This window comes from Pseudoalteromonas sp. UCD-33C (assembly GCF_001306895.1).
Taxonomy (GTDB): domain Bacteria; phylum Pseudomonadota; class Gammaproteobacteria; order Enterobacterales; family Alteromonadaceae; genus Pseudoalteromonas.
Genome location: NZ_LJTB01000005.1, coordinates 1 through 57671, shown reverse-complemented (window position 1 = coordinate 57671; position 57671 = coordinate 1). Strand labels below are relative to the sequence as shown.

The following is a 57671-nucleotide window of genomic DNA, read 5'->3' as shown; positions in this document are numbered from 1 at the left end:
GATCCCCGCTGGTAAGTTGGTCAGTCGTATTGGCTACCAATTTGGTATTGTGGTTGGCTTAGTGGTTGCAGCCATTGGTTGCGCGCTGTTTTACCCAGCTGCTGTTGCTCATGTGTATGAGTTATTTTTACTGGCTTTGTTTGTACTTGCCTCGGGTATCACGATTTTGCAAGTATCTGCTAACCCTTATGTAAGTGTTCTTGGTCCACAAAAAACAGCGTCTTCGCGTTTGACTATGACGCAGGCTTTTAATTCTTTAGGAACAACAGTCGCGCCAATTTTTGGTGGTTGGTTAATTCTATCTGAAATTAGCCAAGCTACAGCAGAGGAAGTGAAACTCCCTTATTTAATGTTGTCGTTAACCTTACTTGTGCTTGCCGTTATCTTTGCGTTTTTAAAATTGCCAAAATTAGGTAAAGAAAGTGATAGCGAAGCCGCACACCAAGATTTAGAAGACTTTGTTGATTTAGGCAGTGTTTGGCGCTATCGCCACCTGATTCTAGGTGCTGTTGGTATTTTTGTGTATGTAGGCGCAGAGGTGGCAATTGGTAGCTTTTTAGTCGGCTTTTTGACCCTAGATAACATTGCGGGTTTACCAGAAAACGAAGCCGCTCATTATATTAGCTACTATTTTGCAGGAGCCATGGTTGGTCGTTTTATTGGCGCAGTGGTAATGCAAAAATTTAATGCAGGTAAGGTGTTAGCATGTCATGGCTTATTGGCTGTTTTACTGGTTGTGATTGCTATGACTGGAGAGGGCAGCCTGGCTATGTGGGCAATTCTGCTTGTGGGTTTATGTAACTCGATTATGTTCCCAACCATTTTCAGCCTTGCTTTACACGGCCTTGGTAAGTACACATCAAAAGGTTCTGGTATTTTATGTTTAGCGATTGTAGGTGGTGCAATTATTCCATTACTACAAGGTGTGTTAGCCGATTCTATTGGCGTACAAATGGCGTTATTCTTACCTATCGCCTGTTATTTATATATTACTTACTTTGCGCTGGTTGGCTCAAAAGTATCGACTCAGACTCAGCAATCTTCATAGGTGTAAAAATGAAATTGAAAAAAACATTCACACTCTTCTCGTTAATGATGGCAGGCGCCAGCATGACAGCTTGCACTGGGCAAGATAAGGTGACCAACGTGAACGCTGAGCAAGAAATTTGGCCAAACATTGAAACGGGTATTGCTGCAAATCCAGAGATGGAAGCAAAAATTGCAAACATGCTGGCAAATATGACCCTTGAGCAAAAGATTGCGCAAATGATCCAGCCAGAAATCCGCGATATTACTGTTGAAGATATGCGTAAATACGGCTTTGGTTCTTACCTCAATGGCGGTGGCGCATTCCCTAATAATGATAAACATGCTAGTGCTGCAGATTGGATTGATCTTGCTGAAAAAATGTATCAAGCCTCAATTGATGACTCGCTCGATGGTAGCTCAATTCCGACTATGTGGGGCACCGATGCCGTGCATGGTCACAATAATGTTATTGGTGCGACACTATTCCCTCATAACATTGGTTTAGGTGCAACAAACAACCCTGAGTTAATCGAAAAAATTGCCGCCGCTACTGCGCAAGAAGTGATGGTAACAGGCATCGATTGGGTATTCGCGCCTACGGTTGCGGTTGTTCGTGACGACCGTTGGGGCCGTACTTATGAAGGTTATTCTGAAGATCCTGAAATTGTGAAAGCATATTCGGCAGCCATTGTTAAAGGATTGCAAGGTGCAGTTGATGACGACTTTTTATCAGATAAGCGCGTGATAAGTACCGTTAAGCACTTTTTAGGTGATGGCGGCACAGAAGGCGGTGATGACCAAGGTAATAACACAGCATCTGAGCAAGAGTTATTTGATATTCATGCGCAAGGTTATGTAGGCGGCTTAGGTGCTGGAGCACAAACTGTAATGGCGTCATTTAACAGCTGGAACGGTGAAAAAATTCATGGCAGCAAATATCTTCTTACCGACGTACTAAAAGGCAAAATGGGCTTTGATGGTTTTGTTGTTGGTGACTGGAACGGCCATGGTCAAATTCCGGGTTGTACTAATGGCAACTGCGCACAAGCAGCAAATGCCGGTCTTGATGTGTACATGGTGCCAACAGATGCATGGAAACCTCTTTATGAAAATCTTATCAAGCAAGTTAAAAGTGGCGAAATTGCTCAAAGCCGCATCGATGATGCAGTAACACGTATCTTACGTGTAAAAATGCGCGCAGGTTTGTTTGATAAGCCAAGCCCCGCTAAGCGTCCGCTGTCAGGTAAAACGGAGATCATTGGTAGTGCAGAACATCGCGCAGTTGCAAAACAGGCAGTCCGTGAATCACTGGTTCTTCTGAAAAATAAACAACAGTTGTTACCGCTATCAGCAAATTCAAACGTATTAGTTGCCGGTCAAGGTGCTGATAACATTGGTATGCAGTCAGGTGGTTGGACAATCACTTGGCAGGGTACAGGCAACGAAAATAGCGATTTCCCTGGTGGCTCTTCAATTTTTGATGGTATCAAAAATACCGTTGAGCAAGCCGGTGGTCAGGTTCAATACAATGTGAATGGCGAATTTGAAACTAAGCCAGATGTAGCGATTGTGGTGTTCGGTGAGCAGCCTTATGCAGAAGGTAATGGTGATTTAGATAACCTTGAATACCAACGCGGTAATAAAACTGATTTAGCCCTGCTTAAAAAGCTAAAAGATGCTGATATTCCTGTGGTGTCACTATTTATTAGTGGTCGCCCAATGTGGGTGAATGCAGAGCTGAATGCCAGTGATGCGTTTGTCGCAACTTGGTTACCAGGCAGTGAAGGTGATGCAATCAGCGATGTTATTTTTAAAAAGCAAGATGGTTCTATCAATCATGACTTTAAAGGTAAGTTATCGTTCTCATGGCCAAATAACCCTATAGGTAACCAAAACCGTGGTGATAAAGATTACGCGCCACTATTACCTTATGGCTTTGGTTTAACTTACCAAGATAAAAATACATTAGCAGATGACTTAAGCGAAAAATCACAAGTTGCCTCTAAATTAGAAGATTTAGTACTATTTGAGCGTGCCGTAAAAGCACCGTGGTCACTGCAACTACAAAGTGGTTCTGAGCAACAAGCCATGACTAGTAGCCGTGCAGCACTTAATGCTGTTAGCGTAAAAACCTTTGATAAAGACGTACAAGAAGATGCGCGAGCAATCAGCTTTAATGGTAAAGAAGCGGCTGCGGTTCGTTTAATGGCGGCGTTCCCATCGGATTTACGTTCATACGTTGAAAAAGCGGGTCAACTTCAAATGCAAATTAAGGTAGACCAAGCTGCTGATGCGCCGCTAATGCTGGGTATGCAATGTGGTGAAAACTGTGACGGCCAATTTGATATTAGCAAACAGCTTAAAGCAGCAAATGATTGGAAAACGCTAACCGTGGATTTGAGCTGCTTTGCAGAGCAAGGTGTGCAGCTTGGGCAAGTATTCTCGCCTTGGCAATTAGCCACTGAAGGTGCATGGCAAGTATCAATTTCTAAACTATCAGTAACGAGCGGGCACACAGAGGACGCAACAGTCTCATGTCAGTAAAATCGTCTGCTGTTATTTTGCTAACAGGTGCGCTTAGTGCCTGTCAGCAAACCCCAGCGCCTGTCAAAGCCAGCCAAGGAGAAGGCTGGCAGTTAGTTTGGCAAGACGAATTTTCGCAAAATGATCTCGACCTAACTAAGTGGCAACACGAAGTAAATTGTCGAGGTGGCGGTAATGATGAGCTGCAATGCTATACCGCGCGTAGCGAAAACAGTTTTGTTAAAGATGGCATATTGCATATTGTTGCTCGTCAAGAGCAATACACTGGGCCATTGCATAATAGCGATGAAGTGAGTAGCGATGCTGAGCGAGAAAAACAAGCGACTCAGCCGTTCACTTCTGCACGTTTACGCACTAAAAACTTAGCTGATTGGCGATACGGGCGTTTTGAAATTCGCGCTAAATTACCAGCAGGGCAAGGTGCGTGGCCAGCAATTTGGATGTTACCGACTGATTGGCGTTATGGTCGCTGGGCGTCATCAGGCGAAATAGACATCATGGAAGCAGTTAATTTAAAGACTCTCACTGATGACAAAACAGCGCCAACTGGCAGCCTTGAAACGCGCGTACACGGCACCTTGCATTACGGTGGTCCTGCCCCCAAAAATGTTTACAGCGGTACGCCGTACCGTTTCAGCGAAGCTAATAACCCGGCTGATAACTTTCATGTTTATGCCCTTGAATGGCAGCAAGATGAAATTCGTTGGTATGTTGATGATGTTCACTATGCGACATTTCGCCACGACCAGTGGTATTCAACATCACAACAACAAGACGGCTCGTTTATAGAAAATACCGGCTTTGCTCCGTTTGATCAGCGTTTTCATTTACTTCTTAACTTTGCTGTAGGCGGAAACTGGCCAGCAAATGTGAATGATAAAGGCGTTGATTTTGCAGGTTATCCTAAGCAAATGCTGGTGGATTACGTACGTGTTTTTCAATGTAGTAAAAATAGTGAAACAGGAATCGGCTGTGCAACAACACAGCCATCAGCAGTACAAATAAAGGGTAAGACCAATCCGCAATAGTACTTAATTAAGCGGATTGCTATAAGTGAATTATGAACCAAGAGCCTGCAGATGCTTCGCCGAACTCGTTGCATCCGCTGGCTTTTGGTTCATTCTATCGGTTGAGTTTTTGTAGTAATAGCTGCCTTACTCTTCTGGCCGTTAGTTCGTCGATATCCGCTAATATCCCTTGCGCAGGCTCAGCAACGTGGCTTGCTAAATCCACATCATCAGCAAACACATAATGATTAAAGAGTTGCTGCCATTTCTGTTTATGCTCGTTTGGCAAGTCTTTAATTGCCAGCATACTGTGCAGCATGGCATCAAATGGGTTTGCTAAATACTCTGGGGCTTGTCGCCACCAATAGTTCACCAACACATTAAACGGACTGGTTGCGCTAACCTGATGCCACCAAAGCGCTGGAATATAAATAGCATCGCCAGGGCCAAGAGTTGCCGATTGCGCCTTTTCTATAGCCTCTTTAAAGCGTGGAAAGCGGCTGAAATCGGGGTTATTAAAATCAACCAAGCTAACCGCTTGCCCAGCGGGTGTAAATTCGAGTGGACCAACGTAAAGATTATTGACCTGATCAGTTGGCAATAGAGTAAACGTACGCTCACCTGCAGCAACACAAGCTAGGTTATCGGCGTTGTCATAGTGAGCCGCAATCTGACTATGATTTCCCACCCAGAGGCTGGTTAGGCAGTTATAGTCGGTCACTGTTAATGGGTTTTCAACACTAAAGCTCGGAGCGCAATACTCCACAGCAGTAGAGCCCATATACAGTGAATCACTGTCGGTTTGTGTGAGTGTTAGTGCTAATTTTTGCAGCACAGAAAGTAGGTTATCGGCGTGCTGTGAAAAATTAAGCCCCGAGAAATCAGCGTTATAAAAATAGCGTCCCTGATGAATTGCTTGGCTGCTAAAACTGCGTACTGGGGCGGTATTAGCAAGCCCTAAAAGATAGTCTAAGGCGTTTTTAGAACCTTGTTTAGCGGCAATGACTTGGGGCCAATTAGCGCAGAGATCTCTGATGACCAGTGGCTCAGTTAGCTCAGCTAAAAACGCTTTTAGATCAGTAATGCTTGAAGCCTGGCATTCTTTTATTGGTGCAGCCGCAAACATTACTGTTGAGCCCATTTTTTATTAAGCAAATGAGGAATGTGCTCCATTGATGCCAGCACCATATAAACAGCTTGTAGGTCACCTTGCTGTTGTAACTGCTTAAGTTGTTCAGCGGTTAAGCCATTGAGTACCTGTTGGTTAATAGTATAAAAGCCGCTCACTGTGACTTTTTCGCCATTTTTATCTGCATATTCAAGACTAAAAGCTTCGAGTAGATTAACGCTAAGCAAACGCTCAAAAAACTGATTAATCGTTTGGTGTTCTTGATGTAACGCGTTAAGTACTTGAGCAATATGATTTAAGTATTCGCTATTTCCACCATGTTCAAGGAAGATTGCTTCGCCATCATGTGTGCTTATGCGTGGGCTGTCTAAATCAATATGTACCACCAGAGATTGCTCAGGAATACCATTGTTATACTGGGTTTGTTGGCCAATTAAAAATGGCTGGCGCTGCATACTTAGCGGTAAGTAACTCAGTTGCAATTCGCCTTGCTCGTTTAGCAGCAAGTTCTCGCCATTTTCAAAACCAAATAAAGCGAGGGCTTCGAATTGACCTGTTTGCGGGTGCTTACGAAATACGATAGGTTGATTTGCTTGAACTTTAGCAAACTCACTTGGAAATACGGTAGCGCAGCTAATATTGTCGCCCCAGTTAGCACCGCGTGTGGTGATCACTTTTAGGTCTTTATGGCTGATGTTATCAAGTAAGACATGATTGGCCATTGGGCCTCCTAATACTGAGATTAAATAGGTTGTATACCAAATTGCTGAATATGATTTAAAAGCTCGCGGTTAGTGGGTAGTTGTTGTAATCCGCGTTTGGCTTGTTGTTGGTTAGCACTAAAATGCTCAGTAATTGCCGCTGGCATTGCAAGTACAGGAAATTGTGGCAATTGCTTCATTCCATAAAGTACATACTGATAACTGGCTGCAGAGAAGACTTCTTGAGCGCGGTCAAAGTCGTTTAACCACGGACTTTGATATTGCCAAAGTGCTAAGTTTTCTTGAAGTTGCAGAGGGATTGAGTTTGCCTCTTTATGGGCTTGCCAATAGGGGCTAGTGCGCTTTGACAACACATAATGCAGCTTTAAAAATTCAATGATACGTTGCCAGCGATAATGGCACTGCTCATCAAACCGCTTTGCCAGTGTCGGCATTGCAGCACGATGTGTTGGGAAATTAGCAAGTAAGTTATTCAGGCCAAGCTCCACCATGACTAACGCTGAGGCTTCAAGTGGTTCAATAAAGCCTGCAGACATACCAATAGCTAAACAGTTTTTATACCAAAAACGGCGTCTATAGCCGGGCGTAAAACTGATTTCACGAAATGTCAGTTCATTTTGCGCGGTGCCGGGCTGGGTTTTTGCAATGTAGTGGCTAAGCGCTTGTTTCGCATCTTCGCTGCTGGCAAAACGACTTGAGTACACCATACCTAGACCACGGCGGCTTTGTAAGCCGATATCCCAAATCCAACCGGCATCTTGCGCAGTGGCTTTGGTATAAGAAAGGATCTCTTGCTGCGGGTTTAAATAGGGCACCTGTACGGCAACGGCTCGATCGTTAAATAACACATCGTGTTGCTCAATTAGCTCTATCCCGTAATGTTGATGTAACAGCTTTGCGTGGGTGCCAGAGCAATCAATAAATAAATCACCCGCAATAGTGCCATGATCGCGGGTTTGCAATGAACTAATATAGCCATTTTCATCACTATTGATACTTTCAACATGACTGACGATATGCTCAACGTTTAGATTGGTCGTGCAGTGCTGTTGTAGCAGCATGGCAAACTTACCGGCATCTAAATGATAGCCATAGTTTGCTTCACCTTGATAGGCGCTATGCAAGTGGTTTTTCGGTGCTTTATGGTGATCGCATAAGTAGGTTTGGCTTGCCACTGCGTGGCTGAAACTCACGGCATCTTTGTTGGCAAACCAGTAAGGTGCAATATTTAATTGCTGATATGCCACCGGTAAGCTGAACGGGTGGTAATAATGTGCGTCGCCTTCATCGTCGCACCAGCCATCAAAGCGTGAGCCTTGTTTAAAAGATGCATCACAGCGTTGAATAAATTCACTTTCGCTAATGCCGATGGTTTTTAAGGTTTGTCGCATGGTTGGCCAAGTACCTTCACCGACACCAATGGTAGCAATATCGGGCGACTCAATCAGGGTGATCTGTGCGTTGTGAGTTAAATGGGGCTGGGCAGCAATTAAACCTGCAGACAACCAACCTGCAGTTCCACCACCTAAAATGACGACTTTTTTTACTTCATTCTTTTGCATGTTTAAGGCCATCTCAAATGCTATGTAGACAAACTAGCATAAATACGAAAAAAAAAGCCGCTGTTGAGCGGCTTTTTTGACAACAAAATGCTAGAACGAGTAGCGGAAGCCGATGTTGTAGCGCGCACCGTATTGGTTTGCACGTAACAGCTGCTCAGAGTAACGAACGTAAGTACGTTGCGTTTCATCAGTCAGGTTTAGACCTTCAACAAACACCGTTAGGTTCTCATTAACAGAATAGTTCACGTTGATATCCCACTGGCCATAAGACTCAGTAAAGATAGGTGAAGCATGTTGGTCAAAGCCAGTTAAGAACTCATCACGCCAGTTATAAGAAATACGAGCCGATAAACCATTTAAATCATAAATCGCAGAGAAGTTAGCTGAATCACTTAAACCCGGTAGGGCAAATTGATAGCCGATAGCATCTCGGTCTGCTTCAACATCACCAAATACGAATGTCGCGTTAGCGGCAATACCAAAGCCTGTTTCACCAAACATATGTTGCGCTGCTAGTTCCCAGCCCCATAGGTTTGCTGTTTCAACGTTGTTATCACGCGATACGAAGAAGCTTGCCAGTGGATCTGTATCGTTACCAACGATAGGCGTGCCTTCTTCTGTGCCTTGGTTTTCGTTGATCTTATCGTGAATAGCTTGGTCAGATGGTTGCTCACCCGCTGCTGCTAAATCTTCACGCGCTTGCTCTGCACGATCACCAATAAATGGGTCTGTAATACCGTCAATCGTTTCTTCGGTTGTGATATTTACAAGGAAGTTATCAACTTGCTTACGGTAGTAACCAGCAGACACATAGCTGCCTTCACCGTAGTAGTATTCAAGTGACAGGTCGATATTATCTGAAGTATAAGGTTTTAAGTTCGGGTTACCCACAGCCACTTTACGTTGACCCACTTTCGGGTTACCTAAGAATGACGTTGTTGAGCGAAGCGCGCCAACAGGAGGACGAGCAAGGCTGCGGCTGTAAGAGAAACGTGCAATAACGTCTTCAACTACTTCGATGTTCATATCGATGCTAGGTAAAAACTCTTTGCTGCTACCTTCACCGTTTGAGAATGAACGTTCATCAGCGTAAATGTAAGACCATTCGTTACCGTTAACCCACTCCATTGCAACAGCAGGACGCTCTAAGCTGTTTGCTGTAACATCTGTTGATTCGTAACGTAAACCCGCAGTGATGTTCACTGGCATACCGTTAAATTCTGTTTCGAAGTTAGCTTGTGCGTATACCGCAGTTGTTTCTTCGCTTACACGGTGATCGTCATCGATTGGACCCGCTTGCACCATGCCGTTTACATCAGCAGGCCAGCTACATGCGCCAATACCGCCATCTGGGTGATCACAGTCAATACTTTCAGCAATCGCGACAATGTCATCAAAATCAGCATCGTAGTAGTAATTCAATAGCTTATCACTACCACCACCAGAGAAGCCATCAAGTAAACCTGAGCTATCGACACGAGTGAACATGCTGTCATCGTACCAATCCGCAGAGTTTAACCACCAACCAGCAGCAAGCTGACCTGAGTAGGCTGTTGTTGTACGGAAATCAATTTTTGTGTGTGATACGCCAAAGTTAATGCTTGATAGGGCGCCGCTGTCTTCGTTATACCACGTACCTTTTAGCTGATATTGGTCAAGATCGTTGGTGTTAGTGTCTTTGTTTACACCGGCGAAAAGGGTCCCCATGTCGCTCGGTAAAATTTCTGCTTGGCCATTGGTTAATGTCATATCGATAAGCGGAATTTCGCCTTTGCTGAAGTCAGCCATTTTTTCGTCGATATTAACTGTTGGGTTTTCACACCATGAACATGATGTGTTACCAATAATCATAAACGCATCATGGCCGATACCCACACCGGCACTTTCAGCTGATGAGTTGTGAGCATCAAACTCGATGTTTAAATTGTCTGTTACCTGCCAATCAATGTTTAAACCAAGTGATTTATTTTCGTTAGTTGTTGCACCGCGGTTTAAGTTTGTTGAGTAGTCACCACCAATTTCAGTTACTTGCGTGTAAGTACCGTTTTCATTGATAGTTGCTGCGCTAACGTTACCACCATTATTGAACCACACACCAAAGCTACGGCCATCTTTTTCAAACTCAAGTTTTGAGTAAGTGTAATCAACGGTTGCAGTAATGCGGTCATTCGGTGCGTATTGCAGCACAAGTTGACCATTGGTACGTTTACGTGAATTATCTGAAAACGCATAACCAGCATTTTGCGGATACCAGGTTGCGCCATCAGCGCGTTGGTTGTTATCTGTCAGTGCTAAATCAGGAGACGATGAAATATCAACATTTGGGATCCAGTTATCAACCGCCATTGATTGTTCGCGGTTGTCACGCTCTTGAACTGAGCCTGAAATTAAAATACCGAATTTGTCATCGTTGAATGTGTTGCTGTAGATACCTGATAACTCAGGCGTTACATCATCACCTGTCTCGTTTGATGTGTCGTGAACTGCTTTTGCACCAATCGAAGCGTGTAAACCAGGATTAGAAAGTGGTTTAGCTGTGGTGATATTTACTGTTGCACCAATACCACCGCTAGGGATATCAGAACGCGCTGTTTTATAAACTTCAACACCGCTCACACTTTCTGTTGCGATGTCGCCAAAATCAAATGAACGACCGCCAGTTGTTGGCATTTGGCGATTGTTAAGGGTTACTAAGTTAAATTCAGGGCCAAAACCACGAACCGTAATTTTGCTACCTTCACCATTACTACGGTCAATAGACACACCGGTAATACGCTGCAAAGATTCAGCTAGGTTGGTATCAGGGAATTTACCAATGTCTTCAGAGGTAATTGCATCAACAACACCCGCAGATTGACGTTTGATATCCATTGATTTTACAAGGCTTCCGCGAATACCCGATACTTGTATTACTTCAATATCACTTGCTTTGTCGGGCTGTTCTTCGGCGACAGCTGAGTGAGGAACTAGCGCGCTTAGACCCATTGCCATAGACAGGCTAATAGCAAGCTGCTTTTTCTTGAAAAGTGTGTGGTTCATGCAAATCTCCAGATTTGGTTTTATTTTATGTTGTTGTCTATTTTTGTAAGCGCTTACATTTTCTTTCAAAAAAAATCGCCGAACCCGATTTTATAAATGTAACCGCTTACATTAAGTTATTAGAAAGTAAAACAATCGTCAACATAAATAACGTTTCAAGGTCAGAGGTAATATCTATGTTTATGTTATTATAGGAAATATTTCATCAAAAACTTTCTGTTTTTTAGGTACAAAAGCAACGTCTTTCAGCTAAAATTAGAAAATGAGAGTTTTTTACATTTGTTAAAGCAAGAGGTATTTTCGTGCAATCAGTGAAATGGAATGAAGGTCTGTTTACCCCAAGCAAAATCATTTGTGTTGGCCGTAATTATGCAGCGCATATTGCAGAGCTTAACAACGAAACGCCTACAAGTATGGTGCTGTTTGCAAAACCAAATAGTGCTATCACCGATTCCCTCAATAGTGAACACTTAGGTGAGGCACTCCACTTCGAAACTGAGCTTTGTTTTTTAGTTAAAAATAAGCAACTGGCTGCGGTCGGGCTTGGGCTTGATTTAACCAAGCGAGGCCTACAAAGCAAGCTTAAAGAAAAAGGCCTACCTTGGGAGCGCGCAAAAGCATTTAATGGTTCTGCGCTTTTTACTGAGTTTGTTGTCGTTAATTCCAACTTACACTATCAATTTAGTCTAAAGATTGATGGTAAAGACACTCAACTAGGCGATACAAAGTTAATGCTGCATAACGCAGAGCAAATCTTAGCTGAAATCAGTGAATTTATGGACCTAGAAGATGGCGACATCATTATGACTGGCACGCCTGAAGGAGTAGGGAAGGTTGTCGCTAATTCAACCTTTGCTGTAACACTTATGGATGGTCAGCAGCAGTTGATATCTCATCAATGGCAGGCTCTTTAAGCGGGTCTAAAATGTAGCGCTGATAATACGATGAAAACTCAGGAAAGCTTTGTTTGAGCCAAACTCGTTGGCTTTGCTGGTATCTCTCACTTGGTAATACCTTGTTTTTCAGTGCTTCATTAATTTCTGCTAGCACTTTTTCGGCATAATTATTAGGTGCGCTTGTCGAGCAGCCTATGGCACCAAAAACCACATTCTGGGCTGGGTTAACAATAGTAAGCTTTTGAATATTCTTTTGGTGTTGTTGGTTGTAATAATCAGCTACAAATGGGTAATCAATGGTGTAATCAATGTAGCCATGCTCTAGCTGTGATAGCAAAGCAAAATTTGGACTACTGCCATTACCACTTAGTGCTGCACTTTCGTAAAGCTTGGTATTTTTCGCTATCTTATCCAATTTACTGCCAAATTTACGTGCATCGTTTTGACCATAAATAAAGTTGGCATCTGTGAATAAAGAAATCAGTGATACAGGATTACCGTGTTTTTGCTTAATTTTTAGTGTTTTTTCTTCGGTACTTAATACGCTAAACGGGGGGTACACTGTGGTTGGGATTGAGTAAGTAGCACGGTTGGTTTTTTTATCACGATGGATCATACATGCATAGCATGCCATATGTCCGTCATCGAGATATTTACTGCCACGTTTTTGCGGCAACATCACTTTGCTGTGGTTAATGTCAGGTAATGCTTCAATCAACATATCGGTAATTTCATTGCATAGCCCACCATGAGAGGTGGTGCTACTTTTCTCGATAAAGAATGGCTTACCATCATTTTCAAGCCAGGTAATAGAGAGCTGGTCGGAGGCATGAGTAATTGGGGCTAGCAACATCCCTGCAACCACACATAATACTTGTTTTATGTATTTACTCATTAACAACCTAGATAGTGAAATGTTATGAATAACTATACACCAAAGTATGGGTAAACTTGTAGGTGGAACGGAAAAATGATGAATTAGTGTTAGTGAGCCTACTGAGGGTAGACTCACTTATACTTTCGAAGATTAACTAGAAAGGCATAGGATAGCGGGTAAATACGTCAGCGATTTTATCGTTGGCTTCATCGCTTAATTGCACTGAGAAAGCATCGATATTTTCTTTTAACTGCGCCATTGATGTTGCCCCAATAATTGTTGAGCTTACTCCATCCACTTGATCACACCAAGCCAATGCAAGTTGTGAAGGTGTTAAATTAAAGGCGTTAGCAATTTCAACATATTCAGCAATCGCAGCCCGTGATTGTGCTGTGTCTCTAAATAGGCCATTACGTTGCACTAGCGTCCAACGGCTACCTTCAGGGCGAGCACCATTTAAGTACTTACCGCTTAACATGCCGCCACCTAGCGGTGACCAAGGTAGGTAAGCAATATCTTCATGAATACATTGTTCAATCAAATACGGCCAATCTTTGGCGTGCAGTAGACTAAATTCGTTTTGAATCGATACCATACGCGGAAGGTTATGCTGTTCACTTAAACGCAAGTACTGGCTGATGCCCCAAGGAGTATCGTCTGATAAACCACAGTGCTTAATTTTACCAGCCTTGATACAGTCATTCAGACCTTCAAGAATATCTAACATGCCAGCAATATTTTGCTCAGTGTCAGCCTCAGAGAAGCACACTTTACCTGGCCACTGTTTACCAAAGTGCGGTGATGTACGGTTAGGCCAATGTAATTGGTATAAATCGATAACCTCAGTTTGTAAGCGCTTAAGAGATGCATCAACGGCTTCAACCACTGCTTGGCGAGTAATATCGCCTGCATCGCGTACCCAAGGTAAGCCGTTACCCGCAATTTTAGTGGCAATGACAAGATCATCGCGTTTGTCTTTATTACGCGCTAACCAATTACCGATGATCTCTTCTGTCTTACCGTAGGTGTCTGGAGAAGGGGGAACGGCATACATTTCGGCAGTATCAATAAAGTTAACGCCTTTATCTAATGCATAGGCGATTTGTTCATCGGCATCGGCTTGGTTGTTTTGCATACCCCATGTCATGCTACCTAAGCAGACACGAGATACTTCAATACCACTTCGACCAAGTGGGCTATAAAGCATAATAGATCCTTGTTAATCGCTAGAATGGGCTCTAAGTGCAGTTAATAACTCATCATTTAACTGAGCTTTTTTACCCGTTTTAAAATTAAACATAACCACTTGTGATGAGCCAATGGTTGTTACTGCGTCCTGGCTTTCACTAAATACAGTGTAATGCATCATAAAACGATCTTGTTCAATGTCACTAATCTTTACACCAACATGCACAGTATCAGGAAATGTCACAGGGCGTTTATAGCGGGCGTTGTTTTCGCTGATCACCGGACCCACACCTGTTACTTGTAAATCTTTAAGAAAGCCTAGTTGAGTAAAAAAATCGATACGGGCTGTTTCAAAGTAGCGAAAATACACCACATTATTGACGTGCTGCAGGGCATCCATTTCACCCCATGCAACATTAATTTTTGTTCTGATAGGGTGTTGTTCTATAAATGATTGCATAGTAAATCTTCGTTGATTGTGAGAAAACTTAGGTTAGCAATATGCTGCTTTTAGCTCAAGGAAATTAGAAAGCTCAGTATATTGTGCTAGATTTATAAGTTCACGCTTACGTAAAGTGTGAGCAAAATGAACACACATTAAAGGACCTTAATTATGCAGCAACTAACCTTGAGGGTGATAAAGTGGATTGCACTTTTCATCTTGCTAGCTCTAGCTTTGCTCTGTTATAGCATGGGCACAATGTCAGGATTTATCGCTTTAATTGTCGTGGGCTTGTTATTAGAAGCCGCGTTTTGGTTATTTGGTTCACGGCTTATTAGCCGAAAAAAACCAAACCAACAAACAAGCCAAACCTCTTAGCTTGCACTCTAAGGAAGTTTAAATATAATGACTGTATATATAAACAGTTATTGTATTCCTGATGAAAAAATTCATTCACATCGATATGGACTGCTTTTATGCAGCCGTGGAGATGCGTGATAACCCCGCGCTTGCCAATGTGCCACTGGCTATAGGTGGTAATAGTCGTCGCGGGGTGCTTTCAACTGCTAATTATATTGCCCGTAAATATGGTGTGCGCTCGGCGATGTCGAACTATCACGCCAAACAACTGTGCCCCGATCTGGTTATCGTTCCCGGACGAATGCAGGTTTATAAAGAAATCTCCATGCAAATTCGCGCCATTTTTGCAAAGTACACCGACCTTATTGAGCCGTTATCGTTAGATGAAGCCTACCTTGATGTAACCGACAGTACTGCGTGCAAAGGCAGTGCAACACTGATGGCGGAGCAAATCCGCCAAGAAATCTATGACACCACCGGACTAACAGCCTCAGCAGGCGTCGCGCCAATTAAGTTTATTGCCAAAATTGCCAGCGATGAAAACAAGCCTAATGGTCAGTTTGTGGTATTGCCCGATCAAGTTGATGACTTTTTGGCGAGTTTACCGCTTGGCAAAATCCCTGGCGTTGGCAAGGTGACATTAGAAAAGCTGCAACTTAAAGGGCTTTACACAGGGGCTGATGTGCGCGCGAAAGGGGTTAATTGGATGCAGCAGCATATTGGTAATTTTGGCGTGTCTTTATATCAAAAGTGTGCAGGCGAGTACGTTGGCAAAGTGTCAACTGAGCGAGTACGAAAGTCGCTCAGTGTTGAGCACACCTATGAATACAACAAAAATAATTTAGATGAGTGTTTAAGCCAGTTACCCCGCTTGATGGATGAATTAACTCGCCGTCTTGATAAACAGCAATTAAACAACCGCATCAATAAGTTATCGGTGAAGGTCAAGTTTGCCAATTTTGTCGTGACCAGTGCCGATCAAAGCCACCATCAATTAGACGAACGCATTTTTACTGAGTTAATGAGTAAAGCTTATGAGCGAGGTAACAACCAGCCAGTGCGCCTGTTAGGAATAGGTGTCGGAATAAAGAGTCAGGCTCACGAGCATTTTCAGCTAAGTATATTAGACTAAAGGTTAACACCTTGGTGCTTGAAAGTTTGTTAGTGTCTAGTTGGGGTGCTAGGCCTGCCTAGTTCAACACCTTAGACAACATTATAACTTAATAAGAGAGATGACTATGCAATCGGTCGTAATCGTGCTGCTCGGAATAGTCGGTATGTTGTTCGGATGGTTCTTTTATTCGAAATTCATCGCCGAAAAAATATTTAAAATGGATGATAATTTTGTCACACCCGCTCATGAACTTGAGGATGGTGTGGATTATGTGCCAACTAACAAAGTTGTGTTATGGGGCCACCATTTCACCTCTGTTGCAGGTGCTGCGCCAATTGTTGGCCCTGCCATTGCCGTATATTGGGGCTGGGTGCCTGCGGTACTGTGGGTGGTATTTGGTACTATCTTTTTTGCTGGTGTTCACGACATGGGCGCTCTATGGGCCAGTGCGCGTAACAAAGGCAAATCAATGGGCGCTTTGTCTGAAAGCGTAATTGGTAAACGTACCCGTGCATTATTTATGATTGTGGTGTTCTTAGTACTATTGATGGTGAATGCGGTATTTGGTGTGGTGATTGCCAAATCATTTGTATCGCAACCTAACGCGGTATTCCCTGCTTGGTCAGCGATTGTTGTGGCCTTAGTTATTGGCCAGTTACTACGCCGTAAAGTGTCGTTAATTCCGCTTTGTTTAGTTGGTGTGGGAATTCTTTATTACACCATTTACCTTGGTAGTGGTATGCCAATTTCATTACCTGATGAAATGTTTGGTCTAAGTGCGAATGCGAACTGGATCATCATCTTATTTATCTATGCAGCCATTGCTTCATTATTGCCAGTATGGATGCTGTTACAGCCACGCGACTTCATCAATGGTATGCAGTTATTGGTTGGCTTAGTGCTTCTTTACGGTGCGGTGTTTGTGTCAATGCCAGATATCACAGCGCCTGCGTTTAATACGCAAACGGCGGTAGATACACCAAGTATTATTCCATTGCTATTTGTGACCATAGCCTGTGGTGCGGTATCGGGTTTCCACGGTATTGTGTCTTCAGGTACCAGCTCTAAGCAGTTGAACAAAGAAACTGATGGTCGCTTTGTGGGTTACTTAGGTGCGGTAGGTGAAGGTATGCTTGCGCTTATTACACTAGTTGCAGTAAGTGGTGTTGCACTTGCAGTATCACCTGAAGAATGGCACGAAATTTACAGTCACTTAGGCGCCGGTAGTGTGAGTGCCTTTATTAATGGTGGCGCAAACTTAATTGAAAGTGGCTGGGGTATCTCGCAAGAGGTGGCATCAACCTTACTTGCCGTGATGGTGGTATTGTTTGCGGGGACTACCATGGACTCTGGCGTGCGCCTGCAGCGTTATATCATTCAAGAGTGGGGTGATATTTATAATATCAGCATCATTCGTAATGGTATTGTAGCTACACTCATTGCAGTACTTAGCTGTTTACTGCTTGCTTTTGGTGCTGGTGGCGCTGACGGTAGCGGCGGTATGATCATTTGGCCATTATTCGGTTCGACTAACCAAATCTTAGCCAGCTTAACCCTACTGGTTATCTCGGTAATGCTAATTAAAGCGAATCGCCCAGCTAAATACACGCTTATACCAATGAGTTTTGTATTAGTTATGGCGTTCTTTGCTGGGGTTATTAAACTGGGCGAGTACTATCAACAAGGTAACTGGTTACTGGTGACACTTGATTTGTTAGTACTGGTTGTGAGCGTACTGGTTATGCTTGAAGCTTGGTCTGTAATTGTTAAGCATCGTAAAGACTCAGCACACATTACAGAGCAGTAAACTTAGCTTGCCAGCCATATCGTAAGCTGTCTTACTTGGCTGGCAATAGCGCTCTAAATCAATGATAATAAGGTCCTATGTTTCTAACAGCAGGACCTTTTTTATGGCATACCCTCATGCAGTTGCAGCCCCGCAATTAGCGGATGCAAATCACGATGCATTGATTATTATCGGTGATGATTTTTCTTCTTTAGCAGATGCAAGCTTAAGCCAAGCTATTAGCGCTCAACAAGCTGTAGACGCACGTATTGGCAAACAAGTGACATTACTTGTTATTGATTCTAAACGCGTTATTTTAGCGCCTACAGGCCCTCTAAATCGTGATTATGATGATGTACGTCGTTACTTTGATGCAGCGAAGCAAGGTGTACTAGAGGCGAAAGCATCGGGTAGCACTCAGCCTGCAATTTTACTTGCTAACGTAAATCAAGATAGCCGTTACAAGCATGCCCTTGAAGTGGCTTATTTAGGTGCTTGCCAAGCGCTTTGGCAACCACTTGAGGCACGTGAGTTCCACGGCCAAGCGATTGAACCAATTAGCCAAATTAGCCTAGTGGGTGCAGATGAGGCAATGAGCAAAGCGCTTAATGCTATTGCTGCGGGTCAATACGCTGCACGTGATTTATGTGGTACAGAACCTGAGCGTATGGCACCACCACGTTTTGCTGATTACTGCGTTGAGTTATTTGCGGGTAGCAAGGTGTCTGTTGAAGTGATTTCAGATATCAACACTATCGATAAAGATTACCCAATGATGAGCACCGTAGCGCGCGCATCTTACGCTGTTGAGCGTCATCACCCACGTGTTGTGAAACTAGAATACGTGCCTGAAGGCGACGTTGAGCGTACCTTAATGTTTGTTGGTAAAGGTTTAGTTTACGATACCGGTGGTGCAGACCTTAAAGTGGGTGGCTTTATGGCAGGTATGAGCCGCGATAAAGGCGGTGCAGCTTCTGTTGCTGGCTTTATGAAATCAGTGGCTGACTTTGCACCAAAAGGCGTAAAAGTGATTGCTTACTTAGCCGTAGTTCGTAACTCAATTGGTTCTGATTGTTTTGTTCCTGATGAAATCATTACCAGCCGTGAAGGTGTACGTGTACGTATCGGTAATACCGATGCTGAAGGCCGTTTAGCAATGGGTGACCTATTAAGCGAAATGAAAGATCGTGCTTTAAACGAAGTAAATCCAGAGCTATTTACTGTTGCAACACTAACAGGCCACGCAGCACGTGCGATGGGCCCTTACAGTGCGTATGTTGAAAATGGTCCAGCTCGCGCAGCGAAAATTTCGCGCCAAATTGCTGACTTAGGCGATTTATGGGCAGATGGCGCCGAAGTATCTCGTAGCCGTCGTGAAGATTATGACTTCATTCGTCCTCGCACTTTAGCTGACGATGTTTTATCAAGTAACAATGCTGCTTCTGCAGTGACAGCTCGTGGTCACCAGTTCCCAATGGCATTCTTAGCGATTGTTGGTGGTTTAGATAAACATGGTACTGAATCAGCGCAACCATTACCGTATGTTCATATGGACATCGCAGGTAGCGGCGTAGAAGGCGGTGATTGGCAACATGGTAAGCCTACCGCAGCAACAGTAAGCAGCTTATTCGCTCGTTATTGTTTATAAGCTAAAAGCTATAAGTTTTTAGTTTGAAAAGCCCCGCACAGCAGTGCGGGGCTTTTTTGTGGCGTTAATCGAGCTTGAAGCGGTTAACGACATCACTTAACGCTTGTGAGCTTTGCTTTAAGTTTTCACTGGCGGTCGAAAGCCCTTCGGTATTCGACAGTGATTGCTCAGTTGATTGTGAAAGCTCATTAATCCGTAAATTAACCTCATCTGCTGCGCTAGTTTGTTGCTCGGTAGCGCGGGCGATTTGGCTGTTCATATCTTTAATAATAGAGACAAGTCGCTCAATCTCACTCAGCGAGCTATTTGCTTCACCTGCTTGTGAAACCGTTTCAGTTGATAACTGTTGGCTTGCCGATACAGCATCAACAGCAGCTTGTGCGCCGGTTTGTAGTTTACTGATCATGGCTTGAATTTCGTCGGTACTTTTACCTGTACGGCTTGCTAATGTACGCACTTCGTCAGCCACTACGGCAAAGCCTCGCCCTTGTTCACCAGCACGAGCCGCTTCAATGGCTGCATTGAGTGCCAGTAAGTTGGTCTGCTCGGCAATGCTACGGATAACATCAAGTACTGAGCCTATGTTGTTACTCTCTGCAGCAAGATCCGCCGTTACCTTACTCACTTGTTCAATATTATGCGACAGGGTCTCAATGGCGGTGATGGTCTTGTTGAGAACCTGCTTGCCCGCTTCGGCATTTTGCGCCGCTTCATTGGCGGCATGTTCTGCTTGGTCGGCATTTTGACTAACATCGTGAATTTGATGAGTCATCTGTTCCATTGCGGTTGCAACTTGAGTCGAGCTGTCGTTCTGTAGCTCAATAAAAGAGTGATTTGTTTTACTCGCATCATCAACGCTATGGGCAAACTGATTTACTTGCTCTGCATTGTGGGCAACATGTTTGAGTGACTCACGCATTTTCGCGGTGTACAAGTTAAAGTAGCGCGATAGACGAGATACTTCATCATTACCATTTTCATCAAGCTTTTGGGTTAAATCGCCTTCCCCTTGCGAGATGTCTTTCATCATGTTTGCGGCAAGTTGGGTCGGGCGAAGAATGCTATTGGCAATTAGGTAGCTTAGCGCAACCAGTAGGGCAATGATCACTACCGCGGTAATAATCACATGGTTACGTAGCGAAGAGAATGCCTCTTCAATAGTATCAATATAGACACCAGAACCTACAATCCATTGCCATTTATCAAAGCCTTTTACGTAGGCAATTTTATCAACAGGCTTATCTTTACCTGGCTTTGGCCACTTGTAGGGAATAAAACCTTTACCTTGTTTTTTGACGATATTAACCATATCGACAAATAACAACACGCCATCTGGATCTTTACTGCCCGCTAGTGATTTACCATTTAATTCGGGCTTAAATGGGTGCATGACCATCACGGGTTGATAATCGTTGATCCAAAAGTAATTGCTGTTGTCGTAACGAAGTGCAGAAATTGTTTCGAGGGCTGCTTGTTTGGCTTGTTGCTCACTCAGCTTACCTTGCTCAAACAACTCATAATTATGCTCAATAATAGAGTAAGCAGACTCAACAAGGTTTTGGGTCTTAATGTATTGCTCTTGCTTTAGCGAGCTGTATTGCTGCGTTAAGCTCGAGACGCTCAAAAATATCAGCCCTATCACGACCACACTCACTAACATGGCGAGGCGCTGAAAAATTGTAAAACGGCGTAAATTCATGTGTATTCCTTCGTCATGCCCATAGGAGCAATGTATTAAGCGTAGCTAAAATAGGTCGAAAATCTAGTTAAATAGTAGAATACATTGAGACAAAAAAAAGGCTGATTTAACAATCAGCCTTTAGTCTAAGTCACCGAAATTAAACGTGATTACTCAACGTTAAAGTGTCGGTTGAAGAAACTTGTGATGGTTTGGTGTAAGTGCGTTTGTACGCTCTTGCCACGTAAACTGTGTTTTGAACCCGGGTAAGTCATCATTTCGAACTGCTTTTCTTGATCTTGCAGTTGTTTGAATAACTTTGTGGCGTGAGTGAATAACACGTTATCATCTGCCATACCGTGGTAAATCATCAGTGGGCCTTTTAAGCCTTCGGCATATGGGAAAACTGCACTTGCTTCGTAACCTTTCGCGTTAGTTGCAGGGTGACCTACATAACGCTCAGTGTAGTGAGTATCGTAAAGTGCCCAATCAGTTACTGGCGCACCAGAAACACCGGCTTTGAAGTAGTCGCCCGCTTTAAACATAGTCATAAGCGCCATGTAACCACCGTAGCTGTGGCCATAAATACCAATACGTTCAGGGTCAACGTAATCAAGGGTGCGTAAGAACTCGACACCTTTAATTTGGTCTGCCACTTCAGCAACACCTAAGTGCTTATAAATCACGTCTTCAAACTTTTTACCACGGTTGTATGAACCACGATTATCAAGTTGGAAAATAACATAGCCTTGTTGTGCCATGTACTGGAAGTATAAGTTTTTACTACGCCAGCTGTTCGTTACGCGCTGAGCATGAGGACCGCCATACACGTTAACAATAACTGGGTGCTTTTTACCATCTTGGTAATTAGTTGGCTTGAATAAACGGTAATGCATGATTTGCCCGTCTTCAGCCGTTAACGTGCCGTATTCAGGCGTGATCAAATCAGCTAGGTAAGGCGTTAATGGGTGTGACTTATCTAACTTGTTTTCTTCAAGCCAAGTGATAAATTCGCCATTAATTTTACGTAATGCCGCAGAACCAGGCTTATTCACTGATGAGCTGTTATCGATAAAGGTTTTGTTGTCTTTAGCAATTACCACATTATGGTAAGCACCTAGCTCAGTTACGCGCTTAATTTCGCCTTTTTTGAATAGCGGTACGCTGTAAAGGTGGCTCTCAAGTGCTGTATCTTTGCGACCTGCAAAATAAACGATGCCTTTTTTCTCGTCGATACCTTTTAAGCTATCAACAACCCATTCACCTTGGGTGATTTGACGGATCATTTCACCATTTGTGCGGTATAAATAAAGGTGTTTAAAACCGTCGCGCTCAGATGCCCAAACGAAATGTTTTTTATCGTTTAAGAACTGCAAATCAAAGTGCAGGTTAATCCAAGTATCACTAGTTTCTGTTAGAGCAACCGTTTGTTTTTTAGTGTCGCTATTATAAAAACGTAACTCTAAGTTATGTTGCGAGCGGTCTTGCCACTGATAAGAAAGTGTTTTGTTATCTTTTAACCATTTTGCGCGAGCGATATAAATATCTTGCTCGTCGCCTAAATCAACCCAGTCAGTTTTTTGATTGTTGATGCTCACAACACCTAACTGAATTTTAACATTGTCGGTACCCGTAAACGGGTAGCGTTGGTTAAAAAGCTTTACTTCATCCGCGTAAATCTCATTACGGATCGCTTCTTTTACTGGGCTTTCATCAACACGGGTATAAGCGATTTTAGACTCATCACCAGACCACCAGTAGCCAGTCATACGGCCCATTTCTTCTTGCGCAACAAATTCGGCCATACCGTTTTTAATAACGCCGCCACCATCTTTACTTAATTGGATTTCTTGACCCGTTTTTAAGTTAAGTGCATACAAGTTTTGCTCACGAATAAACGACACAAAGTGCCCTTTAGGTGAGAAACGTGCATCGGTTTCAAATGCTTCTGTGTCGGTTAATTTGCGGCTTTTAGCTGAAGCAAGCTCATAATAGTAAAGGTCGCCATTAAGTGGGAATAAAAGCGCTTTACCATCTTTAGACCATTTATATTCTAAGATCCCTTTACCAAAAATACGCTGGCGCTCACGGCGTGCTTTTTCTTCGTCAGATAAGTTTTCTGGACCAGAAAATAGCGCAGCAGAGTCAACTAATAAGCGGTTTTTGTTATCTTTTAAGTTGTATTCCCATAAGTCGTAACGGTTGTAATCATCGGTTTTACCTTGCAGGTAAGTAACACGACTTCCGTCTGGAGAGAATTTAAGTTGTACAGGCGCTTTGCCTGCTAAGCTTGGATCGTCAAAAATACGCTCAAGAGTAAGAGGTTCAGCGGTCACACTGAATGCTGTTGCCACCACTGGCAAAGCAAGTGAGAGAGATTTAATTTTTTTTAGCACAGGAGTACCTTCGCTCGAATAAAAACTGCCACGATGGTAATGGTAAGCTTAGGCAACTGCAACAAAATGCTATAAAGTAGGGATTGTTTACCCAATATCAAAGGATTTATTGATGAAAAATACTGATACGCCGTTTTCTTTGGCCCCAGAACTACAACGCGACTGCATTGAGCTTGCTGATTGGCCATTGTGTAAAGTATTGCTGATGAATGATAGCCAATACCCTTGGTTTATTTTAGTGCCAAGAGTCGCTGGCGTTAAAGAGATAATCGACCTTTCTGAAGAGCTACAAATTACCTTATTACAAGAGTCGGGCAAACTGAGTAAATTATTACAACAGGTATTCAACCCAGACAAACTCAATGTAGCAGCACTAGGGAATATGGTACCGCAATTACATGTTCATCATATTGCGCGTTTTACAACTGATGCAGCTTGGCCAACACCAATCTGGGGTAAATTACCAGCAGTACCTTATAGCGACGAACAAATTGCCGCATTAAAAGCGCACTTTTAAACTGTTTGTTCTAGCAAGATTGGACTAAGCTAAATGGATGATGCACGAAGGGGTACAGAATAAATGAAACACACAGTGTTTGCAGTGTTGCTTATTCTGAGCTCTTTTTCATGTGTGGCTAAAAGTTACTATTTTGTCGGTAGCCACTTTCCAGCGATTTTAGAGCAGGACCAACAAGGCACAGTGGTTGGCTTAGGTGCCGATATTGCCCACGAAATTTGCAGACGTTTAGGGCATGAGTTGGTAATTGATATCATGCCACTAAAACGCGCTCTAAAAATGGTAGAGCAAGGTCAGGCTGATGCCATTATTGGCCCTTACAAATCCATTATACGTCAGCAGTATATGCAATTCAGTGACTTGCCCTTTTACGAAGACCCGATTGTTTTATATACCAAAAAGAACAATGATGTGACTTGGGTTGGTAATTTTGCTAGTTTACGAAAAGATATTATTGGTACCATTCGAGGCTGGAATTATGGCCCTGAATTTAAACGTAATGAAACAAGTCTATCGCTATCTGAAGTGGGCAATGTGCGGGCTAGTTTTTTACAATTGATGCATAACCGAGTTGACTTAATTCTCACCCACCCTCGGGCAGCAAAGCCTGTCATCGACAGTTTAGATATAGCAGATAAAGTGATTATGTTATCGCCGCCGGTGACGGTTAATCAGGGCTACTATGGCTTTAGTAAACAACGCGAACTCGATGAATTTATTGATGCTTTTAATGCCGAGTTTCAAAAAATGCTGATCAACGGGGATATTGTAGAACTAAACTCCAAATATGGTTTGAACTTCGTTGCACACTAGTCGTGATTTACTCGACTTCAGGCAATAAAAAACGCTGCAATTGCAGCGTTTTTTTATTAAAGGAGAATAAGGCTTAAAGACCTAATACTTCTTTACCTTGTTTGAAAGTAACATCAACAGGGATATTAGCTTGGCTTAGTTTTTCTAAGTCTTTAGCTAGTTCAGCTTTGATTTCGCCATGAGTTGCGATTAGCTGATCAACTTTTTGGTAATCACCGTCACCTTGAATAGTAAGGATTAGGTTAGATAGTTTCTCCATTGCTTGGCTCATTTTCTCCATGTTAACGCTGTATAAGCCGTCAGCATTTTTAGAGAATGCACCTTCTTCAGCGAAGAAGTTAAAGCGGATCATGTTCGCTTTACCGTGTGCGCTTGATGCACCAAAACGCACTGAGCGGAAGATACCAGCCATAAAAGTGATGTAGTAATCTTCTAATGTGCCCTCTGTGATCTCGCCTTTCTTAAGCAATTGTTCAACCATGTAAAGACCTAAGATATCCGCTTTACCTTCTTCAAGGGCACTTGCATGCTCTTGCAATGATTGGCGAACAGTTCCTTTACCAGTAATGGTGTTTTTAATACCTAAACCGTGCGCTACTTCGTGGAACATAGTGTTTGCGAAGAAAGCATCAAAGGTAATGTGTTTACGCTGCTCAGGAACAATTAGCTGCTCTGAAATTGGCACTAAGATTTTATCGAATTTAGCGCGCATTGCGTTTTTAAGCTGTAATCGACGTGTGCCTTTTTCCAGTTGTACTTGCTCATCATTTGGTAGGTTGATAGCAATTGTTTTACTACCTGCATTTGAGTGGCCTGCGTAATAAACAACATCGTAAGCATTTAGGTCAGCATCAGAGCCAGGGACTTCTTGCTTGTACTTTTCGTCTACAGGTAAACCTTTTTGTAGCTCAGGTAAGAAAGCGGCAAATTTAGCTAAACGCTCGCTCCATGCTAAATCTTTAATTAGTACATAAGATTCATACGCTGCACGATAACCAAATAATTGATCTTCATAGGTTTCGATAGGGCCAATAACCACGTCAATTGGGTTATTTTTCATATCCATCCATGCAAAATCAGATGGTTGGAAGTCATCACTTACTAGTGCGTCTGCGCGCATGCTTAGGTAGTTAGCAAATTCTTTATCATCAGCCAGTTTACTTGCTTCGCGTAATAAATTAGCTGCTTTTTCTAATTCTTGTGCATACTCAACTGAGTAAGCCACGCTATAAAGAAGACCTTTTTCATCGCGCTTGATCACCGAGTAAAGACCGGTTTTGTCATCAACGATTGCGTTGTTTAATTCTTCTTTAGTGATATCGCTTGGGTAAAATTCAGCGCCTAGTGGCTTTTCTTCATAACCAGATAAGAATACTTGGTCACCGTTTAAGCGATCCCAAGGGCCGTAGTTGATATCTGCAAACTTCTGAACTTTTTCATCATTAATTTTTGCTAAGAAAGCGTCTTTGCTCTCACCAAATGCTTGGCGCCAAAATAGCTCATCCATGATTTTTGAGGCATCGATTAACTTGCCAATCATTTGCTTCTGGTTATCGCTTAAGTGGCTAAGATCAGAAGTAAGCGTAAAGTCAGTGTAAATGTCTAAGCGGCTTTTCTCAGCATTGATAAGTTGTGGGTTGTTTTGTTCAGTAGTTTGCTTTGTTTGCTCTGCAGCAGGCTTAGTTTGAGAAGTGGTAGCTTGCTGGTCAGAACATGCACCAAGGAAAACAGCACCTGATAAGATAAGTGCTTGGCTAATTTTATTTAATGTCATTTTTTTGCCCGTTAAAAAAGTGAGAGTCATTGCTTAGAAAACAAAAAGTCTATGCATTAAAGCAAACCTGACATATATATGGCAAGTTTACAGCACTAGAAGCAATATTTATTTATGAGTTAAGAAGTTAAAAAATATAAAAAATAGATAATTTCTGTGAATTTCTTAACTTTAGCGCTAAGTTAGACAATACTAAAACTATAACTAATCTAATAATGTCAGTCATTAGTCTGTCTTTGTTTGGGCGGGCTAACCCAAGAGGATGGCACACATATGTCAACAGAAAATGCATTACTGACCATATTGGTCGACAGAATAAATAATGACACTTTAGTGTTACCTACCTTACCAGAAGTTGCTGTGAAGGTAAGGCAAGCTGCGGATAACCCCGAGGTAAACTTGATGGATATGGCAGATGTCATCTCTCATGATCCGGCATTATCAGCACGAATGATCAAAGTCGCCAACAGTGCATTTATGGGGCGCTCAGTTAAAGTTACAAATTTACACCAAGCTGTAACACGAATTGGCCTACGTCAAATTAAGAACATTGCAACTGCAATGGCAATGGAGCAGCTGTTTGTATCGCATAATGAGCTTATCAAAGGCTATATGGACAAGGCATGGCAAAAAACCCTTAAAGTAGCGTGCCACTCAATTACCTTAATGGATTTCTTCTTACGCAGAAATAAGCAAACCTCGCTTAATCGCGACACAATTACCTTAGCGGCATTAGTTTATAACATTGGCGTACTGCCCATTTTAACAGAAGCTGAAAAGCACCCTGAGGTGTTCGCAAACCCAAGCTTCCTTGCTCATGCCATTCAAAAGCTGGGTGGTAAAGTAGGTGGCGCAATTATGCGAGCTTGGGGCTTCACTGATGAGTTTGTAGAAGTAGCTGAAAGCTGGGCAAATCCAAACTATCGTCCAGAACATATTTGCTATGTTGACTTCATTCGTATTGGCGCGATTTTAGAAGGGATCTTACAGGTTTCTGATAAGTCTGCGGCATTGCAAACTTACATTGACAAAGGCGTGATTGAATCACTTGATATGTTCAGTGACGATGAATATAACGATATGCTTAACGAAGTAAAAGCGATTTTTACTGAATAACAGCAACAAAAAGCGCGACTAAGTCGCGCTTTTAATGTTAACCATTATCTGGGTTAAATTTATAAATCTTCTGCGTCGCCTAAGCCTTGAGTTAGCTCTTCTAGCAGCTGTTTAATTTCTTCTGACGCTAAGATAAAGTCAGCATCAAGTTTTACTGCCATATCTTCTTTTGGAATGTCGGCGTTTTCTTCTTTTAATGTTTCTGAGTAGCTTAAACGCTTAATTGAACCATCGTTTTGAAGCATGAACTTAACGCGTTCTTGCCAATCAAGAGCCAGCTTAGTTACGCGCTTACCATTTTCTAAGTGTGACTTTACTTCGTCGCATGATAAGTCATGGCCTTTTAATTTAACCTGTGCGCCACTGTCATCGGCTTCTTCAAGCTCTGCATCGTTACCGATAGAAAAGCCTTCAGGGGTACTGAAATTAGTTAACCAGTCAGTTAAAAATACATCTAAATCGTAATTCGCAAATGCAGGTACGACAGGTAACGTGCCAAGTGATTTACGTAATAGGGCTAAAAGCTCTTCTGCTTTATTAAAGCTTGCGCTGTTAACCACAACCCAGCCATTCTTTTGATCAATAAACGCAAACTGTAGGCTCGATTTTTTGAATGCTTGAGGCAGTAAAGTGTGCAGAATATTTTCTTTTAGTTCGTCTTTTTCTTTTTTCTTTACTGGACGGTTTTCTTCCGCTTCGATTTGCTCAACTTTCTCTGCAACTAATTCGTTGATAACGGCAGCTGGCAGTACTTTTTCTTCACGTTTAGCACATACTAAAATGCTGTCTTGAGAGAAATGAGATAGGGTTTGACCATGCTTACCAAAGGCTTTTGTCCAACCGAATGTTGAAAGCTCTTGGCCTGTACATGAGCGGAACAAGTCTTGTTCTAGGGCTTTGTCGAAGTCTTCTTGAGAGTATGAAACGTCTTGTTTAAAACGGTAACAGATAAGGTTACTAAACCACATAATTAGGCTAATCCTTTCAATAAATTTGCCCAATCATAGCAATAAAAAACTGATGCCGAAATGAATCATTTCGGCATCAACGCTAATTGCTTATGAGTTAAACATTGAAAGTGGTTTTGGCATGTTTTTCGGAAAACTAATATGGTAGTGCAAGCCTTTACCGACTTCGCTAGATACCTCAATATCGCCACTTAGGGTTTGTTTAACGAGGTTAAAAGTAATATGTGTGCCTAAGCCACTGCCGCCTTGGTCGCGCTTGGTTGTAAAGAATGGGTCAAATAGCTTTTCTAACTGCTCTTTTGATACGCCATTACCATTGTCTTTAAAGTCGATAACGACTTCGTCATCTTCTTCTTTGATAACAATATCAATGATGCCACTTTCAATCCCTTCGAAACCATGAATGAGTGAGTTCATAATCAAGTTTGTGAAAATTTGACTAATCGCACCCGCAGGCAGGTTAAGTGTTAAATCATCAGGGCAATCTAAATTAATATGATGCGATGTTTTCTTTAGCTTTGGATGGAGTGAGCGGATCACTTCACCTAAATACTCTTTAAAGTTAATGGTACGCACCGCCTCACTGGCTTGGTCCACTGCAATTTGCTTAAAGCTTGCAACCAGCTCAGAAGCTCGGTCTAGGTTACTAGTCAGTAGGCTAGTACTTTGCTTGGCGTCATTAATAAACTCTTCAAGCGCTTTTGGCGATAGAGTTTTTTCTTTATATGCCGCTTCAATTTGGTCCAAGCGTTCTTGTAAAAATGACGTTGCGGTAACACCAATCCCAATAGGTGTATTAACATCATGAGTAATACCCGCCACTAAGCCACCTAATGCTGCCATTTTTTCTGAGCCAACTAAGCGCTCTTGCGCCATATTTAGTTCATCAAGGTAGCGTTGTAATTCAGTTTGCTTGGTAATGAGCTCTTGTTCAGTTTGTTTACGTAAATCAATTTCTTCAGTTAGTGTCAGCTTTTGTTTTTCAAGCTCGTATTTTTGTTGCTGCAAGTCCATCATCGCTTGGCTTAGGTTTGATGTTTTGCGCGCTACTTCTTGCTCTAACTGTAAGTTATGTTGGTCGAGCTTTTCGTTGCTTATTAAAAGCTCTTTTTGCGTATGTTCGAGCTCTTCACGGTAAAGTACTACCTTATCTATTAAGCGGTTGAAAGACTCTTCCATTACTTTTAATTCGTTGTGCTCAACAGTTTTGATCTCGATATGGCGGCCTTCTAGGTCGTTTAGTTCAAGATCTTCAATTTGTTCTGTGAATTGTGCCAATGGCTCGGTTAAGCGCTTTCTAAATGCAAGTAAGAAAAGAATGATCAAAAAGGTGGTTTTGATCATTGCATTACCAATTAAAAAGTAGATAGAAATCATGATGCGGCTAAATACCACTTCACGACTTGAGAACAGGGTTACATCACCTACTTGGGTTGTTTTACCCGAAAATTCAAAAATGAGTGGGAATGTGTAACCGAATAAGCCTGATGGCGTATCTTCGATAATCGCTTCTTCTTGCACTAACTGTTGACTGTATAGCTCGTGAATATCTAACGAGCGACCTAACTGAGAGAGTACCTCGCCGCTATCATCACGCACAATAATACCCTCGATCATAGGGATTGCCAGTAAGCCCTCAGCCGTGGTGATGGTTTGTTTATCGTTCAGTTCCCAAATAGCGCGGGTTAAACTACGGCTAAATGTTTTTTGTAAAGTCGTTAACTCGTCGCGAATATAATCTTTGGTATTAACGTACTCAGCAATAACTTGTCCACAGGTCACTACAAAAGTAAGTAAAAAGTAGACTGAGAGTACATTTGTTAATAATTCTTTGGACAGGCTTTTTTGTAGCATGGAATATCCATAGCTCCTTGGTGACAATTGTAATACATTCAGCTAGTTCTAAAGTTAGCTAATAAATGGTTAAAAAGAAATAAATATATCCTTTTTTACTGGAACATTTATAAATTGTTAGTAAATTTTGAAAAAACTTGCCCTTACTGCGCTTGAAAAAGTGTGTTATAAATTTATTCCATCTTTAATTTAGCCTTTTTTGATGTTGTATTTGCTACAGCGAAGATTTTTATTTCATGAATAATCCTAATTTTTCAGTACTGGTCTGTGATGATTCAAATATTGCCCGAAAGCAGGTAGTACGCTGTTTAGGGGATTGCTTGGATGCTGATGTTCAACAAGCCACAAATGGCCGTGAAGCTCTAGCCTTATTACGCGAGCAAAACTTTGATCTATTGTGCTTAGATTTAACCATGCCAGAATTGGATGGTGTTGCAGTGCTCGAAACGATCAAAGCAGAGAAAATTGAGTGCTTTGTTATAGTGATTTCGGCTGATATTCAGGCTGAAATGAAACAAAGAGTAGTAAAATTGGGTGCTATTGACTTCATTGATAAACCGATAGATCTTGTGCGACTAAAAGCAACTTTGCATAAATTTGGTATTCACTAATCTTTTATATAACACAAACGCATAATTTATCTTTTCTTTAAGGGTTGACAGGCTGGCTATATTTAAGGCAGTCTACAGGCTATGAAAACATTTAATCACGCAACGACCATTATTATTACAACCATCATCCTTACGGGATAGTGGCATAGGTCGGTGCAACAAAATTATAGGCCTGTGTTCACTAGAACACAGGCCTTTTTCGTTTATGGAATGAGGAAACATAAATAATGCGAGTATTAAAATTTGGTGGGTCGTCCTTGGCTGACTACGCATGTTTGCAACAGGTAGCTCAGTTAGTCAAAGAAGAATTACGCGATGAAATGCTGTTAGTACTGTCAGCACCGGGTGGTATGACAGATTCATTAGTAGCATTAGCAAGCGCTGCAGAGCAGGGACAAGATTTTAGTGAGTTATGGCAAGCATTGGTTGCGCGCTGTGAACAACTAAAAGCTGCTGTTGAAGCTGACTTTGGTCAGGTAGCAAGTTGGCCTGATTTGAGCGAACTTAAGAATAAACTAGATGGTGTTGCACTTTTAAAGTGCTGCCCAGACCAAGTACGTGCTTATGCAATCAGTTTTGGTGAGCGCGTAAGTGTAGCCTTAATGGAGTGTATGCTTAAAGAAAGTAATGCTCGTTATTTAGAAGCGACAGATTGCATAGCTTCAGTGGGTGGCTATATTGATGCTGAAGCTGACTTGGCTGCAAGTAAGTTACGTTTTCAAGCAGCATTAAAAGCGGCACCGAGCACTATTTATATCATGCCGGGTTTTACTGCTGCCAATGAGCAAGGTGAGCTAACAACACTTGGTCGCAATGGTTCCGATTACTCAGCAGCTATTGCGGCAGCATGCCTAGAAGCTGAAGTATGCCAAATCTGGACTGATGTTGACGGTGTTTACAATGCAGACCCGCGTTATATCAAAAAAGCATCTAAGGTTGATTCGTTATCTTATAAAGAAGCAATGGAGCTGTCTTACTTTGGTGCGAAAGTATTGCACCCGAAAACGATTTTACCTTGTGCCAAAGCGGGTGTGCCGTGCGAGATCAAAAATACTCATAACCCACGTGCAGAAGGTTCTGTGATCAGTAACGACAGTGTGTCGAACGATCCAGTTAAAGCATTATCAAGTTTACAAAACCTCGCTATGTTAACGGTGTCTGGCCCAGGTATGAAAGGCAAAGTTGGCATGGCGTCAAAAGTATTTAATGCACTGGCGCACGACAATGTTTCAATTGTACTAATTACTCAATCTTCGTGTGAATTTAGCATCAGTTTCTGTGTGCATGAGAGTGACCTATCTCTTGCTTTAGAAGCATTACAAACTGCTTTCGAATTAGAATCACAAGCCGGCTTAATCGAACCAGTCCAAGTGCAGCGTAACCTTGCGATTGTTACTCTAGTTGGCGATAACATGCGTGCGCACAAAGGTTTAGCGGCTAAGTTCTTTGCTTCATTAGCTCAAGCGCAGGTTAACATTGTTGCTATTGCACAAGATTCGACTGAAAGCGCCATTTCAGCGGTTATCGACGGTGAATTATGCAACGACGCAGTAAAAGTGTGCCATGAGAACTTCTTTACTCACATTCCTTCAATCGATGTGTTTTTACTTGGCTGTGGCTTAGTTGGCCAAGAGCTTATTCAGCAGTTAGAGCGTCAACAAGCATGGCTTGAAAAACGTAACATCAAGCTGAACTTGTATGGTGTTGCTAACTCAAGACAGCTTTATCTAGATAGCGAAGGCATCGCTTTTGATGGCTGGCAAGACAAACTAGCCGAGTCAGAACAAGCATTTGATTTAAATCTGGTTGAGCAATTTGTTAAACAAAACCATTTAATTAACCCTGTGATCGTAGATTGTAGCTCAGCCGATAAGCTTGCTGCGCAATATGTTGATTTCTTGAATGCCGGTTTCCATGTGGTTGCGGCAAACAAAAAAGCCAATACTAGCTCGTATGCTTACTACCAAGATTTAGTAGCAGCAACACAAAAGAATAACCGTAAGTTTTTATACGAAACAAACGTAGGTGCAGGCTTACCAGTACTTGATAACTTGAAATCACTATTTGGTGCCGGTGATGAGCTTATTAAGTTCAGCGGTATCTTGTCGGGTTCATTATCGTATATGTTTGGTGCGCTACAAGATGGTTTATCTCTTAGCGAAGCAACGTTAAAAGCAAAAGAAAGTGGTTTTACAGAGCCAGATCCACGTGATGATTTATCAGGCACTGATGTTGCTCGAAAACTACTGATCATTGCTCGTGAATCGGGTCTTGAGTTAGAACTAAGCGATATTGAAGTTGAATCAGTTTTACCAAAAGGATTTGCAGAAGATGATTCTGTAGCAGATTTCATGGCAAAACTACCATCACTTGATGCACAGTTTAACGACCGCATTCAAAGTGCTGCAAGTGAAGGTAAAGTACTTCGTTATGTGGGTACTATTGAAAACGGTCAATGTAAAGTAGGCATTGAAGCCGTAGATAGTAGCCATGCTCTTTACGATATCCGTGACGGTGAAAATGCATTGGCAATCTTAAGTCAATATTATCAACCACGTCCGTTTGTGATTCGTGGTTATGGCGCAGGTGCTGAAGTAACGGCTGCAGGCGTATTTGCTGATATCTTAAAAACATTAACACGTTAGGAGCTGGTCATGATCCGTGTATATGCACCCGCTTCAATCGGGAATTTTGCTGTCGGCTTTGATGCACTAGGTGCTGCGCTGGCACCTATCGATGGCACTTTATTAGGCGATGTTGTAGAGGTGAGTGCCGCTGAGCAAGATACTTTTGTCTGCTCTGGCGACTATGCCCATAAACTACCTGCAAATGCTGAAGAAAACTTGGCTTATCAATGTTTAATTCACTTTAAAGAGCACGTTGCACCGGCTATGCCAGCGGTAAAACTTGAGCTTAAAAAGAACCTACCAATTGGCTCAGGTTTAGGTTCAAGTGCTTGTTCTGTGGTGGCAGCGTTTGCTGCCCTTGATAAATTTGCCGAAACCAAATTATCTCAAGAGCAACTTATCGAGTTGATGGCTGATTTTGAAGCCATTGTTAGTGGCGGCCGTCATTACGATAACATCACACCTTGTTATTTAGGTGGTTTGCAATTAACGGGTGAACTCATTCCGAACAAGTCAATTTCGTTACCCGTTGATAATCAATGGTATTACGTAGCGGCTTTTCCAGGTTTTTCACTGAATACTGCAAAAGCGCGTTCGGTATTGCCAACGCAATTATCAATGCACGACAGTGTTGAGTTTGCACAGCGACTTTCTGCATTTAGCAGCTTATTGCTAACAGGTCGTTTTGATGCTGCGTTATCAATTATGACAGATGAAATCGCTGAGCCACATCGCGCACCATTAATCCAAGGTTTTGCGGAAGCTAAAAGTGCTTTACAAGAGCTTGGTGCAGAGATTGTCAGTATTTCTGGTGCGGGCCCAACATTATTTACCGTGTGTAAGAGTCTTGAAGCTGCTCAAAAGTGTGCAGCTTGGCTGAATGATAATTACGTAAATGAACAAGGTTTCAGCCACATCTGTAAACTTGATCAGCTTGGCACACGACAGCTTTAAAGAATTTAAGGAATAAACATGCAATTACATAATTTAAAAGATGAAACACAACAGGTGTCGTTTGTTGAAGCTGTAAAAACGGGGTTAGGACGTAACCAAGGGGTATTCTTCCCAGAAAGCCTTTCGCCAATTCAAGACATTGATGCGTTACTTGATTTAGACTTTGTTAGTCGTAGCAGCAAGATTTTATCGCACCTAATTGGCGATGAACTACCTGCCGATACCGTTGCACAGATGGTACAAAATGCTTTTAACTTTGATGTGAAACTGGTTGAAGTAGAAAAAGATATTTATTGCTTAGAGCTATTTCATGGTCCAACGCTTGCGTTTAAAGACTTTGGTGGCCGTTTTATGGCTGAGTGTCTTGCACAATTTAACCAAGGCGAAAAAGTAACAATTTTAACTGCAACATCGGGCGACACGGGGGCTGCGGTTGCCCATGCATTTTATAATAAGCCAAATATCGATGTCGTGATTTTATACCCGAAAGGTAAAATTTCACTAGCGCAGCAAAAGCTATTTACAACATTAGGCAATAACATTCACTGCTATGCTGTTGATGGTAGCTTTGATGATTGCCAAAGCATGGTAAAGCAAGCTTTCTTAGACGATGAAGTTAAACAAAAGCTAGGTCTAAATTCTGCTAATTCAATCAACATCAGTCGTTTAGTTGCACAGGTTTGCTATTACTTTGAAGCCATTGCTCAATTACCTAAAGAGCAGCGTAGTAAAGCGCATATCTCAGTACCAAGTGGTAACTTTGGTAATGTGTGCGCTGCGATGATCGGTGCTGTGCTTGGTATGCCAGTAGCGAAACTAAGTGCTACAACTAACCAAAACGACACTGTGCCACGTTTCTTACAAAGCAAAGAGTGGGCACCGAATGACACGCTTGAATCGTTATCGAACGCTATGGATGTGAGTAAACCGAATAACTGGCCACGTGTTCAGTTTATGTTGGATAACAAATGGTTTAGCTATGATGATTTCTATTCAAGCTGTGTTGGCGAAGAAGAAACAAAAGAGGTGATGAAAAAAATTCATCAAACGGGTTACATCGCAGAGCCTCATACTGCAATTGCTTATCAAGGCTTGAAAGAAAATCTAGCAGATGGCAGTGCAGGTATCTTTTTAGCGACTGCACACCCAGCAAAATTTAAAGACAGTGTAGAAGAAATTTTAGACATCGAACTACCTATGCCGAAACCACTTGCTGATGCGCTAGCAAATGAGTGTTTGGCTGAAGATATTAACTTTGATTATCAATTGCTTCGAACTGAGCTGTTAAATAAATTAGCATAACCTTGATTATAGAGCGGCTAAGCCGCTCTTTTTTATGCAGTCTTTTAATAAAGCACTCAATGAAGTAACGAATGGCTATGACGGTTTAAAATCCGCATGCTTAGAATGACCCCTGCCGAGATACACAGCAAAATACTGATCACCGAAACGAGTTCATTTTGCGTCCATTGCATCAAGGTGAATGCCGAAATAAAAATGATAAAAGGTTTAAATTCATAGTAATAGCGACGTTTTCTTTGCTTGACTCGCTGGCTTGAATGATCGGTTCTTCTGGCTTCAGAACGCATCCGCCAAATGTTAGCACCTAATAAAAATAAGATTACACCGATTAATGTAGGCACATAATTATTGGCTAATGTGATACAACTGATGCCGAGAAAAAAGTATCCGTAGGGGACTAATTCGTATATTGGTTTAGCTAACATGTACTTATACCATCCTTGATATTGACCAGTCTTATAAGCTTAGTTTGCCCTAATAAAAACGCAATTTAACAGAGCGATTTTTGTTTAAGTAACATTTTAAATATCTATGAAATATTTTAAATTTATAAATTTTTGTTATGTATCAATAAAAAAATATCATTATTAAAACACTGTGAAATAAATTCAATCCCTGTTTAAATATGTTCATCTTTACAAGATAGGCAAAAGTGCGTTTTAAGCGTACAATACAGCCTTTAAAAAACACCATACACGTTGCCTTAGGAGACCCCATGTTAGAACGTAGCATGAATATTTCGGATTTCGATCCAGAGTTATTTGCAGCCATCAATAAAGAGACGGCTCGTCAAGAAGAGCACATCGAACTGATCGCGTCTGAAAACTACTGTAGCCCACGCGTACTTGAAGCGCAGGGTTCTCAGCTTACCAACAAATATGCTGAAGGTTACCCAGGCAAACGTTACTATGGCGGTTGTGAGCATGTTGACGTTGTTGAGCAATTAGCAATTGACCGTGCAAACGAATTATTCGGCACAGATTACGCTAACGTTCAACCACATGCGGGTTCACAAGCAAACGCAGCTGTTTTCCAAGCTCTTCTTCAGCCGCACGATACAGTACTAGGTATGAGCTTAGCTCATGGTGGTCACTTAACTCACGGCTCACACGTTAACTTTTCTGGTAAAACGTACAATGCAATTCAATACGGCCTAAACGACGAAACAGGCGAAATTGATTACGCTCAAGTTGAAGCACTTGCATTAGAGCACAAGCCAAAAATGATCATCGCTGGTTTCTCTGCATACTCAGGCGTTGTTGACTGGGCTAAATTCCGTGAAATCGCTGATAAAGTAGGTGCATACTTATTCGTAGATATGGCTCACGTTGCTGGTCTTATCGCGGCTGGTGTATACCCAAGCCCAATCCCTCACGCACACGTTGTTACAACAACAACTCACAAAACATTAGCAGGTCCTCGTGGCGGTCTAATCGTTTCTGCATGTGGAGATGAAGAGATCTACAAAAAGCTAAACAGCGCTGTTTTCCCTGGCGGTCAAGGTGGTCCTTTATGTCACATCATCGCTGCTAAAGCGGTTGCTTTCAAAGAAGCATTACAACCAGAATTCAAAGCGTACCAAGCGCAAGTTGTTAAGAACGCACAAGCAATGGTTGAAGTACTGCAAGAGCGTGGCTATAAAGTTGTTTCTGGTAAAACAGACAACCACTTATTCCTTCTTGACCTAATCGATAAAGATATCACAGGTAAAGATGCTGACGCTGCACTAGGTAACGCAAACATCACTGTAAACAAAAACTCAGTACCAAACGACCCACGTTCACCGTTTGTAACGTCTGGTCTTCGTATTGGTTCTCCGGCTATTACTCGCCGTGGCTTCAAAGAAGCTGAGTCAAAAGAGCTTGCAGGCTGGATCTGTGACGTACTAGACAACATCAACGATGAGTCTGTACAAGCAGAAGTAAAAGAGAAAGTTAAAGCTATCTGTAAAAAATTACCAGTTTACGCTTAATTACTAGTTAAACCGTAATTAAGATAACAATAGCGTTGTTTTTTGCTATTATAAAGGCCGCTTACTAAGCGGCCTTTTTTTGTTTTTTATAAACGGAAGTTGAACCCTATGCATTGCCCTTTTTGCACCGCAAAAGATACTAAAGTAATTGATTCTCGACTAGTTGGCGGTGGTCACCAAGTGAGACGTCGACGTGAATGTAACGAATGCCATGAGCGCTTTACCACCTTTGAAGGCGCTGAACTTGTGATGCCAAGAGTCATCAAGCAAGATGGTAGCCGCGAACCATTCAATGAAGACAAATTACTGAATGGCTTGCATCGCGCTTTAGAGAAACGCCCAGTGAGCACTGAGCAGGTCGATGAAGTCGTTAACATTATTAAATCTCAACTTCGTGCTACGGGTGAGCGTGAAATCTCTAGCCATTTAATTGGCGAATGCATCATGGAGTCACTAAAGAAACTCGACAAAGTAGCCTATGTGCGCTTTGCATCGGTTTATCGTTCATTTGAAGATATTCGCGAGTTTGGTGAAGAGATCGCTCGTTTAGGTGATTAATCATGTCGTTTACAGAGCTTGATACAGCTTACATGGCGCGTGCCATTGAGCTTGCTAAACAAGGTCGTTTTACTACGACGCCAAACCCGAATGTTGGCTGTGTTTTGGTTAAAGATGGCGAAATAGTCGGTGAAGGGTTTCATCAATTAGCAGGGCAGGGCCATGCTGAAGTGAATGCCTTGGCTGTAGCTGGCGACAACGCGAAAGGCGCCACTGCATATGTGACTTTAGAGCCTTGTAGTCACTATGGGCGCACTCCACCTTGTGCCGAAGGTTTAAAAGCAGCAGGTGTAAGTAAGGTCATTGCAGCTATGGTTGACCCAAACCCTGCGGTGAGTGGTCGCGGCCTACAAATTTTAGCTGACGCCGGTATTAGCGTTGCATCTGGTTTACTTGAACAACAAGCGCGCGATTTAAATAAAGGTTTTTTAAAGCGTATGGAATCTGGATTGCCATATGTGACTTGTAAAATGGCATGTAGTTTAGATGGTAAAACAGCGCTAAATAACGGCCAAAGTAAATGGATAACAGGCCCTAAGGCGCGCCAAGATGTGCAAGCATTTCGTGCGCAAAGCTGTGCTATCCTAACCGGTGCAGACACCGTTATTACTGATAATGCCAAACTTAATGTCCGTGTTGATGAGTTGCCATTTACCATGCCAACCTCGTTGCCTTTGCGCCAACCAACCCGAATCATTATTGACTCACAAAACAGGTTAACGCCTGAACTTGCGTTATTCAGCATCGAGAGCCCGGTGATAATTTTTACCACGTCGCTTGATAATCATACCAAGTGGCCTCACTTTGTTAAACACGAAGTGGTGCCAGCAAATAACAATAAAGTTGATTTATCGGCGGTTTTAAAGCGTCTTGCTGAACTACAATTTAATCATATTTGGCTCGAAGCGGGTGCAACCCTTGCAGGGGTGTTCGCAGAGCAAGATTTAATTGACGAATACATTGTTTATATTGCCCCTAAGTTAATAGGTGATATGGGCAAAAGCTTACTAAACTTTGCAGAAGTCACCATGATGAGTGATATCACTGAACTGACCTTTACTGATACAGTGATGATTGGCGATGATATTCGCTTAACAGCGATAAAAGCAAAGCAAGCCACAGACATTGAAAATAAAGAGTAGCACTATGTTTACTGGAATTATTGAAGCAACAGGTAAAATTGTTGAACTAACACAAAAGCAAGGTGATCTAGCTATTCGTATTCAAAGCCCTAATTTGGATATGAAAGACGTCAAGCTCGGTGACAGTATTGCCACCAATGGTGTGTGTTTAACGGTTGTCGCTAAACATAGCGATGGTTTTAGTGCTGACTTATCAAACGAAACAATTAGCTTAACTGGGTTTGCACATTATAAAAAAGGTCAAACAGTTAACCTCGAAAAAGCCATGCAACCGGTTTCTCGCTTAGGTGGGCACTTAGTGTCAGGGCATGTTGATGGTATTGCGACTGTCGAAAGTATTAGTCCTAATGCTCGTGCAACCGAGTACTGGTTAAGCACAGACAATGATTTAATGAAGTACATTCCGTACAAAGGTTCGGTGTGTATTGATGGCATTAGCTTAACCGTCAACGAGGTTGAGCAAAATCGCTTTAAGCTGACGATTGTTCCGCATACTGCAGAGCAAACAACGATTGCAGAATTTCAGGTGGGGACTCAGGTGAACTTAGAAGTTGACCAGATTGCTCGCTATTTAGAGCGCCTAATTAAAGGGGCTGAACAACCTTCCCGTTCAGACATATCAATGAGCTTGCTAGCACAAGCTGGCTTTATTAAATAAGCACAGATACGTCACTATTAATCATACTCTCATGGGCACATTATGAATTTACACAGCGCGCAAGAAATTATCGATGACATTAAAGCCGGTAAAATGGTTATTTTAATGGACGATGAAGACCGAGAAAATGAAGGCGATTTAATCATCGCAGCAGAGCACATTAGTGCTGATGCTATCAACTTTATGGCAACACATGGCCGTGGTTTAATTTGTTTAACAATGACACAAGAGCGTTGTCAGCAGTTAGAATTACCACTGATGGTGAAAAATAACGGTGCAGCTTTTTCAACTAACTTCACTATGTCGATTGAAGCGGCGAAAGGTGTAACTACAGGTATTTCAGCGGCCGACCGTGCACGTACCGTTCAAGCCGCAATCGCTAAAGGTGCCGTGCCGAGCGATATCGTTCAGCCAGGGCATATTTTCCCAATTATGGCGCAGCCTGGTGGCGTGTTAACACGTGCAGGTCATACTGAAGCAGGTTGTGATTTAGCGCGTTTAGCGGGTCTTGAGGCGTCATCTGTGATTGTTGAAATCTTAAACCCAGATGGCACCATGGCGCGTCGCCCTGATCTTGAAGTATTTGCTAAAGAGCATGACTTAAAGATTGGCACCATTGCAGATTTAATCGAATACCGAAACCTAAACGAAACCACCATTGAGCGCGTTGCTAAATGTAAACTGCCAACAGATCACGGTGAGTTTGATTTAGTGACCTACAAAGACACCATTGATGGTCAGCTTCACTATGTTTTACAAAAAGGTGAAGTATCGAAAGACGAACCAACGTTAGTACGTGTTCACTTACAAAGTACCTTTAACGATATTCTATTATCAGATAGAAGTGCTGATCGTAGCTGGGGCTTATCAGATGCGATGGCTTATATCGCTGAGCACAACGGTGTGCTGGTTATCTTGGGTAAACAAGAGTCAACAGAAGACCTAGAAGCAACCGTTAAAGCCTTTGCCGCTGAAGATGCTGGCGAAAATGTGAGCCATCGTAAATTCCAAGGTACATCGCGTACTGTGGGTGTGGGCTCGCAGATTTTGGCTGATTTAGGTATTGAAAAGATGCGCTTAATGAGCCGTCCTAAGAAGTACCATGCGTTATCTGGTTTCCACTTAGAAGTGGTTGACTACGTTGAGCCTCGCTCTTAATTAGGGAAAACAGATTTACTAGGCTACTTTTATATTTTTGTGGTATTATGCGCCGTAATTTTTGCGCAATCGCAACCGCTTAAACTTATTTTTTAGGGTTATTAAATGAAAATTATTGAAGGTAACAAATACGCACCGGGCAAAAAATTTGCCATTGTCATTTCTCGCTTTAATGACTTTATTGGTAGCAGCCTATTAGCAGGTGCTGTTGATGAGCTTAAGCGCACAGGTGGCGTATCTGAAGACGACATTACAGTTGTTTACGTACCAGGTGCCGTTGAATTACCTTTAGCAGCGAAACGCGTTGCAGCAAAGAAAGAACACGATGCAATCATCGCTCTAGGCGTAGTGATCAGAGGTGGTACACCACACTTTGATTTAGTCGCTGGCGAATCAAACAAAGGTCTTGCGCAAGTATCTCTTGAGTATGATATCCCGGTTGCATTTGGCGTATTAACCACTGAAAGCATTGAGCAAGCAATTGAGCGCGCAGGTACCAAAATGGGTAACAAAGGCGGCGAAGCTGCTTTAGGTGCGCTTGAAATGGTTAATGTGTTAGACAAAATTTAAGTTTAAGGAATCTCTGTGAAACCAGCAGCAAGACGTAAAGCACGTATCTTAGCACTTCAAGCCGTATACTCTTGGCAGTTAAGCGGTAACCCAATTGCTGATATTGAACAGCAAATGTTAATTGAAAATGATGTGACTAAGATCGACGTCGAATATTTCAAAGACCTAGCACGCGGTGTTGTTGTTAACTGTAAGCAATTAGATGAAATCGTTGCACCACATTTAGCACGCCCAGCTGATGAGTTAGACATGGTCGAAAAAGCAATTTTACGTCTGTCTGGCTATGAGCTGAAATTCCGTGAAGACGTACCTTACAAAGTGGCAATCAATGAAGGCATTGAGCTTGCTAAGATGTTTGGTGCTGAAGACAGCCATAAGTTTGTCAACGGTGTACTTGATAAAGCAGTGAAAGAACTGCGTAAGTAAGTAACCCCGTAAAGGAGAGCCGGCTTGGGCCGGCTTTTTTGTGTATGAAGGAATTTGAACTAATCAATCGTTACTTTAAGGGGCGTGGCATTATTCGCCGTGATGTTAACCTAGGTATTGGTGACGATTGTGCCTTAGTAACTGTGCCTGAAAACTGTCAATTGGCGGTAACAACAGACACCTTAGTTGCGGGCGTACACTTTTTTGATGACATCTCTGCACGTGCCCTTGGGCATCGAGCTTTAGCTGTTAACTTAAGTGATCTTGCGGCAATGGGCGCTGAACCTACGTGGATTTCGGTAGGCCTAACTTTGCCTGAAGCAAATATAGAGTGGCTTGAAGAGTTCACTGAAGGCATGCATGAAATTGCAGAATACTTCAATGTGCAAATCATTGGTGGTGATACCACTCAAGGCCCTTTAACTATTACGATTTGTGCTAAAGGTATCGTGCCTGAAGGCAAAGCACTGCGCCGTAGCGGTGCTAAAGTTGGCGATTGGATTTATGTAACAGGTCCATTAGGTGATGCTGGTGTAGCCATTGAAGCCCGTAAACAAGGCCTCGATATCGCCCCTGAACACTTAAGCTATTTAAATAATCGCTTTGATTATCCGACTCCACGTGTTGCAGCTGGTCAGGTTCTGCGAGGCGCTGCCTCTGCAGCAATTGATATTTCCGATGGCTTATTAGCTGACTTGGGCCATATTTTAGCGCTATCGCAAGTTAGTGCGGTGATCAATGTTGATAAAGTGCCTGTTTCTGATGCATTAAACTCGTCGATTCCACGAGCAGAGCAATTTGACTATATCTTAAATTACGGTGACGACTACGAGCTGCTGTTTACTGTGCCAGAAAGCAATAAAAGCATGGTTGATATGAAGCTACGCCAATATGGTGTTGAAGCAAGTTGTGTAGGTCAAATTAAAAGTGGCGAAGGTGAGATTGAGCTATTACTTGATGGTGAGCAATTTAATTATCAAGGTAAGGGCTTTCAGCACTTTACGAAGGAGCCGGTTTGAGCAGTAACCGATTATTCAATTTAAAACGCCCACACCAATTTTTTGGTTTGGGTTTTGGCTTAGGCCTTGCCCCTAAAGCACCTGGCACCTTTGGTACCTTTGCTGCCTTGCCATTTATTTTTACTACTATGTACTTTCCACTGTGGTTACAGATTGTGTTTGCCATCGTGATCAGTGTATTTGGTATTTGGGCATGTGGTAAAACAGCAGATGACTTAGGGGTACATGATCATCCAGCCATTGTTTGGGATGAAGTTGCTGGTTATTATATCACCATGATTGGTGCTGCACTGAGTTGGCAGTCACTGTTGGTTGGTTTTTTATTGTTCCGCTTTTTTGATATCGCTAAACCAGGCCCTATCCGAATTCTAGATAGACGTTTACACGGTGGCTTGGGCATCATGGCTGATGATATTTTAGCAGGTATATTTTCATTAATTTGTGTTCAAGCCTTGTTTAAAGCAGGCTATTTGCCTTTTTAAACGATGAGTTAAGTGTTACTTGGTGGCAAGTATATGATGCGATTTCTAGTTGTCTGTTTGTTGATGCTTTGCAGCACGTCTGCGTTTGCATCTATTACTGACTATGTCGTCAAACAGTGGAACATCCAAAATGGCTTGCCATCGCAATCTTTAAAAAGCATTGCTCAAGATGAGCAAGGTTATATGTGGCTGGGCACTCAGTTTGGCTTAAGCCGCTTTGATGGTAACACCTTCACTAACTTCAATACGCAAAACAGCGATTTCCTACCAAGTAATGGTATTAACAAGCTATTAGTTGATAGTACTGGGTTACTTTGGGTTGGTACCAAAAATGGCTTGGTAACACTTGATCCTAAAACCATGATGTCGCAAACCTTTAACGTTAAAGGTCCGGTTCGCGATATTCTTGAAGACTCCAAAGGCAGTATATGGATTGCAGCGAATGGCCTTTATTACGTTGCTCGAAATCAAGTCACACTCAATCAAAACTCAGCGTTAATTGTACCGGTATCTAATGCCACTGCTATTACGCAAATTGTGGGTTCAGTGAGCCAAATGGCGTTGTCGCCAGAAGGCATTTGGCTGGTCAATGAGCGTCACTTATTGCGTTTAACCAATACCTCTTCTGACTTTGCAAAGTTACGATTAGAGCTGACTGCCAAAGTTTCATTACCTGAGCGTTTAGCACAAACCATTATTCATGACATGGCTTGGCTAGAAGGGAATTTATACCTTGCTTCAGAGCTGGGTGCTTACTTTCTTGATTTAGATGACGAGCTGCGCCCATTCCCACTGCCAAATGCCAGTAATTCTGCCGTTTATAAGTTTATGAGCGACTCAGATGGTGCGCTTTGGATTTCGACCTATGGCCGACTGTTATTTCGTGATAATTCAGGAGATTGGCAATGGGTTGAGCCAAGCCAGCTCGATCAAAGCATTTGGTTTGCCGATATTTTCCGTGACAATCAAAATAACATTTGGCTGGCAAGCTTCAGTGAAGGCTTATGGCTTGCTCACGAAGGACGTATTGAACGTCACTCAGCTATCTCAAATATGACCGAAGCGGTGATGGCGATTAGCCAAGCACCTGATGGCAAATTATGGGTGGCTAACCGCAGCGGTGTTGGCTACTTCGATTACAACAAGAATTTTGTAAATCAAATTCCGAGTAATCAGTTTGGTCGAGCAGCAGTGCACGACTTACAGTTTGACGGTGATCGTTTGTACATCGCAACAGGCCGTGGTGTGTTTTATTACGAAAACCAAAACTTGTATACGGTGCCGGGGCGAGCACTGCGCGATAACCCTGTATTCGCAATTAGTCGTTCTAGCAAAGGCGGTTTTTGGCTCGGTACTGGCCGTGGTATGTACCGCTTAAGCTACGGTGGTTTAACACCCTTTGCATACAATGCATTCTTAAGCAGTAAATTTATTACCTATGTTCTGGATGAGCAAAACTTTGGCTTAATTGGCACCAGTAAAGGGGCTTATTACTTTACCGACCGCGGGATTGAAAAAATTGGCGACCAAACCAGCTTAGAAAGTGCCTACGTTACCAGTATTTTGAATATTGAAGGGGTGGGGATATTAATTGGCTCACTTAACGATGGTTTATTTTATCGCAGTACCAAAGGCCAGTGGCGTCAGTTAGATGCGACAGACGGTCTGCCGTATGGCTCTATTTTTAGTCTTGTTTACGACAAGCAATTAAAACGTATCTGGGTCAGTACCATGAAGGGTGTATACCGCATGCCAGTCGAGCAGTTTGGTACTGATATCGAGAGCTTAAAAGTAGAACAAGTGATCTCATCGTTCGACCGTCAACTTGATGGTAAAGCAAGTCAGTGTTGTGCTGGTCTGGGTCATGATGCTGTAGCAGATACAGGTAACTCTATTTGGTATCCAAGCCTACAAGGTGTGGTAGAAATACCAAAGAGCGTTGAGCTTTTTGGTGTACAAGCACTTAAGCCTCGCATTGAAAGCTTGATCACGCCGCTTCGTCATTTAAGTACAGCTACTTTAGGCAGTAAGCCAGAGCTACAAATTGATGAACGCGATGTAACGTTAAAATACACTGCGATTGATTATTATGCTCCTTCAAGTATTGAGTTCCGTTACCGTTTAAGTGGCTTAGACAGTGACTGGCGTTATGCCAATACTCGTCGTGAGGCAATCTATACCAACTTACCGCCGGGTTCGTTTTTATTCCAACTTGAAGCAAAACGCCGTGGTGAAGATTGGCAAAAAGCACGTCGTACTGAGTACAGCTTTGTAGTGCCGCGCCGTTTTGATGAGACTATTTATTTTAGACTCTTGATCACTAGTAGCTTTATTTTACTGTTCTACCTTGTATTTTGGGTATTTAGAGCGCAAGAGAAACGTAAGCAATTAGCCCTTGAAAGCTTAGTAACAGAACGTACCGTAGAGCTTCGAGAAGCTAACGATAAGCTTAATCAAGTGAACTCACAGCTTAAGTTAGTTAGTCACTCAGATGAGCTTACAGGCCTACGTAGCCGCCGCTTCTTGTTTGATCAGCTCCCTAAAGATATCGAACACTTCCAGCGTAACTCGCAATCATTGCAAGCGCAGGGTAAGTCGCTCGTGCTATTGATAATTAACTTTGATAACTTCAGTCGCATTAATGATGCATATGGCCCGCTCGCCGGCGATAGCTGCTTACAGCAAATGGCGACTTTACTGAATAGCCGTACTCAAGGTTCTGACTATGTTGCACGTTGGAGTGGCGATGAGTTTTTACTCTTACTACGTGATTTCAAACGCACAGCAATAGACAATTATGTGGCCGATTTATGTGAAGCAATTGCAGCAAACCCATTTAGATTACCGAATGGAGAATCGACCACTATTACTGCGTCGGTTGGCTGGTCTTTCTATCCTTTACCTTTATTAGGTGGCCAAGTTATTGGTTGGGAAACCTCAGTTAACCTTGCTGATATTGCATTGCATCAAGTGAAAAAGCGCGGTGGTGATGGCGTTGCCAACATTACCTTTGACGAGCAATTAGATGCCTTTGAGTTCGAACAAAGCCACAATGTTGATCAGCAGCTTAGTGCACTACAAGCTAATGGTTTAGCCGATATTAAAATTTGGATGCGCTAGCGTTTCTATTGGTATTAAAAAAGGAGCCTTAAGGCTCCTTTTTAGTGAATGCTGTTTGGCTTAAGCCATGAACGCTTTGATGCTAGTTAAAATACCATTAGCATCTAGGCCCATTTCGGCGTGCATTTCATCTTGCGTACCATGCTTAATGAACTCATCTGGAATACCTAAATTTAAGATAGTCACATCCGCTTTGATTGCAGCTAAGTATTCATTTACAGCAGAACCCGCACCGCCTGCAATGGCGTTGTCTTCTAGGGTAACAATGACATCATGACTGCCGAGTAATTCACTGATAGCGTCAGTATCAAGAGGCTTAATAAAGCGCATATCAATAACTGTTGCGTTAAGCTCTTCTGCAGCTACCTTGGCGTTCTCTAGCAGCGTACCAAACGACAATATGGCCACTTTATTACCTTGTTTGATGCTACGCGCTTTACCAATTTCAATTGCACTCATGGTTGATTCAACCTCACAGGTGCCGGCACTACCACGTGGGTAACGAACAGCAACAGGTTGATTGCATTGGTAGCCAGTGTAAAGCATTTGGCGGCACTCGTTAGTGTCGCTAGGCGCCATGATAATCATGTTAGGAATACAGCGCATAAAGCTTAAGTCATAGGCGCCTTGGTGAGTTTCACCATCAGCACCAACAATACCGGCACGGTCAATAGCAAATAAAACGGGTAAGTTCTGTAATGCTACATCGTGGATAAGTTGGTCGTACGCACGTTGTAAAAAGCTTGAATAAATAGCGACAACAGGCTTCAACCCTTCACAAGCAAGACCAGCTGCAAGTGTTACAGCATGTTGCTCAGCAATTGCTACATCAAAGTATTGCGCTGGGTACTCTTTAGAAAAACGTACCATGCCTGAGCCTTCACGCATCGCAGGGGTAATTGCCATTAGCTTGTCGTCTTGGGCTGCCATATCGCATAACCAGTCACCGAACACATTTGAGAATGTCGCAGCGCCAGGTTTAGATTTTGGTAGTTTTGACATGCTCGGATCAAATTTTGGTACGCCGTGGTAACCAATTGGATCCGCTTCGGCAGGCTTATAACCTTTACCTTTTTGCGTTTTAATATGTAGTAATTGCGGGCCTTTAAGGTTACGCATATTACGTAAGGTATCTACCATCATATTAACATCATGACCATCAATTGGGCCGATGTAATTAAGGCCTAACTCTTCAAAGAAAGTGCCCGGAATGACCATACCTTTTAAGTGTTCTTCCATGCGGCTAGCAAGTTCTTTCACTGGCGGTAAACCAGAAAGAAGCTTTTTACTGCCTTCACGAATATTGGTGTAGAAGCTGCCAGATAAAATACGGGCAAAGTGATTGTTTAGTGCACCTACGTTTTCTGAAATTGACATTTCATTATCGTTTAAGATAATTAACACGTTAGGGTTAACATCACCCATGTGGTTCATCGCTTCAAATGCCATACCAGCAGTGATCGCACCATCGCCAATAACAGCAACTGTTTTACGATCTTTACCTTCTTTTTCGGCAGCAATGGCCATGCCTAAGGCTGCTGAAATAGAGGTGCTCGAATGGCCAACACTAAATGTATCGTAAGGGCTTTCTTCACGGAATGGGAAAGGGTGCAAACCGTCTTTTTGACGAATAGTATGCATTTGGTCACGACGACCCGTTAAGATTTTGTGCGGATATGCTTGATGACCCACATCCCATACTAAACGATCTTCAGGAGTGTTATAAACATAATGCAGCGCAACGGTTAGTTCAACAGTGCCTAAACCTGATGCTAGATGACCACTACTTTGCGAAACTGAATTAAGTAGGTATTCGCGTAACTCTTTACTAAACGCAGGTAACTTGTCTTGCGCTAAATCACGCAGCTGTGCTGGTTCGTCAACCAAACTTAATAATGGATACTTGCTACTATCAAGTGTCATGATTTTTTATACATCCTTCGCTAACCAGAGTGCATTATAGCCCATTGCTGCTCTGATTTTTTAGTTATTTTGTCTTTCTTTTTTAGGCATTAATAATTACGTTCAACGATATAGCTAGCAAGGCTCGCCAGTTCGCTGGTGTCGTAATCAATTGCCTCAAGAGCTTGATGAGCTTGAGCTAGTAAATCTTGTGCTTTTTGCTTTGCACCAGCCATACCTAATAAAGCAGGGTAAGTTGCTTTATTAGCCGCAATATCTGAGCCTTGTGGCTTACCTAATGTTTCAGTATCAGCTTCTACATCAAGGATATCGTCTTGTACCTGAAAAGCTAGCCCTATTGCTTGGCCAAATAGGTTTAATTGCGCGAGAGTATGTTCATCACAGCTTTTTGCACTCAATGCACCGAGTGTAATAGCACAATTAAGCAAGGCGCCCGTTTTTAGCTGATGAATGCGCTCTAACTGCGCAACGGTAATTTCTTTATCGGTCGCTTCAATATCCAGTGCTTGCCCACCTACCATACCTTCAATACCTGAGGCTTTGCTTAATGAGGCAATCATTTTTACTTGCTGGCTCGCAGGAACGGCAAATTGATGGTTGGCAATTAAATCAAATGCCAGCGTTTGTAATGCATCGCCCGCGAGTATGGCTTGCGCTTCGCCATAAACAATATGACAGGTAGGGCGGCCACGTCTTAAGTCATCATCATCCATGGCAGGTAAGTCATCATGGACTAAAGAGTAGCTATGAATACACTCAATAGCGGCAGCAAGAATATCAAGATCGGCCTTGTCTGCGCCCATCATTCGACCCGTTGCGTATACAAGGTATGGACGTAAGCGCTTACCACCATTTAAAACACCGTAATGGGTGGCTTCTTTGATGGTTTTTTCGGTATTAAGTGGTAGTTCGAAATAGCGATTTAAATGTGCTTCAACGTCTTCACGAGCGCGTTGTAGTTGTTCTTTTAATTGCACTTAATTAGTCCAAGTTTGAATCAAAATTGCTAAGAGGAGCTTGGCTATCGTTACCCATTAAAATGGCAACCTTTTGTTCGGCTTGCTGTAACTTACCAGACGAAGCATTCGCCAGTGCAATGCCGCGTTCAAATTGTTTTAGCGATTGTTCTAGTGACAATTCACCTTGCTCCATTTGTGCAACAATTTGAGATAATTCATCCAGCGCTTCTTCAAAGCTTAAGTTTTCTGGTTTCTTTGTTGCCATTGTGGCCTCGATAGCTGTTAGAAAGTGAGGCCAATTTTAGGGGGAATGCTAAACTAGGTCAAAGAATGATGTGTTTTTTTACGCATAATCCATTTTCAATATGCTATTTTTACGGTTTTAGATACAGCTTAAACTTGTAGCTTAAAAATCTTACATTAAAATAAAATTAATTCATTTAATGATTTAAGTATTTCAACTGCTTGCCGATAAGCAGTTAATAATAAAAATTTGATACCTGAGGGTGTCGTGTAATTGTTCCTCTGGAGGGGTATGTGGATTTAGCAACCATAATAGGTATTCTTGGTGCCATAGGCTTAATTGCTATGTCGATGGTGTTAAGTAGTGACGGCCAAGTTGCAATGTTTTACAACACGCCTTCGGTGGTCATTGTATTTGGTGGTTCGATTTTTATCGTATTATCGAATTTCACTATGGGGCAATTTTTGGGCATAGGTAAAGTCGCTGCAAAAGCCTTTATGTTCAAAATCGAATCTCCAGAAGAATTAATTGAAAAAGCAGTAGAATTAGCTGATTCAGCACGTAAAGGTGGTTTCTTAGCATTAGAAGAAGCCGAAATCCCCAACGGTTTTATGCGCAAAGGGGTCGATATGTTAGTGGATGGTCATGATGCTGATGTTGTTCGTGCCACCCTACAAAAAGATATTTCTCTTACAGCTAACCGTCATGAACTAGGGGCTGGGTTATTTAAATCACTTGCCGATATTGCCCCTGCGATGGGTATGATCGGTACGCTAATCGGTTTGGTTGCTATGTTATCAAACATGGATGACCCAAAAGCAATCGGCCCTGCAATGGCGGTTGCACTTTTAACTACTCTCTATGGTGCGTTCTTAGCAAACGTTGTTGCTATTCCAATTCAGGTAAAACTAGAGCTACGTAAAGACGAGGAAGCGCTTAATCAACGTTTAATTCTCGACGCGGTACTAGGTATTCAAGATGGTCAAAACCCGAAAGTAATTGAAGGTATCTTGAAAAACTACTTAGCTGAATCAAAACGTAAAGTTGATACCGAGGAGTAGGGCATGTCAGATCAAGAGTGCAAATGTCCACCACCGGGTTTACCCGCGTGGATGGGAACCTTCGCAGATTTAATGTCATTATTAATGTGCTTCTTTGTACTCTTGCTTGCTTTCTCAGAAATGGACGTACTGAAGTTTAAGCAAATTGCCGGCTCCATGAAGTTTGCTTTCGGTGTACAAAATAAAATTGAAGTAAAAGATATTCCAAAGGGAACCTCGGTCATTGCCATGGAGTTCACTCCGGGTAAACCTGAACCCACTCCTATTGAAACGATTCAACAACAAACCGTAGAAATGACGCAACAAATGCTTGAGTTTCAGGCTGGCGACGAAAGCTCTGCCGGTGGTCGACAAGAACAGCGCGGTAATAAACGTGGTGGTGAATCGCAAAGTACGGCTCAGCAACAAGCTTTAGAACAGTCAATTTCAGCAGCTGATCAAGAACAAACAAATGAACTTGTGAAGAAAATTGCTCAGCAACTAGAACAGCAAATTATGGATGGTGCGATTGAGCTCGAGTCATTAGGTCAGCAAATTATTATTCGTATCCGTGAGAATGGCTCATTCCCATCAGGTAGTGCTTTTTTACAGCCAAAATTTAAACCTATTATTCGTGATATTGCTACGCTGTTAAAAGATGTGCCGGGTGAAATAACCGTGTCAGGTCACACTGATGACTTCCAAGTATCGAATGAACTTTATACTAATAATTGGGATTTATCATCAAAACGTGCGGTGGCAGTTGCCAGTGAAATGGAAAAAGCGCCCGGTTTTGATAAATCTCGTATGATGGTGGTAGGTCACGCAGAAACAAGGCCTCTTGTACCGAATGTGACCGATGAAGATCGCAAGCGTAATCGCCGTGTTGAAATCTCTATTATGCAAGGTAAAGCACACGAGTCTGACCCTATTGATGTAAGGCAATAAATCAATTAAAGTGAAACTTCATTAACACATGTAATGGAGTATAAAAATGAAAAAAGTTGATAAATATAGCTATATGCCAGGCAATGGTGATGGCGGTGATGATGATAAAACTGATTAAGGCACTGCATTTTGCCTGATTGGTTTGTAGAAATTAGAGTTATATTAAGCAATAGCTGGGTGTTCATTTTGAGCCCGGCTATTATTATTTTTTACCTTCGTAAAGATTGGCCCGCTTTTTATTTCTCTATCATTACTGCTGCTTTTTTCCTTTATGGAACTCTTATTTATTCTGCTTTAAGAGAGTTTGATGATATCTATATCTGGCGCTATGTAGTCTGGGCTTTTAATGATATTGCTTGGATGGCAATCATTGCTTACTTGGGTATTAAAGATAAAGTCTACTTATGGCAAAGTGTTTTAGGGCAGTTGGTTGTGATAATGGCGCCCATTCTACAGTTGTTCCGTTTAGTTGACCGCCACCTTTGGGATTTGTCTTACAGCACCTACATGTACAAGACCCTGCTACCGCTAATCAATATTGGTACTGTGGTCGTATGTTACCTACCGCTTATCTACCTCTTTACTCGACGAAGCCAGCAAGCATAAGGCGTTTCTTCGTTAAAAATCCTGTGCTAGACTACTGTTTATAAAAACAGTATTTAGTGTTGCGTTATGAAACTTTACATTGCCGAAAAACCATCCTTGGCGCGAGCCATTGCAGATGCACTGCCAAAACCACAAAAAAAGCATGATGGCTATATAGAGCTAGGTAATGGTGATTGTGTCTCATGGTGTATTGGTCATTTGCTTGAACAAGCAGAACCCGATGACTACGATGCAAGTTTTAAAAAGTGGCGGTTTGAGCATTTACCTATCGTGCCTGAACAGTGGCAATTAAAGCCTAAATCAAAAACACGTAAACAACTCACTGTATTAAAAAAGCTAATCAAGCAGGCAAATATAATTGTTCATGCCGGCGACCCTGATAGGGAAGGCCAGCTATTGGTTGATGAAGTGATCGAACAGGTTAAACTTAGCCAAGTTAAAAAACAGCAAATTCAACGACTCTTGATCAGCGACTTAAACTTAGGTGCAGTTAAAAAAGCGCTGAATAATTTAAAATCGAATCGCGATTTTATTCCATTGAGTGTATCGGCTTTAGCTCGCTCACGTGCCGATTGGCTATTTGGCATGAATTTAACTCGCGCTTATACGCTTGCTGGGCAAAAAGCTGGGTTTGGTAATGTGTTATCTGTTGGGCGTGTTCAAACTCCTATTTTAGGTCTAGTTGTAAATCGTGATAATGAAATAGCTAACTTTGTAGCGAAACCTTTTTATGAAGTATTAGCTCATCTTGAAACTCAGCAGCAGCAAGTATTTTCTGCAAAGTGGCAGCCAAGTAAAGCATGTGAACCTTATCAAGATGAAGAAGGGCGGGTATTACATAGAGGGCTTGCTGAAAATGTTGTGTCACGCATAACTAATCAGCCAGCGAAAGTAGTTGAGCTTGAACAAAAGCAAAAAAAGCAACAAGCGCCACTGCCTTATAACTTGTCGGCTTTACAAATTGATGCGGCAAAGGCTTTTTCAATGCCAGCACAAAAGGTGCTAGATACCTGTCAAAGCTTGTATGAGCGTCATAAGTTAATTACGTACCCTCGTTCAGATAACCGCTATTTACCAAAAGAGCATCATAAAGATGCAGCGAGTATTATTGCCGCCATCACTAATAATGAAGGTCAAGTAAATGAAGCTTGCAAGCAAGCTGATACCAATAAGCGGAGTAAATGTTTTAATGACAGCAAGGTTGCAGCTCACCACGCTATTGTTCCTACTGAAAAACAGCTTCGCTCAGCATCATTAAATAGTGATGAACAAAAAATCTATCGGTTGATCTGCCGTCATTATTTAATTCAGTTTTATCCAGACTATATATTTAACGAAACTAAAGTAACGGTTGAAATTGCGGGTGGGCTTTTTAAAGCTGCTGCTAAGCAAGATGTTAGCTTAGGCTTTAAAACATTAATGGGCAAAACAGAGTTAAAAGATGAGCAAACCTTACCGCCACTTGAAAAAGGTCAGTCGCTACATTGCAATCAAGGTGAAGTGGTAGACAAAATGACGACACCGCCAGCGCATTTTACTGATGCTACCTTATTGAGTGCTATGACAGGCATCAGCCGCTATGTGAAAGACCCAGAAATTAAAAAGATCCTCAAAGAAACTGATGGCTTAGGCACTGAGGCTACAAGGGCTGGTATTCTTGAGCTTTTATTTAAACGACGCTTTTTAGAGCGTCAGGGTAAAAACATTCTAGCTACCGCAACAGGCAAAGCTCTTATAAGTACATTACCAGAGCAGCTTGCTAGCCCTGACTTAACAGCTAAGTGGGAAGCATCGTTAGGGAATATAGCTGAGCAACACATGAGTTATCAGCAATTTTTAACACCATTGTTGGCAGAGTTACATGCTTTAGTTGAGCAAGCCAAGCAGTGCGACAGCCAAGTCTTTGCTCAGTTACCAAAAACGCCGCAAAAGCGACGTTTTAAAAGAAAAACTAAGCCTAGAGCTAAGTCAGCCTAAACTATTTTTTGTTGAATAGGGCAACCGCAGCATTACTCATCGCTGTAATCCCTGTAGGAAGAGCCTTCTTGTAATCAGGTGCAAACTTGCTTGAGTGTAAAGAAGGTAATGTTGCGCCAGATTGCATTGCTGCATCATATTGACTCGGTTCAACACCGCCTAACCAAAACAAAGTAATTGGCACGTGCTGCTCTGTACGACCGTATAGACCAAAGTCTTCGCCAGCCATTACAGCTTCAGTTTCAAGAACATTGTCTTCACCAATAGCATTAGCAATTGCTGAACGCACTACATTGGTTTGTGCAGGGTTATTGTAAGTCGAAGGAATTGACTCATCTTCATGTACATATACTTCAGGCGCTAAGCTTTCATCAAGGCCAGCACTTAATGCGATACCTTTAGAAATTCGTTTAATCGCCGCGATTTGTTGCAAACGTACTTCAGGGTTATAACTGCGAAGTGTGAGCTGTAGTTTTACTTCATCAGAAATGACATTGTGTTTAGAGCCACCATGAATTGAGCCAACAGTGACCACTGACGGTTCAAGTGGTGACAATTCGCGACTAGTAATAGTTTGCAGTGCCAATACAATACGTGAAGCAATCACAACAGGGTCTATTGTTGTATGTGGATAGGCACCGTGACCGCCTTTACCCTTTACAGTAATATCAACAGAGTCAACACTTGCCATCGTATACTCAGTTTTCATGCTAACTTTACCAGCAGGAACACTCGCACTTACATGTAAACCAATAACATGGTCTGGAGTAGGGTACTTAGTAAAAAGCCCTTCTTTAAGCATTGCTTTTGCACCACCGCCTACTTCCTCTGCAGGTTGTGCGACCATCATTAACGTACCTTGCCATTGATCTTTATGTGTCATTAACTGTTGTGCTGTGCCAATAAATGAACTCATGTGAATATCATGACCACAACCATGCATTACGCCAACTGTTGCACCAGCATTATTTGTTACAGTCACTTTAGAGGCGTAAGGTTTTCCTGTTTGCTCAACAATTGGTAATCCATCAGTATCTGTGCGGATCATTACTGTAGGGCCATCACCGTTTTCATAAATACCAACAACGCCGTAACCACCCACATTATCAGTAACAGTAAAGCCCAGCTGTTTTAATTGCTTTGCTAGCTTTTGACCTGTTTGTTTTTCGTGGTAAGACAGCTCGGGAGATTGATGTAAATCTAAATAAAGCTTTTCAATCTCAGGCATAGTTTTTTTGAGATTTAAATCGAGCGTTGTTGCTTGTGCGAATGGACTAAGAAGTAATAAAGCTGCAGAAATAGCAGATAATTTCATAATGACCTCGACCCGTGGGGCTTGTAATTGTTATGTTTGCCACTATATAAAAACCTAAATACTTATATAGTGCAATCGATCAAATGAATAATATGATAAAACTTACCCAGCAAAATTTGCAGCAAGCACTGGGTGAAACGTCCGCTGAAAAACTAGTGCTACTTACTTTTTACTCTGCGCAAAACCCAGAGTGTCATCAGCAAGCTGCAATTTTAGAGAAAATAGCAAATGAGTATGGTGAGCATTTATTAGTAGCAACATTAGATTGTGATGTTGAGCAAGCTCTTGCAGGGCAACTTGCGCAGCAAATTGGTTTACAAGCATTACCTACGCTTGTGATGTTAAAAGAATCAGCGCCTGTAGATATGTTACCGGGTGCTCAAACAGAGCAGCAAATTCGCGATGCGCTAGCCAAACATTTACCAGCTCAACACGAGTTATTACTAGAGCAAGCTAAGCAAGCGTTAATCAATCAAGATTTAAATAATGCTTTTAACTATGCAAAGCAGGCTTATGAGCTTGATCCAAACCATACACGGGTAAAGTTAGTTTTAGCTGATATCTGTATTCAAATTCATAAATTAGAAGATGCACAAGCATTATTAGATTCGGTTGCAGAAAATGAACGTGATGCGTATTTCACAAATATCCAAGCAAAATGTGAACAAGCATTAGCAGCAACAGATTCACCAGAGATAAAAGTACTGCAGGATAAAGTTGAAAAATACCCAAATGATTTAGAGATAAAAGTAGAACTAAGTAATGCTCTTAATAGCGCGGGTCGTAAAGAAGAAGCTTTAGAGATGCTATTTAATGTACTTAAAAAAGATCTTAACTACGCAGATGCAAAACCAACCTATCTAGAAATTATCGCTTCTTTACCTGATGGCGATGCCTTGGCATCTAAGTATCGTCGTAAGTTATATAGTATCTTGTACTAATTCAGAGTTGATTGATAAAAGCGCCACTAAGATTGTGGCGCTTTTTTTTATTTAAAAACTTGCGTATTACCTAATTTCGATAATACTTAAGATCCTCTCGAGAAAAGTTGACTGTATTTTGTACAGTAAACTGTGTTTTTTACTGCCTTTAGCTTGTTTTTTGCGCGAAAGGTAAGTTTTTAGTAGTTTTCTACAAAAAGTGCTTGCGTTAATTCTTCGCATCCCTATAATGCGCATCCACTGACACGGCGGGCAGCAACGAAAGATGCTGAACAACGTAGCAGAGAGTTAAGTAAAGCTTCGGTTTAAAACGGTCTAAAAAGAAAGTTTGAAATTAAGTGTTGACTCGAAAAATTAAGGATGTATTATACGCATCCCTAGCGACAACGTCGCAACGTTCTTTAACAATATGAAGCAATCATCTGTGTGGGCACTCGTACAGATTGAGTTCTAACAGCGAAGCTTAGTTTACTAAGTGGAGCAAACAAATTTAGAGTCTCAATTTCTTATGAGTGACTATATAGTCAATTTATACAGAATTCATTGAGCACGAAACTTCGGTTTCAAAAAACTTTTAATTGAAGAGTTTGATCATGGCTCAGATTGAACGCTGGCGGCAGGCCTAACACATGCAAGTCGAGCGGTAACAGAGAGTAGCTT

General features: G+C 42.1%; 46 protein-coding genes and 1 rRNA gene (1 of these 47 running past the window's edge). 30 read left to right on the top strand and 17 right to left on the bottom strand.

Translation table 11 applies throughout. The annotated features are described in order from the left end of the window. The 3 genes in view from AOG26_RS11865 to AOG26_RS11855 are tightly spaced (at most 47 nt apart) and all read left to right on the top strand, a layout consistent with a single transcriptional unit that may run on beyond the window. Positions 1–1048, top strand: the 3' portion of a protein-coding gene (locus AOG26_RS11865) for a sugar MFS transporter (protein ID WP_054562688.1). It extends 221 nt beyond the left edge of the window; the window shows 1048 of its 1269 coding nt (coding positions 222–1269); the start codon falls outside the window, past its left edge; it ends in the stop codon at positions 1046–1048. A gap of 47 nt (positions 1049–1095) precedes the next feature. Beyond that, positions 1096–3573 carry a glycoside hydrolase family 3 protein gene (locus AOG26_RS11860; RefSeq protein WP_408003016.1) on the top strand — a complete coding sequence of 826 codons (2478 nt, stop codon included), beginning with the start codon at positions 1096–1098 and terminating at the stop codon, positions 3571–3573. Then, entirely contained in the window at positions 3564–4601 is a 1038-nt protein-coding gene (locus AOG26_RS11855; RefSeq protein ID WP_054562686.1) for a glycoside hydrolase family 16 protein, read from the top strand. The genes AOG26_RS11860 and AOG26_RS11855 overlap by 10 nt, the downstream gene beginning before the upstream one ends. Before the next feature lie 94 nt (positions 4602–4695). Here the strand turns inward: AOG26_RS11855 and AOG26_RS11850 are convergent, their stop codons facing one another. From AOG26_RS11850 to AOG26_RS11835, 4 genes are all read right to left on the bottom strand, one after another. Continuing rightward, entirely contained in the window at positions 4696–5706 is a 1011-nt protein-coding gene (locus tag AOG26_RS11850; RefSeq protein WP_160316768.1) for a cupin-like domain-containing protein, read from the bottom strand. Next, the gene (locus AOG26_RS11845; protein WP_054562684.1) at positions 5706–6431 is read right to left on the bottom strand and encodes a SapC family protein; all 726 of its coding nucleotides are present in this window, start codon (positions 6429–6431) and stop codon (positions 5706–5708) included. The genes AOG26_RS11850 and AOG26_RS11845 overlap by 1 nt, the downstream gene beginning before the upstream one ends. 20 nt (positions 6432–6451) lie before the next feature. Further along, entirely contained in the window at positions 6452–7993 is a 1542-nt protein-coding gene (locus AOG26_RS11840) for a tryptophan halogenase family protein (protein WP_054562808.1), read from the bottom strand. Positions 7994–8083: 90 nt separating this feature from the next. Next, the gene (locus tag AOG26_RS11835; RefSeq protein WP_054562683.1) at positions 8084–11032 is read right to left on the bottom strand and encodes a TonB-dependent receptor; all 2949 of its coding nucleotides are present in this window, start codon (positions 11030–11032) and stop codon (positions 8084–8086) included. A gap of 302 nt (positions 11033–11334) precedes the next feature. Between AOG26_RS11835 and AOG26_RS11830 the strand changes: the two genes are divergently transcribed. Next, entirely contained in the window at positions 11335–11946 is a 612-nt protein-coding gene (locus AOG26_RS11830; protein ID WP_054562682.1) for a fumarylacetoacetate hydrolase family protein, read from the top strand. On the opposite strand, the gene AOG26_RS11825 is transcribed toward AOG26_RS11830, so the two are convergent. From AOG26_RS11825 to AOG26_RS11815, 3 genes are all read right to left on the bottom strand, one after another. Beyond that, positions 11897–12823 carry a hypothetical protein gene (locus AOG26_RS11825; RefSeq protein ID WP_054562681.1) on the bottom strand — a complete coding sequence of 309 codons (927 nt, stop codon included), beginning with the start codon at positions 12821–12823 and terminating at the stop codon, positions 11897–11899. The two genes, AOG26_RS11830 and AOG26_RS11825, sit on opposite strands and share 50 nt — an antisense overlap. A gap of 136 nt (positions 12824–12959) precedes the next feature. Further along, positions 12960–14012 (bottom strand): aldo/keto reductase, encoded by a 1053-nt coding sequence (locus AOG26_RS11820; RefSeq protein WP_054562680.1) that lies wholly within the window; start codon positions 14010–14012, stop codon positions 12960–12962. Between the two features lie 12 nt (positions 14013–14024). Beyond that, positions 14025–14453, bottom strand: coding sequence for an acyl-CoA thioesterase (locus AOG26_RS11815; RefSeq protein WP_054562679.1), 429 nt, complete (start codon positions 14451–14453; stop codon positions 14025–14027). 421 nt (positions 14454–14874) lie between these two features. Between AOG26_RS11815 and dinB the strand changes: the two genes are divergently transcribed. From dinB to AOG26_RS11795, 3 genes are all read left to right on the top strand, one after another. Then, the gene (gene dinB / locus AOG26_RS11805) at positions 14875–15927 is read left to right on the top strand and encodes a DNA polymerase IV (protein WP_054562677.1); all 1053 of its coding nucleotides are present in this window, start codon (positions 14875–14877) and stop codon (positions 15925–15927) included. Positions 15928–16033: 106 nt separating this feature from the next. Then, positions 16034–17716, top strand: coding sequence for a carbon starvation CstA family protein (locus tag AOG26_RS11800; protein WP_054552592.1), 1683 nt, complete (start codon positions 16034–16036; stop codon positions 17714–17716). Between the two features lie 103 nt (positions 17717–17819). Next, complete coding sequence (locus tag AOG26_RS11795; protein ID WP_054552591.1) at positions 17820–19343, top strand: M17 family metallopeptidase; 1524 nt, start codon at positions 17820–17822, stop codon at positions 19341–19343. A gap of 64 nt (positions 19344–19407) precedes the next feature. On the opposite strand, the gene AOG26_RS11790 is transcribed toward AOG26_RS11795, so the two are convergent. Together AOG26_RS11790 and AOG26_RS11785 are read right to left on the bottom strand one after the other, a co-directional pair. Beyond that, positions 19408–21042, bottom strand: a complete 1635-nt coding sequence (locus AOG26_RS11790) for a methyl-accepting chemotaxis protein (protein WP_054562676.1) — start codon at positions 21040–21042, stop codon at positions 19408–19410. A gap of 149 nt (positions 21043–21191) precedes the next feature. Further along, entirely contained in the window at positions 21192–23417 is a 2226-nt protein-coding gene (locus AOG26_RS11785; protein WP_054562675.1) for a S9 family peptidase, read from the bottom strand. Between the two features lie 112 nt (positions 23418–23529). Here AOG26_RS11785 and AOG26_RS11780 point away from each other — a divergent pair, with 112 nt between their 5' ends. Together AOG26_RS11780 and AOG26_RS11775 are read left to right on the top strand one after the other, a co-directional pair. Then, positions 23530–23934: an HIT domain-containing protein gene (locus AOG26_RS11780; RefSeq protein ID WP_054562674.1), complete on the top strand. Its 405-nt coding sequence runs from the start codon at positions 23530–23532 to the stop codon at positions 23932–23934. Between the two features lie 63 nt (positions 23935–23997). Continuing rightward, positions 23998–24747 (top strand): substrate-binding periplasmic protein, encoded by a 750-nt coding sequence (locus AOG26_RS11775; RefSeq protein ID WP_054562673.1) that lies wholly within the window; start codon positions 23998–24000, stop codon positions 24745–24747. Positions 24748–24820: 73 nt separating this feature from the next. On the opposite strand, the gene AOG26_RS11770 is transcribed toward AOG26_RS11775, so the two are convergent. Continuing rightward, positions 24821–26521: a dipeptidyl-peptidase 3 family protein gene (locus AOG26_RS11770; RefSeq protein ID WP_054562672.1), complete on the bottom strand. Its 1701-nt coding sequence runs from the start codon at positions 26519–26521 to the stop codon at positions 24821–24823. 273 nt (positions 26522–26794) lie between these two features. On the opposite strand from AOG26_RS11770, the gene AOG26_RS11765 reads away from it, so the two are divergent. Continuing rightward, the gene (locus AOG26_RS11765) at positions 26795–27637 is read left to right on the top strand and encodes an HDOD domain-containing protein (RefSeq protein ID WP_054562671.1); all 843 of its coding nucleotides are present in this window, start codon (positions 26795–26797) and stop codon (positions 27635–27637) included. Between the two features lie 59 nt (positions 27638–27696). Here AOG26_RS11765 and rdgC read toward each other — a convergent pair whose 3' ends face one another. Further along, positions 27697–28605, bottom strand: coding sequence for a recombination-associated protein RdgC (rdgC, locus tag AOG26_RS11760; RefSeq protein ID WP_054552583.1), 909 nt, complete (start codon positions 28603–28605; stop codon positions 27697–27699). A gap of 90 nt (positions 28606–28695) precedes the next feature. Continuing rightward, positions 28696–30459, bottom strand: a complete 1764-nt coding sequence (locus AOG26_RS11755) for a sensor histidine kinase (RefSeq protein ID WP_054562670.1) — start codon at positions 30457–30459, stop codon at positions 28696–28698. A gap of 236 nt (positions 30460–30695) precedes the next feature. Between AOG26_RS11755 and AOG26_RS11750 the strand changes: the two genes are divergently transcribed. From AOG26_RS11750 to thrC, 4 genes are all read left to right on the top strand, one after another. Further along, on the top strand, positions 30696–31070 hold the full coding sequence (locus AOG26_RS11750; protein ID WP_054562669.1) for a response regulator: 375 nt from the start codon (positions 30696–30698) through the stop codon (positions 31068–31070). Positions 31071–31297: 227 nt separating this feature from the next. Further along, positions 31298–33715, top strand: a complete 2418-nt coding sequence (gene thrA, locus AOG26_RS11745) for a bifunctional aspartate kinase/homoserine dehydrogenase I (protein WP_054562668.1) — start codon at positions 31298–31300, stop codon at positions 33713–33715. 9 nt (positions 33716–33724) lie between these two features. Beyond that, on the top strand, positions 33725–34651 hold the full coding sequence (gene thrB, locus AOG26_RS11740) for a homoserine kinase (RefSeq protein WP_054562667.1): 927 nt from the start codon (positions 33725–33727) through the stop codon (positions 34649–34651). A gap of 18 nt (positions 34652–34669) precedes the next feature. Then, positions 34670–35953 (top strand): threonine synthase, encoded by a 1284-nt coding sequence (gene thrC, locus AOG26_RS11735; RefSeq protein WP_054562666.1) that lies wholly within the window; start codon positions 34670–34672, stop codon positions 35951–35953. A gap of 56 nt (positions 35954–36009) precedes the next feature. Here thrC and AOG26_RS20720 read toward each other — a convergent pair whose 3' ends face one another. Further along, the gene (locus AOG26_RS20720; protein WP_130166844.1) at positions 36010–36378 is read right to left on the bottom strand and encodes a hypothetical protein; all 369 of its coding nucleotides are present in this window, start codon (positions 36376–36378) and stop codon (positions 36010–36012) included. A 290-nt stretch (positions 36379–36668) separates the two neighbouring features. Between AOG26_RS20720 and glyA the strand changes: the two genes are divergently transcribed. The 10 genes from glyA to AOG26_RS11685 all read left to right on the top strand — a co-directional run bounded on the left by glyA (position 36669) and on the right by AOG26_RS11685 (position 47058). After that, positions 36669–37925 (top strand): serine hydroxymethyltransferase, encoded by a 1257-nt coding sequence (gene glyA / locus AOG26_RS11730; protein WP_054562665.1) that lies wholly within the window; start codon positions 36669–36671, stop codon positions 37923–37925. A gap of 108 nt (positions 37926–38033) precedes the next feature. Next, entirely contained in the window at positions 38034–38483 is a 450-nt protein-coding gene (nrdR, locus tag AOG26_RS11725; RefSeq protein WP_054552576.1) for a transcriptional regulator NrdR, read from the top strand. Positions 38484–38485: 2 nt separating this feature from the next. Further along, positions 38486–39625, top strand: coding sequence for a bifunctional diaminohydroxyphosphoribosylaminopyrimidine deaminase/5-amino-6-(5-phosphoribosylamino)uracil reductase RibD (ribD, locus tag AOG26_RS11720; protein WP_054562664.1), 1140 nt, complete (start codon positions 38486–38488; stop codon positions 39623–39625). A gap of 4 nt (positions 39626–39629) precedes the next feature. Further along, complete coding sequence (locus AOG26_RS11715; RefSeq protein WP_054562663.1) at positions 39630–40283, top strand: riboflavin synthase; 654 nt, start codon at positions 39630–39632, stop codon at positions 40281–40283. Between the two features lie 42 nt (positions 40284–40325). Continuing rightward, positions 40326–41441, top strand: a complete 1116-nt coding sequence (gene ribBA, locus AOG26_RS11710; RefSeq protein WP_054562662.1) for a bifunctional 3,4-dihydroxy-2-butanone-4-phosphate synthase/GTP cyclohydrolase II — start codon at positions 40326–40328, stop codon at positions 41439–41441. Between the two features lie 105 nt (positions 41442–41546). Continuing rightward, positions 41547–42011 carry a 6,7-dimethyl-8-ribityllumazine synthase gene (gene ribH, locus AOG26_RS11705; protein ID WP_054562661.1) on the top strand — a complete coding sequence of 155 codons (465 nt, stop codon included), beginning with the start codon at positions 41547–41549 and terminating at the stop codon, positions 42009–42011. Positions 42012–42026: 15 nt separating this feature from the next. After that, positions 42027–42437 carry a transcription antitermination factor NusB gene (gene nusB / locus AOG26_RS11700; protein WP_054552571.1) on the top strand — a complete coding sequence of 137 codons (411 nt, stop codon included), beginning with the start codon at positions 42027–42029 and terminating at the stop codon, positions 42435–42437. Positions 42438–42481: 44 nt separating this feature from the next. Beyond that, complete coding sequence (gene thiL, locus AOG26_RS11695; protein ID WP_054562660.1) at positions 42482–43456, top strand: thiamine-phosphate kinase; 975 nt, start codon at positions 42482–42484, stop codon at positions 43454–43456. Beyond that, on the top strand, positions 43453–43938 hold the full coding sequence (locus AOG26_RS11690; RefSeq protein WP_054562659.1) for a phosphatidylglycerophosphatase A family protein: 486 nt from the start codon (positions 43453–43455) through the stop codon (positions 43936–43938). The genes thiL and AOG26_RS11690 overlap by 4 nt, the downstream gene beginning before the upstream one ends. A gap of 33 nt (positions 43939–43971) precedes the next feature. Beyond that, a complete protein-coding gene (locus AOG26_RS11685) occupies positions 43972–47058 on the top strand; it encodes a ligand-binding sensor domain-containing diguanylate cyclase (RefSeq protein ID WP_054562807.1) in 3087 nt (1028 codons plus the stop codon). A gap of 60 nt (positions 47059–47118) precedes the next feature. Here the strand turns inward: AOG26_RS11685 and dxs are convergent, their stop codons facing one another. From dxs to xseB, 3 genes are all read right to left on the bottom strand, one after another. After that, on the bottom strand, positions 47119–48981 hold the full coding sequence (dxs, locus tag AOG26_RS11680) for a 1-deoxy-D-xylulose-5-phosphate synthase (RefSeq protein WP_054562658.1): 1863 nt from the start codon (positions 48979–48981) through the stop codon (positions 47119–47121). An 89-nt stretch (positions 48982–49070) separates the two neighbouring features. After that, the gene (ispA, locus tag AOG26_RS11675; RefSeq protein ID WP_054562657.1) at positions 49071–49958 is read right to left on the bottom strand and encodes a (2E,6E)-farnesyl diphosphate synthase; all 888 of its coding nucleotides are present in this window, start codon (positions 49956–49958) and stop codon (positions 49071–49073) included. Positions 49959–49962: 4 nt separating this feature from the next. Next, positions 49963–50205 carry an exodeoxyribonuclease VII small subunit gene (gene xseB / locus AOG26_RS11670; protein WP_054552565.1) on the bottom strand — a complete coding sequence of 81 codons (243 nt, stop codon included), beginning with the start codon at positions 50203–50205 and terminating at the stop codon, positions 49963–49965. Between the two features lie 272 nt (positions 50206–50477). Between xseB and pomA the strand changes: the two genes are divergently transcribed. The 4 genes from pomA to AOG26_RS11650 all read left to right on the top strand — a co-directional run bounded on the left by pomA (position 50478) and on the right by AOG26_RS11650 (position 54755). Next, positions 50478–51245, top strand: coding sequence for a flagellar motor protein PomA (gene pomA / locus AOG26_RS11665; RefSeq protein WP_054552564.1), 768 nt, complete (start codon positions 50478–50480; stop codon positions 51243–51245). Positions 51246–51248: 3 nt separating this feature from the next. Continuing rightward, positions 51249–52172 carry a flagellar motor protein MotB gene (locus AOG26_RS11660; RefSeq protein ID WP_054562656.1) on the top strand — a complete coding sequence of 308 codons (924 nt, stop codon included), beginning with the start codon at positions 51249–51251 and terminating at the stop codon, positions 52170–52172. A 129-nt stretch (positions 52173–52301) separates the two neighbouring features. Further along, positions 52302–52778: a hypothetical protein gene (locus tag AOG26_RS11655; RefSeq protein WP_054562655.1), complete on the top strand. Its 477-nt coding sequence runs from the start codon at positions 52302–52304 to the stop codon at positions 52776–52778. A gap of 66 nt (positions 52779–52844) precedes the next feature. Further along, positions 52845–54755, top strand: a complete 1911-nt coding sequence (locus AOG26_RS11650) for a DNA topoisomerase III (RefSeq protein ID WP_054562654.1) — start codon at positions 52845–52847, stop codon at positions 54753–54755. Position 54756: 1 nt separating this feature from the next. Here AOG26_RS11650 and AOG26_RS11645 read toward each other — a convergent pair whose 3' ends face one another. Continuing rightward, positions 54757–56070, bottom strand: a complete 1314-nt coding sequence (locus tag AOG26_RS11645; RefSeq protein WP_054562653.1) for a M20 metallopeptidase family protein — start codon at positions 56068–56070, stop codon at positions 54757–54759. Between the two features lie 83 nt (positions 56071–56153). Here AOG26_RS11645 and AOG26_RS11640 point away from each other — a divergent pair, with 83 nt between their 5' ends. Further along, positions 56154–57011, top strand: a complete 858-nt coding sequence (locus AOG26_RS11640; protein WP_054562652.1) for a tetratricopeptide repeat protein — start codon at positions 56154–56156, stop codon at positions 57009–57011. Between the two features lie 575 nt (positions 57012–57586). Beyond that, positions 57587–57671, top strand: a 16S ribosomal RNA gene (locus AOG26_RS11635); the annotation flags it as partial.

Excerpts from the sequence above, each read along its gene's own strand:
- AOG26_RS11845 (WP_054562684.1), bottom strand. The coding sequence starts at position 6,431 with ATGGCCAATCATGTCTTACTTGATAACATCAGCCATAAAGACCTAAAA.
- AOG26_RS11780 (WP_054562674.1), top strand. The coding sequence starts at position 23,530 with ATGAAAAATACTGATACGCCGTTTTCTTTGGCCCCAGAACTACAACGC.
- thrB (WP_054562667.1), top strand. The coding sequence starts at position 33,725 with ATGATCCGTGTATATGCACCCGCTTCAATCGGGAATTTTGCTGTCGGC.
- AOG26_RS11825 (WP_054562681.1), bottom strand. The coding sequence starts at position 12,823 with ATGAGTAAATACATAAAACAAGTATTATGTGTGGTTGCAGGGATGTTG.
- dxs (WP_054562658.1), bottom strand. The coding sequence starts at position 48,981 with ATGACACTTGATAGTAGCAAGTATCCATTATTAAGTTTGGTTGACGAA.
- AOG26_RS11650 (WP_054562654.1), top strand. The coding sequence starts at position 52,845 with ATGAAACTTTACATTGCCGAAAAACCATCCTTGGCGCGAGCCATTGCA.
- AOG26_RS11820 (WP_054562680.1), bottom strand. The coding sequence starts at position 14,012 with ATGCTTTATAGCCCACTTGGTCGAAGTGGTATTGAAGTATCTCGTGTC.
- glyA (WP_054562665.1), top strand. The coding sequence starts at position 36,669 with ATGTTAGAACGTAGCATGAATATTTCGGATTTCGATCCAGAGTTATTT.
- thrC (WP_054562666.1), top strand. The coding sequence starts at position 34,670 with ATGCAATTACATAATTTAAAAGATGAAACACAACAGGTGTCGTTTGTT.
- AOG26_RS11660 (WP_054562656.1), top strand. The coding sequence starts at position 51,249 with ATGTCAGATCAAGAGTGCAAATGTCCACCACCGGGTTTACCCGCGTGG.
- AOG26_RS11750 (WP_054562669.1), top strand. The coding sequence starts at position 30,696 with ATGAATAATCCTAATTTTTCAGTACTGGTCTGTGATGATTCAAATATT.
- AOG26_RS20720 (WP_130166844.1), bottom strand. The coding sequence starts at position 36,378 with ATGTTAGCTAAACCAATATACGAATTAGTCCCCTACGGATACTTTTTT.
- AOG26_RS11790 (WP_054562676.1), bottom strand. The coding sequence starts at position 21,042 with ATGAATTTACGCCGTTTTACAATTTTTCAGCGCCTCGCCATGTTAGTG.
- ribH (WP_054562661.1), top strand. The coding sequence starts at position 41,547 with ATGAAAATTATTGAAGGTAACAAATACGCACCGGGCAAAAAATTTGCC.
- nrdR (WP_054552576.1), top strand. The coding sequence starts at position 38,034 with ATGCATTGCCCTTTTTGCACCGCAAAAGATACTAAAGTAATTGATTCT.
- AOG26_RS11715 (WP_054562663.1), top strand. The coding sequence starts at position 39,630 with ATGTTTACTGGAATTATTGAAGCAACAGGTAAAATTGTTGAACTAACA.
- AOG26_RS11835 (WP_054562683.1), bottom strand. The coding sequence starts at position 11,032 with ATGAACCACACACTTTTCAAGAAAAAGCAGCTTGCTATTAGCCTGTCT.
- rdgC (WP_054552583.1), bottom strand. The coding sequence starts at position 28,605 with ATGTGGTTTAGTAACCTTATCTGTTACCGTTTTAAACAAGACGTTTCA.
- AOG26_RS11840 (WP_054562808.1), bottom strand. The coding sequence starts at position 7,993 with ATGCAAAAGAATGAAGTAAAAAAAGTCGTCATTTTAGGTGGTGGAACT.
- thiL (WP_054562660.1), top strand. The coding sequence starts at position 42,482 with ATGAAGGAATTTGAACTAATCAATCGTTACTTTAAGGGGCGTGGCATT.
- AOG26_RS11800 (WP_054552592.1), top strand. The coding sequence starts at position 16,034 with ATGCAATCGGTCGTAATCGTGCTGCTCGGAATAGTCGGTATGTTGTTC.
- AOG26_RS11645 (WP_054562653.1), bottom strand. The coding sequence starts at position 56,070 with ATGAAATTATCTGCTATTTCTGCAGCTTTATTACTTCTTAGTCCATTC.
- AOG26_RS11815 (WP_054562679.1), bottom strand. The coding sequence starts at position 14,453 with ATGCAATCATTTATAGAACAACACCCTATCAGAACAAAAATTAATGTT.
- dinB (WP_054562677.1), top strand. The coding sequence starts at position 14,875 with ATGAAAAAATTCATTCACATCGATATGGACTGCTTTTATGCAGCCGTG.
- AOG26_RS11755 (WP_054562670.1), bottom strand. The coding sequence starts at position 30,459 with ATGCTACAAAAAAGCCTGTCCAAAGAATTATTAACAAATGTACTCTCA.
- ribD (WP_054562664.1), top strand. The coding sequence starts at position 38,486 with ATGTCGTTTACAGAGCTTGATACAGCTTACATGGCGCGTGCCATTGAG.
- AOG26_RS11860 (WP_408003016.1), top strand. The coding sequence starts at position 1,096 with ATGGCAGGCGCCAGCATGACAGCTTGCACTGGGCAAGATAAGGTGACC.
- AOG26_RS11770 (WP_054562672.1), bottom strand. The coding sequence starts at position 26,521 with ATGACATTAAATAAAATTAGCCAAGCACTTATCTTATCAGGTGCTGTT.
- ribBA (WP_054562662.1), top strand. The coding sequence starts at position 40,326 with ATGAATTTACACAGCGCGCAAGAAATTATCGATGACATTAAAGCCGGT.
- AOG26_RS11855 (WP_054562686.1), top strand. The coding sequence starts at position 3,564 with ATGTCAGTAAAATCGTCTGCTGTTATTTTGCTAACAGGTGCGCTTAGT.
- AOG26_RS11795 (WP_054552591.1), top strand. The coding sequence starts at position 17,820 with ATGGCATACCCTCATGCAGTTGCAGCCCCGCAATTAGCGGATGCAAAT.
- AOG26_RS11850 (WP_160316768.1), bottom strand. The coding sequence starts at position 5,706 with ATGTTTGCGGCTGCACCAATAAAAGAATGCCAGGCTTCAAGCATTACT.
- AOG26_RS11640 (WP_054562652.1), top strand. The coding sequence starts at position 56,154 with ATGAATAATATGATAAAACTTACCCAGCAAAATTTGCAGCAAGCACTG.
- AOG26_RS11775 (WP_054562673.1), top strand. The coding sequence starts at position 23,998 with ATGAAACACACAGTGTTTGCAGTGTTGCTTATTCTGAGCTCTTTTTCA.
- thrA (WP_054562668.1), top strand. The coding sequence starts at position 31,298 with ATGCGAGTATTAAAATTTGGTGGGTCGTCCTTGGCTGACTACGCATGT.
- xseB (WP_054552565.1), bottom strand. The coding sequence starts at position 50,205 with ATGGCAACAAAGAAACCAGAAAACTTAAGCTTTGAAGAAGCGCTGGAT.
- AOG26_RS11685 (WP_054562807.1), top strand. The coding sequence starts at position 43,972 with ATGATGCGATTTCTAGTTGTCTGTTTGTTGATGCTTTGCAGCACGTCT.
- AOG26_RS11765 (WP_054562671.1), top strand. The coding sequence starts at position 26,795 with ATGTCAACAGAAAATGCATTACTGACCATATTGGTCGACAGAATAAAT.